The following is a 57,671-nucleotide window of genomic DNA, read 5'->3' as shown; positions in this document are numbered from 1 at the left end:
TCCAATGAAAGGATTGGATCGCGAAATCAGTATCGTGCATCTCTCGGATATTCACATCGGACATTTCTGGGGCCCAAAAACGCTGCAAAAAATTGTGACTAAAACCAATGCACAACATCCCGATGTGGTGTTTATTACCGGTGATCTTTTTGATGGAAAAATCAGGCTGAACAGTAACAGCCTGGAACCGCTGAAACAATTAAATGCTCCTGTTTATTTTGTGGAAGGAAATCACGATGGCTACTCCGGTGCGGAAGAAGTAAAACAGAATCTTCGTGAAATTGGAGTTACCGTACTAGAAAATGAGGTGACTCATTTTAATCAGATCCAGATTATTGGCCTAAACCATATGCGGGCAGATGACGGTGATCCGGGAATACACGGTACTGGTAAAAAACCAAGTATGCGTTCGGTTCTTGATCAGTTGAACATCTTTCCCGGAAAACCTACTGTTCTGCTGCACCACAGTCCTGATGGTATGGAATACGCCAATCAGCACGACATTGATTTGTACCTGGCCGGGCATACGCACAACGGACAACTCTTTCCGTTCAATTTTGTGGCGGGCATGGTATACAAATACAATAAAGGATTGCACAACTACAAAGGAACACGTATTTACACCTCGCAGGGAGTGGGCACTTTTGGGCCGCCGATGCGCGTGGGAACGAAAAGTGAAATTGTATTTTTAAAATTAAAACCTGTTGAATCATGAAAGTAATTGTTACAGGTGCTACCGGAATGGTTGGAAAAGGTGTTTTGCTGGAGTGCCTCGATCACAGCGACGTAGAAGAGGTTTTGGTGATCGGACGTAACCCGGTTGATCTAAAACATTCAAAACTGAAAGAGATCATTCATAAGGATTTTTCCGATTTCTCGGCAGTTTCCGGCAAATTGAAAGCTTACGACGCCTGTTTTCATTGCATGGGAGTAAGTTCCATGAGCATGAAAGAATCTGAATATAAAATATTTACCTACGATTATACCATGGCACTGGCCAAAGTGTTGCACAAAAACAATCCGAAAATGACTTTTACCTATGTTTCCGGCGAGGGCACTGACTCAAGTGAAAAAGGCCGCTCGATGTGGGCCCGGGTAAAAGGCAAAACCGAGAACGATCTGCTTAAAATGGGATTCCGGCAGGCATTTATGTTTCGCCCGGGTTTTATTATTCCTTTACGCGGAATTAAATCCAGAACAAAAGCATACCAGTTTGTTTACGATTATTTTATGTGGCTGGTAAAACTGATCAAAGGTATTGCGCCCAACAGCGTGGTGAACACCACACAAATAGGACTGGCAATGATCAATGTCGTTCTTCGCGGCTATCCTAAAAATATTTTAACTCCAAAAGACATTCTTTCACTCTCAAGATAAATGAAAACGGGAACACGAAACATATTAATTTGGATTGAATTCATTGCGCTGTTTATTGGCATTCCATTGCTCTTGGTCAGCGGCAAAGTAATGCACCCAAGCAGCATCCTTTTACCGTTGGTAGCCGGTTTAGCCATTTATTTTTACCTGCAAAAAGATTTTAAGTTTCGCGAATTTATTCAGTTGAAGGTTTCCCGACAAACCTGGATAACGCAGGGTATTATCGTCCTTTTGATTGGAATTGTACTTACGCTGGCAGTGTGGATATTCGAGCCCGAGAACCTGTTTAACCTGCCACGTGGAAACTGGAAAGTATGGGTAGGTATGTTTTTCTTCTATCCGACCTTTTCGGCTTATGCTCAGGAAGTTATTTATCGGCTTTTTTTATTCAACCGGTATCGGACCATTTTCAGAAACAAAAACTCACTAATACTGGCCAGTGCCATCACTTTTAGTTATGCACACATTGTCTATTTCAGTGTGCTTTCACTTATCCTCACTTTTTTGGCCGGAGTTTATCTTGCCATAGTCTATCAAAAAACAAAAAGTGTATTGTTTGTAAGCATTTTACACGGCGCGCTCGGCTTTTTTATATTTACGGTTGGGCTTGGACAACATTTCTGGCTCGACATGATGAAATGGATTCAATAAAAACTTAGTATATGAAAACAATTGACAAGAAAAAACCTTTTTTGGTTACCGGCGCCACCGGTTATGTGGCGGGTTGGCTGGTAAAAAAATTACTGGAAGAAGGATTAACGGTGCATGCTGCGGTCCGTAATCCCGATAATAAGGAAAAAGTAAAGTACCTCGACGAAATTGCCGCCAAAGCAAAAGGGAAGATCATTTACTTCAAAAGCGATCTTTTGGATGAAGGTTCTTATGCGGAAGCAATGAAAGATTGCGAGTTGGTATTTCATACCGCCTCTCCATTTACGACCGAGGTAAAAGATCCTCAGAAAGAACTGATCGATCCGGCAAAGTTGGGAACACGAAATGTGTTGGAGCAGGTTAATAAAACAAGTTCTGTAAAACGGGTAGTTCTTACCAGTAGCTGCGCTGCCATTTATGGCGACAATGCCGACCTGGAAGATACACCAAACGGAATTTTTACGGAGGAAATATGGAACACCAGCTCTTCGTTAAAGCATCAACCTTATTCCTATTCAAAAACTGTAGCCGAACGAGAAGCCTGGCAAATTGTGAAAGAGCAAAATCGTTGGGATGTAGTGGTGATCAATCCGGTTTTAGTTTTGGGACCGGCTATAAATCCGAATGGGGTAACCTCTGAAAGTTTTAACATTGTGAAACAATTTGGAAACGGCTCGATGAAAGCCGGTGCACCTGATATAGGTATGGGAGCCGTCGACGTACGTGACGCCGCTCTGGCACACTTTAAGGCAGGATTCACGCCAGAAGCTTCAGGCCGATACATCATTTCCGGACACGATTCTTCATTTCTGGAAATGGCAGCTATTCTTTTGCCAAAATATGGCGATAAATACCCGATTCCGAAAAAAGCCATGCCCAAATGGCTGATCTGGTTGCTCGGCCCGGCCATCAATAAAGCGGTCACCCGAAAATACGTTTCCAGAAATGTTGGGCTCCCCTTTAAAGGCGACAACTCGAAAAGCAAAAAAGAGCTTGGTATGGACTACATGCCTTTGGAGCAATCAATGAACGATATGTTTCAGCAAATGATTGACAACAAGGTGTTTTAGCCTAAAAAAGGCTACATACCAAAAAATTTGTAAGATTGTTTCTATGCCGACAAATTAAATTTTTTATCGTAGATTTGCCCATTATTAAAATTTTTTAAAATCTCGTTATGAACAGATTTTTCATTTTAGCACTTTTTGTAGTAGCCTTATTGGGCTGCCAAACCAAATACCCCGGAGTACCGGAAAAATATCACACGCTACTCGATTCAGCTTTTGTTAAAGCCAATGAAAATGCTACCGAATTACAGATGGCGCTTTCCGAAACGCTTGAAGGGCAAAAGGAAGGCATGGCTTTTCTGATCAGTTACATGCCTGAAAGCGACCTCACCAGTTTAAAAGCTGATTTTCTGCTCGAAAACGTAGAATACGCCTACAAAGCACGCGAAAAATATTCCTGGTGTGCTGCACTTCCCGATTCTGTTTTTTTGAATGAAGTGCTTCCCTATGCCAATATTTCAGAAGAAAGAGATAACTGGCGCCCCGATTTTTACAAGCGTTTTGCCAAATATGCCGAAGGAAAAACCAATATGGTTGATGCGATCATGGACATTGCAAAAAACATTGAAAAAGAGGTGGACGTGGAATATAACACTAAACGTTCGCGGGTGGACATCAGTCCTTTTCAGGCCATGAAAGAACACATGGCTACCTGTACCGGGCTTTCAATATTATTGACCGACGCTTACCGGGCCGTTGGAATTCCGTCGCGACTGGCCGGAACTGCGATGTGGACCAACTACAAAGGAAACCACACCTGGAATGAGGTCTGGATTGACGGCAACTGGCATTTTATTGAATATTATCCCGACACGCTTAATAAATCGTGGTTCGTGTCCGATGCCGGAAAAGCCGATCCTGAAAATATGTTGCACTGGATTTATGCTGCATCGTATAAACCCACCGAAATGCCTTATTATGCGGCGCCCGATGGAAGTGTTATGGAAGTGGTTGACCTGGATAAATTACCTGAAGATGTAAAGTCCCGCTTTCAACGCATGAAAGAAATGGGAGGCGAACGCGAAATCAAACGCTTTGCATACGGGCATAATGTTACGCAACGCTACATTGCACTTTATGAAGAGTCGCTTAAAAACAGCAAACTGGCCGACGATGAATTGTTGGCCAATGTAGTTGTGTTTTCCGATTCGGATGTTACAAAAAGCGAGTCGCGACTGAAATGCCGCGTTAATGTGATGAATGGCGACAAAGCTGTTAACTTCGGTTACTCACCCCGAAAAACCGATGATATGAACCAGTTCCTGCAGTTCAAACTTAAAAAGGGAGAAGAATACCAATTTACCGTTACCAATCCGGAGCACGAGATTAATGAGTCGTTTACCATAAAAACAAACGACGATGATACCCAAGACATTCAGTTGATATTACCGTAAATAGATTTCAGAAATGAAGAAGATCACGCTATTTATTATTGCAATTTTTGCCCTGCAGGCAGCATTTGCCCAAACAAAAGTTACTACTCACGACGAATTAATGATAAATACCGATCCATCGCAAGGCGTAAAAAGCTTTATAAAATGGGGTGTTTTCCCTTCTCCCGACAAGGAGGTTCGCCGCATTGTAATGAACCTCACGCTGGCTTATCCGAAAGATCGTGCGATAGCACACTGGGATTACATGGACCGCGTAAAAATTCTTCGACAGGGTGGAGTTAACGGCAAGAATATCAACTTTGAAATTGGCCGGATGCTAACTCCTTACGGCAGTAATTTTAAAGAAGGCTGGAGCTACACCTGGAGTGTTGACGTGACTGACTTTCAGGCTTTTTTACGCGATAGTGTTGAGATTGAATACATCCACTCAGGTTATGAATCCCCAGATTTGGGTTGGGACCTCACGATCGACTTCGACATCACTTTTGGGCCGCAGGTAGCTGATTTTATTTCGGTAAAAGAGATGTGGAACGGCAGCTTTCAGTACGGAAATCAGGAGAATCCGATTGAAAAGCAACTGGCTCCCATGAATGTTACAACTGCCGATGGAGCCACCTTTGGAAGATTCCGTATTCAGCACACCGGTCACGGAATGGACCGGCCAAGTGGTTGCAGCGAATTTTGCAGCCGCTGGCGCGAACTTGTTTTCGACGGAGAAGTTGTCGATCATCGCGATATGTGGAAAGAATGCGGCGACAATCCGCTCTATCCGCAAGGCGGAACCTGGATATTCGACCGTGCCTACTGGTGTCCGGGCGACCTGCAAATTCCGGATGTGATCGATGTTCCACTTACTAAAAAGAAACACACAATCGACCTGGATATGGAGCCTTTTACGGCTAACAATATTGATCAGCCCCGAGAGCAGATCACTTCGTATTTCTTCCAGTTTGCCGATCCGAACAACACCAACGATGTTCGCATCGAAGAAATTATTGCACCTAATAAAAAGGACAATTACAATCGCTTTAATCCTCGTGGTTTTAGCCCGATCATTCAGGTTCGTAACCTTGGAAAAGAAACACTCACCAGCCTCGACATTGTGTATAAAACAGTTGGATTTGGCGAGAAACATTTTAAATGGGAAGGTAATCTTGGTTTCTACGAAGCTGCAATTATCACTTTACCTGGCGAGATCGATTCAAATAACGGGGAAAATACATTTTCGGTCACAATGAACAACCCAAACGGAGTTGAAGACCAGTGGGACGGCGATAACAATATGGAAGTACAGTTTGAAAGCATTCCAACAATACCAAGTGATATTGTTGTGGAATTGATGACCAACAACCGCCCAAAAGACAACTGGCTTCACATTGTGAATTCTGACTACGATACGCTTTATGCCAAAACACCGGAAATGCTCGATACGGCAAGCACCTATATCGATACCTTACATTTAGCCGAGGGAAATTACTTTTTAAACCTGGTTGATACCGCCGGAGACGGGCTGGAATTCTGGTTTATGGCAAACGCCGGTTACGGGCGGTTGCGTATGAAAGACCTGAACGGACACATCATTCATCTTTTTGAGAGTGATTGCGGAAGCGGGCAGTTTTACGCATTTAAAGCCGACAGTGAGGCTAAAGTGGATACAACCATTCCTTACTTCGCAGCAAATATTTACCCGCGCATGATAAAAGATTTTGCAACTTTATATACTACTACCAATAAACCATCAACAATAAAAGTTCGCATTACAAAAGATGGAGAATGGATGGAAACCCATGAATTTGCCAACCTGAAAGATGCACAAACAGGACTCGACCTGAGTCATCTGGAAGAGGGGCGCTATGTAATGGAAATATATCTGAACGGGAAACACCAAATGAACCGCCGTTTTAATAAAGTTCCTCCGGGAGGTTTTAGATATTAACCCGAGTTTATGCACTAACCATACCATAAGCGGGTGCGGCCCTGCAATTTATCCAGCACATCGTTGGTAATGTTGGCATTTTTCACCACCTGAAAATCGAACATGCCCACACAAATAAAGTCGGCACCGTTACGAAATGCCCATTCAAAACCGTCCTCAGGTTGAATAGCACCTGCAGCCAGTACTTTAAATCCCATAACAGGAATAGTGGCACGCTGTACAAATTCCACTGTTTTATCGGGGAATAAGCAGAAACAATTGTCGTGAAAGCGATTATGATCGGCATACTTTTTACCATCGACCTCAAAGGGTACGCGATTTTCGCGCGGGTGAGCCGACCAGTAATTATCATGGTGCATGGTTTTCATGTAATAGTCAGGAACTAATCCGTTCTCCTGGCACTCAATCAGCGAATCAACAGTGTGTGAAGCCAGTCCGGCAGTGTAGCCCTGCGACCGGATTCGATCCATCATTTTTTCTATAACATCGAGACGATTGTCGCGCACCAGCCAGTCGCACCAGTTACCCTGCACCTGAACAATATCGACACCAAAATCGATCGCTTTGTCAATGTTTACTAGGTAGTCGTTGTTTTCCATATCGGGGTGTACCTGCGAAATCACCTTGATTTTACTGCCGGTAACTTTCTTGTATTTTGCCATCAACTCGTTGGTCGGGAAACCGATATTGATGGTATTCACCCCCGTTTTCTCTAAAAGCATGAGGGTTTCAAATATCTTCCGCTCGGTATTGTATGCCCTGAACAAGGACGGTACATACTGCAAATCGCGCGAATGAGCCCAGCCACCAATCAGGTTTCCGCCTGCCACCAAACGACTGATCTCGTGCGAACCGATCTTCCCCATCGGAACAGGCTTTTTCAATTCTTTAATATCTACGCCACCAACCTGTATTGTTGCTCCCGACAAAGTATCAACCCCAAATGTTTTCTGATCCTGAAAAGCGCCAAAACCCAAAACTCCAAGCGCCGGAATGGTTGCCAGGTTTTTAAGGGCTTCTCTTCTCGATTGTGACGCATCAACCGAATCGCCTTCTTCTTTATTTCTCTTACCTGCTCTAACTAAAGCATAAATACCCCAGCCTTTTTCAGTCACAAAAATAAAATACAACAAGGCAAGTGCTTCCAGTAAATTCCGGTTTACGATGTACAGGTTTCCTTCTACCCCATTAACCAGGGTACCGCCAAAAGGAGGATAGGCAAAGTAATAGAGCAAGAGCAGCACAATGCCGCAAATGGATGACAGGCGAACAGCCAGCCCGATAAATAAGGCAAGTCCGATAAGAATTAAAGCCGCGATGTTTACCGGATCTGTGATTGCCATGAGCAGATCGGAGCCGGCAAGCCAGTGATAAAACTCTGAAAACGGGCCGGTTGAATGACTTAAGAACGAAGCCGCACTCCAGTTATCAATAAATAATTTTGAAACGCCTTCATAAAAGAAATGCCAGCCGATGGCCACTCTCAAGACAGTGATCACAAGTTTTTTCCAGTTCATGGTTGATAGGTTTTCGATCGGCGCATTTTTTGCTGCCGGTATCTTTCAATAAAATAAGTGCATCTGTTTCATTTTTAAAAGCATAGCACACAAAAAATAATGAATCCAAATAAGAAGTTGCTTTCTTTCAAATCGTATCCGGAAAAGAATTTCAGTTGAAAAAGACACAAATTTAAATGGAAGGAAAAGTGCTGTTAGATAGCAGATTTAAAATTTTTCCCTTGAAATATGCCTGCATTTTCTACTTTTGTGGTTCAATAAAACAGACCAACAATGATTAAAGGTTTTTCGCCAACGAAATACATTCTGAAATCGTTTAAGTCCGGGAAGGAGTTTAATGACGAAGGTTGGACACTGGATGCACCGGGAGAACTGGAGCCCAGTTTGATTCGCGCCATCTACGAAAAAAAGCAAATCGAGATAAAAGACGATTCGTGGGGATTGTACAAATTTGCCGACTGGTTGCCCATCGGACGTGTTTTGGAAGGTTCATCGGCACCGGTGACTTACAAAAGCCAGGGGCTGGCAAAAGCACTTGGTCTGGAAAATCTTTGGATCACCTTTAGCGGCTACTGGCCCGAAAAAGGCACGCACATGAGTACCTGCTCGTTTAAGGAAACCGAGGCTTACTCGGTTTGCGGACGAATGACACCGGAAATGGATAAAGTTCTGGTGGTTGCTTCGGCCGGTAACACATCGCGCGCATTTGCAAAAGTTTGTTCCGAAAATAATATACCCTTGCTGATTTGCGTACCCGAGGATAATATTGGTGCACTTTGGTTTGAAGAACCAATTAAAGACTGCGTGAAACTGATCTGCAGCAAATCAGGCAGCGATTATTTCGATGCCATTCACCTTTCGAACATTGCCGCCGGAATGGAAGGTTTTATTGCTGAAGGTGGAGCAAAGAACGTGGCTCGTCGTGACGGAATGGCCACAACCATGCTCTCGGCAGTCACTACTATCGAACGCATCCCTGACTATTATTTTCAGGCTATTGGAAGCGGAACCGGAGCCATTGCAGCCTGGGAAGCGAACCTGCGACTGATTGAAGACGGACGTTTTGGCTCGAACAAAATGAAGCTGATGATCTCTCAAAACCTGCCGTTCAAACCGATACACGATGCATGGAGAGCCGATTCACGAAGCATGTTACCACTCGATGATGATCTGGCACGCAAGCAGGTGGAAGAGATTATTGCCAAAGTGCTTTCGAACCGTAAACCACCCTACCCAATTGCCGGCGGATTGTACGACGCACTAAAAGATGCCGGTGGCGATGTTTTACTGGCTACCAACGAACATGCTCACGAAGCAGCGAAATTTTTTCTTGAAACTGAAGGCAACGATTTACACCCGGCTTCGGCTATTGCCACAGCAACTTTAATGGATGCTGTAAAATCAGGACTGGTACAAAATGACGACCTGATTATGTTGAACATTACCGGCGGTGGCGAGGAAAAATTCAAAGCCGAGAACGAACTGTTCTACCTGAAGCCGGACATTGTTTTTGACATCAATCCGAGTGAAGAAGAGGTGAAAGAAAAGGTGGCTAAGCTCTTTTAGTCCAAACTAAATATCACCGATTTATTATTTCGGGAAATCACTGCTTTGATTAATTTTGGTGCAGCTTGTGTCTAAAACTGTTAGCATGGAGTTTAAAAATTTAACGTATCTACTTTTACAGCTCGCATTCCTGGTAATTCCTCTTACTATAAGCATGCGCCAAAAAATACGTTTTACATTTCTGCTGCGTTACTTGATACCCGCCATAGTATTTGCGGGAGCCATTTTCGTGATGTGGAACATGCGCTTTAACGAACTTGCCATCTGGAGTTATAACCCGGATTACATTACGGGAATCTTTCTTGCTGGGGTCCCACTTGAAGAGTGGCTGTCATTTCTCATTATTCCACTTTCATCGGTTTACATTCATGAGTACCTGAAAATAAGACTGGAGAAATCTAACACTCATAATATTTTTGTAGCACTTAGCCTGCTGCTTTTCATAGGGATGGGAATAATGGCTTACATTTTCCGCAGGAACATGTTTAGCTTTTTTACTTTCTTTCTCACCGCCATTTATCTTGGATACACCGTGTTCCGGAATCGGTTCAAAAAATATTATACCGCGTTTTACGGTTCATTCTTCATTACCTTGATACCGTTTTTTGTGATTTCTGCAGTTGTGCTCCGTTTACCGATTATCAGCTACAACAGCGATCACATTATCGGATGGCTGTTATTGGGCATTCCCATCGAGCGATTTTTCTATTTGTTTTTAATGCTGCTCATCAATACCACCATATACGAGTATTTAAGCGAGCGTCGGTTTTATTAATATTCCTCCTATGAGTATAGCTTATCAACTGGGTATCTATTTTTACGGATTGATTATTCGAATTTCAGCCTTATTCAACACCAAGGCTAAACAGTTTGTAAAGGGACGAAAAGGCTGGGAAAAAACGTTGCAGGATAAAATCGACTCCAAGGCCACTTACCTGTGGTTCCACTGCGCTTCTCTGGGCGAATTCGAACAGGGACGTCCGGTAATCGAGGCCATTAAAAAGGAGTTACTACAGTACAAAATAGCACTTACTTTCTTTTCGCCATCTGGCTACGAGATCCGAAAGGATTATCAGGGTGCCGATATTGTCGCCTACCTCCCACTCGACAGCAAACACAATGCTCGTGTATTTCTGAACATGGTGCAGCCCGAAAAAGCGTTTTTTGTAAAATACGAATTCTGGTACAATTACATTGCAGGATTAAAAGAACGACAAATTCCGCTCTTCCTGATCTCCGGAATTTTCAGAGAGAACCAACAATTCTTTAAAAACACGCCTTGGGGCAACTGGTACCGGAAAATGTTGTCGGACTTCGATCATATTTTTATTCAGAATGAAAAATCGGCAGAACTGCTGGAAAAAATTGGAATTAACAATTTCACCATTGCCGGCGATACGCGCTTCGACCGGGTTGCTGCGATTGCAAGAGGTGCAAAAAAGTTTCAGAATGTTGAAAAATTCGCTTCCGATTCACCGACAGTAATTGCAGGAAGCACCTGGAAGCCCGATGAAGAGCTGATTGCAGCGTTTATCAACAACAGCACCAATACCAAATTTATTATCGCGCCCCACGAAGTAAATCCTGCCAATATTAACAGAATTCATCAATTGTTGAAAAAGCCGGCTATTTCGTTCAGTAAAGTGCAAAATTCCGATATTGGTGATCACGATGTGTTAATAATTGATTCGATCGGTATTTTATCTTCACTTTATCAGTACGGAAACATAGCATATATAGGCGGTGGCTTTGGTGTTGGCATCCACAATATTCTTGAAGCAGCCACTTTTAAACTGCCAATTATTTTTGGTCCGAATTACAAAAAATTCAAAGAAGCGGTTGACCTGGTGGAACAAAAAGGAGCCTTCCCGATACAGAATTCAAACGAACTGAACACTGCACTGAACGAGCTTTTATCGGACAAAAGTGCCCTTGAAAATGCTGCCGAAATTTGTAAAAAATACGTAGAAAAAAATGTCGGTTCAACAAAACTTATCATAAATAAAGTTTTTAACAGGTAATCGATTTTAGCACACTTTTTGTTAGCAAAAATTTACTCAAAAAATTGAATTTTCGCACCGAAGATTCTATGAAAAAATTAACCCGAACGGACAACCCAAATTGACACTTTTGGTAAACTTTTTGTCACTATCAAACATGTATATACTTGTTTTTCAGTGACATAACATTTCGAAGTTGATAACTTTTATTCATTTTGTCTGAGAAAATATACCAAAGTTTTGATTTCTGTTTTATCTTGCAATACACAATTTCACAAGCAGGAAACCAGAGCAATCAGGAATACAATCTTTATAATATTTAACTGACTTATTTAGGAAAAATATGGCATTAAACGAAGTATCAGTAAAAGCCCCGGCGGGCAAGAAAATTTATTCGCAAGAGGAAGCGGTAAATGCCTCGCTAAAGTACTTCAAAGGAGATGATTTAGCAGCAAGAGTTTGGGTGAACAAATATGCCTTGAAAGATTCTTTCGGGAATATTTTTGAATTGACCCCCGATGACATGCACAAAAGACTGGCCGGCGAAATTGCCAGAATTGAAAAACGCTATCCCAATCCCCTTACAGAAGAAGAAATTTACAGTGTATTGAAAGACTTTAAGTACATTGTTCCGCAAGGTGGTCCGATGACAGGTATCGGAAACAGCTACCAGATCGCATCACTATCCAACTGTTTTGTTGTGGGTAACGACGGTGACTCCGACTCGTACGGAGGAATTATGAAAATCGATCAGGAACAGGTACAGTTGATGAAGCGACGCGGTGGTGTTGGTCACGACCTTTCACACATCCGTCCGAAAGGATCGCCGGTGAAAAATTCGGCGCTTACTTCCACCGGTATTGTTCCGTTTATGGAAAGGTATTCGAACTCGACCCGCGAAGTGGCCCAGGATGGACGCCGAGGTGCACTCATGTTGTCGGTTTCGATTAAACACCCCGACTCGGAAAGCTTTATTGATGCCAAACTGGAACAGGGGAAAGTAACGGGCGCCAACGTTTCGGTAAAAATTGAAGATGGCTTTATGAAGGCTGTAGAAGCGCAGAAGCCATACGTTCAACAATACCCGGTTCACGGAAAATCGCAATACACCAAGGAAATTAACGCGAACAAGTTGTGGCAGAAAATTGTAAAAAATGCCTGGCAGTCGGCCGAACCCGGTATCCTTTTCTGGGACACCATCATTAACGAATCGGTTCCGGACTGTTATGCCGATCTTGGTTACCGTACCGTTTCGACCAATCCCTGCGGTGAAATTCCTTTGTGCCCTTACGATAGCTGTCGTTTGCTTGCCATTAACCTGTATTCGTATGTTGAAAATCCATTCACTCCGGAAGCCAAATTCAACTTCGATTTATTTAAAGAACACGTACATTATGCACAACGCATCATGGACGATATCATTGATCTGGAACTGGAAAAGATTGATGCCATCCTTGAGAAAGTAAACGAAGACCCGGAAGGTGAAGAAATTAAATACACCGAGCGCGCACTTTGGGAGAATATAAAAAAGAAAGCCAACGAAGGTCGACGTACCGGTATTGGAATCACCGCTGAAGGAGACATGCTGGCTGCGCTTGGCTTACGTTATGGAAGCGAGAATGCCACCGATTTCTCGGTAGAAATTCACAAAACAATTTCGATTGAAGCTTACCGATCTTCAGTTCACCTCGCTAAAGATCGCGGACCATTCAAAATCTACGATTCTGAACGTGAGAAAAACAATCCGTTGATTAACCGGATAAAAGATGCCGATCCGGCTTTATACGAGAAAATGACCAAATATGGCCGACGTAACATTGCATTGTTGACCATTGCTCCAACCGGAACTACCAGCCTGATGACACAAACCACTTCAGGAATCGAGCCGGTGTTTATGCCGGTATACAAACGCAGGCGTAAGGTAAATCCGAACGATAAAAATGTACGAGTCGACTTTGTTGACGAGGTTGGCGATCACTGGGAAGAATACACCGTATTCCATCATCATTTTAAAACCTGGATGCATACCCAGGGATTCGACACCAACAAGGAATATACACAGGCCGAACTGGATGAACTGGTAGCAAAATCGCCTTACTACAAAGCCACTTCGAACGACGTTGACTGGCTGAATAAAGTTCGCATGCAGGGAAGAATCCAGAAATGGGTGGACCACTCGATTTCGGTAACCATTAACCTGCCGGCCGATGTAAAAGAAGAGCTGGTTGGAAACCTGTATTTCGAAGCCTGGAAAAGCGGATGTAAGGGAGTTACTGTTTACCGCGACGGTTCTCGCTCAGGTGTGCTTATTTCGAATTCGGATAAAGAGAAAAAAACAAAAGGTTCATTCCCGACAAAACGTCCTGAGAAACTGGAAGCTGATGTGGTTCGTTTTCAGAACAACAAAGATAAATGGATCGCCTTTATCGGCTTAATGGATGGCAAACCCTACGAAATCTTCACCGGATTGCATGATGATGAAGACGGAATTTTACTTCCGCGCTCAGTGACCAAAGGGTACATTATTAAAAGTTACGAAGACGAAGAATCATCGCGTTACGATTTCCAGTACGTCAACAAACGTGGTTACAAAACTACAATTGAAGGACTTTCGCACAAGTTTAATCCGGTATTCTGGAACTACGCCAAATTAATTTCGGGAACTTTGCGCCACGGTATGCCTATTCATAAAGTAGTGGAACTGGTAACGAGCTTACAACTCGATAACGATACCATTAATTCGTGGAAAGCCGGTGTTGCACGTTCATTAAAAAAATACATTCCGGACGGTACTGCTGCCATTGGAACCAAATGTGGCGAATGTGGCTCGGACGAAGTGGTTTACCAGGAAGGATGTCTGACGTGTCTTTCGTGTGGCTCGTCGAAATGCGGATAATAATCAATCAATCTAATAAAACCGGACTTTGTAATCGGATTACTTGATTGACAATTATAAAGTTTGAAAATAAAAATGCCCCGCCGAATGGCGGGGCATTTTCTTTATATCATTTTAAAAAAAATATTAAGCTTCAATCATGGCTTTGTAGGCTTCAGCATCCATAAGTTCGTCAAGCTGAGCAGCATCGGCTATTTTAATTTTAATCATCCAGCCTTCGCCATACGGATCTTTATTTACCAGTTCAGGATCGTCGGCCAGTGCTTCGTTAAATTCAGCCACTTCGCCACCAACCGGCATAAATAAATCGGATACTGTTTTTACAGCCTCAACTGTTCCAAAAGTTTCACCTTTGTCCAGTTCTTCTCCTTCGGTTTCAATCTCAACAAAAACAATGTCACCCAATTCGCCCTGAGCAAAATCCGTAACTCCAACAACTGCAACATCGCCTTCAACACGAACCCACTCGTGGTCTTGCGTGTATTTTAAATCAGCAGGAATATTCATATCAATAAGTTTTTAATTATTTTTTCAGTAATAAATTTTGAACCGACGCTGAGCACTTTACTTGCAAAATCTCTGTGCACGTCTCTTCTTAAAACTTGTTTCAAAATTAAAACAATTTAACGAATTATAAAGTCCGCTGTAACATCCATTTAGCTGATTTTTATCCTATTTTGTTTTCAGCAGTACCAAAGTTAACGGTCTTTTTGTATTATTGCACAAATTTGATGAGGAGATGTTTACACGAAAAGTAACTTCAATTGATGAATTGCAAAGCGTTGCCGAAGAACTGGTGAGTGCATTTTCAGCGGACCGCGTATTTGCATTTTACGGAAAAATGGGAGCCGGCAAAACGACTTTTATTCAGTCGATCTGCCGCGTTTTAGGTTCCGAAGACAATGTTACCAGCCCCACTTTTGCACTTATAAACGAGTACAATACAGATCAACTTGAATCAATTTTTCATTTCGATTTCTACCGGATTAAAGAATTGGAGGAAGCCTACGACCTGGGTTACGAAGATTACATTTACAGCGGAAGTTACTGCCTTATTGAATGGCCCGAAATGATAGAACCGCTCCTTCCGGATAACATTGTTGAAGTAAAAATTGAGGTACAAGACGACGAATCCCGGGTAATAACTGCGGCACGTATTTAAGCCATCTGTTTTTCCTTTCTGACTTCCCGCTAATTTTGTTTTGAAAAATGCCCTTTTGCTTGTAAATTGCTGTACTCAATTGTATCAACAAAATCCGACTCACAGTAATGGAAAAAGCGAAGGAAAAGGTTTCTATACCAAAATCGATGTTACTTCCCCAGGAAGAAATGCTGGAGGTACGCAAAAAAGGGAAGAAAATAAAAATTGGCATGCCTTCCGATTTTTCCAAAGTTGAATACCGCGTTCCGCTTACGCCCCAGGCTGTTGATCTCCTGGTCTCTTATGGCCACGAAATATTAATTGAGAAAGATGCCGGTAAATACGCCAGCTACAGCAACGAAGATTATCAAAAGGCTGGTGGAACTATTGTTGAAACCAAAGAAGAAACCTTTCAATGCGACATTATTTTGCGTATCGCTCCTTTCACATTGAAGGAAATAGATTCATTGCGCGGAAACCAGGTGATCATTTCCAGTTTGCAGTTGTATGCCAACAACCAGGAAACGATTCAAAAAATGATGCAAAAGAAAGTAACCGCCATAGCTTTCGAGCAACTTGAGAACGAAGACGGATTCCTGCCTTTTGTACATCAGATGAGTCAGATTGCCGGAGTAACATCAATTACCATCGCCAGCGAATACCTGAGCAATTCACGAGACGGAAAAGGTGTTTTATTTGGCGAAGTAACCGGAGTAACACCGGCCGAATTGGTGATCATCGGTACAAGTACTGCTGCCGAGTATGCTGCCCGTGCAGCTCTTGGACTCGGTATTTTTGTAAAGGTTTTCGACACGTCGGTTTACGAATTGAGTAAGCTGGAAGAAAAACTGGCGCGCCGGATTTTCACCTCGGTATTCTACCCGAAAGTATTGCGTAAAGCACTGGTTTCGGCTGATGCAGTTATCGGAGCGACCGCCTTTAACATGCCGCCAAAATTTAAAGTTTCTGAAGACCTGGTAAAACAAATGAAAGAAGGTTCGGTAATTATCGACCTTAATGTGAGCCAGGGAGGTTGTTTTGAAACCTCGAAATGTACCGATTTCAAAAACCCGACCTACGTAAAACATGGTGTTGTTCATTATTGTGTACCCAATAGTCCGGCAATGGTTTCACGCACAGCTTCCATTTCGCTGAGTAACATATTAATACCCATACTTCTGGCAATCGGCGATAACGGAGGAGTTGACAATTACATCAAGGTTTCGGGTGGTTTTAGAAAAGGCGCTTACATTTACCACGGCATACTTACCAATCCCGATGTCGGGCGTCTGTTTGGCATTCCATCAAAAGACATTGATTTATTGCTCGCAGTATTTTAAGCCGTTAACCAGAGACCCGAAATGCTAAAATCACTCAACAAAAAATACCCGTTTAACGACAACCTCAAAATCAATATCCGCTCGATTGTTTCGGTGAGCCTGGGCATATTTTTGTTCCTGTTGTTTTTTCAGCCTTTTAATATCCAGAATCCTGATTTTAATAATCAACTGATCATACTGGCTACTTTTGGCGCCATAACATTGGTACTGCTTAGCATTTTCCGATTGGTCATTCCCTCCATTTTTTCGAGAGCCTTTTCTGAAGAACGCTGGACCATCAGCAAAGAAATCACTCTAAATCTAGTTTTTGTGATATTCAATGCGGTGGCTTTTAGCTTTTTTGCACGATTTGTCGGTCGCATCCCGGTCACATTCCACATTGTAATTATTATCGTTATTATATCCATTACCGCCGCAACGGTTTTGGTGGTTATCAACCGCATTTATTCCTTAAAACAACAGCTTGAATTGTTAAGGACACAAACTCCGGCAAAAGAACACGTGACCGCCCTGTCAGAAGAAACTGAAAAAGAAATTGAACTGGAATCAGAAAATAAAACAGAATACTTTAAACTCCCGGCCGGACAACTTGTACTTATAAAATCGGCCAGTAATTACATAGAAGTGCACTACCTGGAAGATAATAAACTGCATAAGAAACTGATCCGGAACACCCTGAAATCGACAGAAGAATCACTTGCTGCTTATCCTGAAATGATCCGCTGTCACCGATCGTGTATTGTCAACAAAAAGCATATCCGCAGTTTGAAACGCAACACCGAAGGGCTGGTGCTTTCCCTGAATCATTATCCCGACGAGATTCACGTTTCAAGGCAATATGCACTCAATGTAAAACAGGCACTTAAGACGAGTTAATCTATCTTTTTATTTCATCTTCTCATCAGGAAATCCTTTTCAAATCTTGAATCGTTCAGGACATTAATCTTCACGGGATAAATGTCGTTTGTCCCAAATAAATGCCATTAACCCCGATCTGTCGTTGTCCAACACAAAAGGGTGGCACCAATCCCGATTACTTTTACTTACCGAAAATTCGAGCTTATTTTGATTTGAACAAATCGCTATAATATTCGAAAATGAAAATTGTATTAGTATATCCGGAATACCCCGACACCTTCTGGAGCTTCAAATATGCTTTGAAGTTTATATCAAAAAAAGCAGCTTATCCACCACTTGGTCTGATTACTGTTTCTTCGCTTTTGCCATCGCACTGGGAAACGAAACTGGTGGATATGAACATTGAAAAACTAGGTATGGATGACATTCTCTGGGCAGATTATGTTTTTCTGAGTGCCATGAGCACCCAAATCCAATCGACACTCCATGTAATCGACCGTTGCAAGGCATTGCTAACTCCAGTAGTTGCCGGCGGACCATTATTTACTGCCGATCCCGAGAAATTTGAAAAGGTAGATCACCTGATTTTAAATGAGGCCGAGATTACTTTACCACCATTTCTTGCTGATCTTAAAAAAGGTTGCGCCAAACACCTTTATTCAACCAAAGAATTTGCGAATGTTGAAAATTCGCCGGTTCCGGATTATTCGCTGGTCAAGCTCAATCAGTACAGTTCAAAATGTATCCAGTTTTCGAGAGGCTGTCCGTTTAACTGTGAGTTTTGCGATATCACCGCTTTGCTGGGGCACAAATGTCGCATAAAAACCAGTGATCAGATCCTTCTGGAAATCCAGAATTTATACGATTTGGGATGGCGTGGCGAGATATTCTTTGTTGATGATAATTTTATCGGGAACAAGAAAATTCTGAAAGAATCACTTTTACCCGATCTTCAGGCATGGATGAAAGCACACAAGTATCCTTTTCACTTTACCACCGAAGCATCTGTTAACTTGTCTGACGATGAAGAGTTGATGCGAATGATGATTGAAGCCGGCTTTTTAAGCGTGTTCGTCGGGATTGAAAGTCCTGAAGAAATTTCGCTGGAGGAATGCAACAAAGTGCAGAATAAAAACCGGAACCTGATTGATAGCGTGAAGAAAATCCAGGCCGCGGGCATGGAAGTTCTAGGCGGATTTATCATCGGCTTCGACAGCGATACTCCGGGTATTTTCAGACGACAGGTTGATTTCATCCAGGAGAGTGGAATTATTTCTGCAATGATCGGACTGTTGAATGCACCAACTAAATCGCAACTATACAAACGCTTGCATGCCGAAGGACGGATTCTGGAGAAATGGAGCGGCGACAACACCAGCAATGCCATGAACTTTGTTCCGAAGATGGACAAAAAAATTCTAGATAAAGGTTTTCAGGAAGTCATTAGGGGCGTTTACGGCGGCAAGGCATTTTATGAACGCGTAAAAAGTTTCCTCACCGATTTTCATCCGGCCATGAAAAACAAAAACAAGGTAAATTTTGAAAAGCTACGTGCCTTTATCCGTTCTATCTTTGTGATCGGTATTTTCGATAAAAACCGCAAATATTACTGGCAATTGTTTTTCTGGAGTCTTTTCCACCGTCGCGATCTTTTTCCCCTGGCCATTACTTATGCCATTTACGGGTATCACTACCGGAAATCGTATGATAAAATCTTTTGACGTTCTTTAAAGCTGAGCCAGGATCGTCATTGAAAGTGATTCAACTTCAATTTCATTGGAAATATTTTTGCCGATCCCTTCCTCGTTGATCTTATCACCACTTGCAATCCTTTTGAATTCGCCTTCCGGAAGCGGGAAGGTAATGTGCTCTCCATTCCCGTTGAAGATGAGAATGATCCGTTTCCACTCCTCATCGAGTCCTTCTGTATCGATGCAATAGGCCACCACACCAATCTGGTATTTGGCACAAAAATTCAGATGCTTTCTAATTTCTTCTGATGAATCAATACGGAATGCCGGGTGGTTTTTGCGCAATTGAATAAGTTGTTGAAAATAACGGAACACATCGATGAACTCATTCTTTCTGTTCCACTCAAGCTGGTTGATGGTGTCAGGCGATTTATAGGAGTTCCCATTTCCTTTTTTGCTGCGGCAGAATTCCAGTCCTGAGTGTAAAAACGGTACTCCCTGCGAAGTCAGAACCAAGGCTCCGGCCAATTTTACGCGCCTCTTCAACTCATCGTTCGATGCCTTTGGCAGGCTTTGTTTCAATTTATCCCAAACCGTATAATTATCATGACACGACACATAATTTATACACTGGCTGGGCTCCAAAGCCCATGGCATGTGCACGGTTTCCATGTAATCGTAATTGACCTGAGGGTGCTGAACAGCGGCTGTAATACCAAACTTGATCGTCTCCTCACGCAAAACCAGACCGCTAACAAATCCTTTCGACTTTTTATCGCCGTGATTTCCTTTAAGCGCATCCCGAAAATCGTCGTTAAAACTTGCAATTCCGGGCAACTGAGGTGTATTTCGTTTTACGGCGCGCAAATCTTCAGGCATCGGACTTTGATCGGCGGCCCAACCTTCGCCGTACAATAAAAGCCCCGGGTCGAGTTTACTCAGTTCCGACCGGATCTGTTGCATGGTGATCACATCCATAACACCCATCAGGTCGAAACGGAATCCGTCGACATGAAACTCTTCTACCCAGTACTTCAGCGCATTAATAATGTATCGACGAACCATCACGCGTTCGCTGGCCAATTCATTGCCACAGCCCGAAGCATTCGAAAAAGATCCGTCCTCTTTCTGACGGTAAAAATAGCCGGGTACTATCTGGTTAAAAACCGATTCTTTCGCAAAAAAAGTATGGTTAAATACCACATCGAGAATAACACCAATTCCTTTATCGTGAAGTGATTTAACGAGCCTTTTAAATTCAAAAATCCGTTTTGTTCCGTCGTACGGGTCTGACGAATAGGAACCTTCCAGCGCACAATAATGCAGCGGATCGTACCCCCAGTTGTATTTATCGAGCGGCTTTTCTTCGTCGATGGTGGCAAAATCATTAACCGGCAATAAATGAACGTGCGTTATACCTAATTCTTCCAAATGGTCGATCCCCGTTTTAACACCACTTGGAGCTGTTGTTCCTGCTTCAGTAAATCCAAGGTACTTGCCTTTATTTTCAATACCCGAATTCGGATCGATGGAAAAATCACGAACATGTGTTTCGTAAAGTATAGCATCGGTAAAACTCTTTACACGTGGTCCGTTGTCTTCCACCCAGCCTTCGGGATTGGTATTATTCGGATTAAAAATTTGACCACGCAAACCATTCACTCCCACACAACAGGCATAAATTCCGGGTGCCTCGTCCAGCCATTCGCCATCGTTCACCCTGAAGGTGTAATATTTGCCCTCGTAGTCGCCATTTAATATGGTCGACCACACGCCCTGTCCAACCTTCTGAAGATTGGTTTTGTGAAAAGCCTCGCCTTTTGTTCCGTCCTTATACAGGCGTAATTCTACCATTTGAGCAGTTGGTGCCCAAATTTTAACCGTCGTTTTTTCAGGAGCCCAAAATACCCCCAAATCATTGGTTGTATATTCCGGATAGGTGGAGAAATCAATATGGTTGAATTTCCAGTTTCGCATTAAAATTTAAACAATGTTTTTCGTAAAAAAACCGAGCTGCTTCCAAGCCTTTTCCCTTTAACAGTTTGAATAAGCACTTTAGCCTTCGGAAATTTTTTTAACCGTTTATCGTGGCCGTAAAAGCGGGTCAGGTCGATTTCCAATGAATGCGTTTTTCCCTGTTCCAAATACAAGGGATAAAAATTCCTGTTGCTCATCCCTTTTATCCTGAATTTCCGTTTGAGCCAAAAATTATCGAACATTAGCAATGGCTGATCAAGGTCGACATCCACTTTGCCGGTATTTTTAATTTTCAGCATCAGGCGATCGGGATAGTATTTTCTATCTTTTGCAAGTTCAATTTGTACCTTTTGCCTACTTAACAACTTTTTACCCGTGTTTGTTGCCGATTTTGGTAAAAGCCGGTAGGCCACAATCGCTGCAATAACAATAACAGCCACAATCAGCATGAACCACAATAATTTATGCCCTTCCGGACCAATTTCGTTCTGTGCCCAAATGAGTTTCGAACTTAAAAGATAAACAACAAGAAGGACTCCTTTTTTTATGCACTTCATGGTTGGTAAAAATAATCCTTTTTTTGAGTTGAAGACCTCACAAAAGTCAGTGCTTTTGTTGATTATAGATACGACTGTTTATTCAGAAAAGAACCAAATAAAAGACCTTCAATTAATGGTGTATTCACATCAGGAAATTCAGCAAATAAAAAGGCCCGGCTTAATTGCCGAACCTTCTATTTATAATATGTTGCTGCTTTTTAATTCAATCCCAGGCCTATTCCCAGACTCAGGTATGACGCACCGGGAAAATCACCCGATTTGGGCGAATAATTGTATTTGGCTTTAACCGACAAAGTTGTTGATGGAGTAAGATCGTATAGCAGACCAAGTTCGGGAGCTGCATGAAACAACCATTTATCGTCAGTTAGCGAAAATACACCAATGTCATTTCGTTGTTCCACATATTGAATACCGGCACCAATACCAACATACGGGGTATATTCTCCGGTAATAAAATACTTTTTGAAGACGATGTCAATCGGCACCATGTTCTGGTAGCGGAATTGTGTTCCGTAAAAGTCCAGATCATTAAGCTCAAATAATTCCGGGCTGACTTTCTCCCTGAATATCACCCAGGCCACATTAATTCCAACCGACATGTCGTCGCCAATAAAACGGTTAGCCTCAAAATCAATTCCGCGCGGACTGATTCCACTGGTGAAGTCTGCTGTTTCGCCAAAAGGAACAGACGGTAAATAATTTAAATACACCTCGGTATAACTCTGGCCCTTGGCTACTGTCAGTAACAAACTGAAAACGGCTATTAAAATATATTTTTTCATAATGCTTTCTGTTTAAGGTTATTTTTCGAGGTACGGACTTTGAGTAAACACCTGATCGAGTCCTTTTCCCAGTCGGTTTGAAATGGACGCATCCGAACCGGACAGAATCCCGTTCACGGCACCTGTCCAAATGATATCAACACTGGGATGTTCCTCCGGATCAGTCGGAATCTGAATGTTTTTCAGATCCAGCATATCAATCATAACTGTACCAACCGTATAACCATAGGATGGATAACCTATTCCCGGGAAGCCAGGATACCATGGATAACCGGGGAAGCCCGGATACCAGCCGCCCCAGTACCACCAATCCCAGTAATCCCACCAGTAGGTGTAATAATAATACATATCAACCGCCAAAGCCGAAAGCATAATGGAAACATCTGCTTCGGTTTGCAGGTCATTGGGATTGGTCACCTCGGTCCAACCCATATTGAGCAAATTCTGTCGAACCTGTGATATGATCTGCGCATCGTGAGTTCGATCGATATCATCCAGATCCTCATCATCTTCAACGATATAAATGACTGTATCTTCCAGGTAGAAGGTATTGTACCCCGAAAAACTCTGATCGTCATCATACCGCGTAATGGCCAGATCCATCTCATCGATCGTTGCATCGAACTCCGGCGAACAGGAGGCAATCATTGCAAAAACCGGAATCAGCCAAACATACTTTTTGATTATTGTTCTCATGATTTATTGTGTTACTTAAAATTTGAAGTCATTTTAATCAAGTTCCCGCTGAAATAGTGTGTTATATTCGCTTATAAGTAATTCCTCAATAAAGTTAATGCATTTTACTAACCATATCAATTGATTGGTGTGAAAACATTTAGTTAAGTAAAAGGTTCAAACTGTACACTTGAAATTAAGATTGGGAGTGTAAAAGATTAACTTCGAATACGTTTTTTCATAAACATCGTTCAATAAAAATTCATGGTCACCCAAAATTAGTTCTTTTTGAATGACCATGCAATATATTATCAAATCTGAAACCTATTGTTATGCTATTTTTCAATGGCTTTCCCTAAAGCCTCCTCGCCTCCAACAACAGGGATTTTAATTGATGTTTTATCGAGATCTACCGTGAGTTCGGTACCCGGTTTTGGTAGAAGGGTGAATTCACTGTCGCTTGAAAAGATCATCAGTCCGATCTGCTGACCAGCACGGATGACCTGATCGTCGGGTTGAAACTCAAAAGTCATTTCGTAAAACTTGCCCGGCTTTAACGGTTCGCTTTCGCGCAGCGATTTGTAATTCTGAAGATCGGCCCAACCACGGGTGATAATATTATCCGTGATTTTAGCGCGGCGTCCTTCGTCCCAGGGTAACGAAACCAGGTACACAGAAAGGTTTACGGCCGGTTTGCTGCTGGCTGCCGAAATAGTGATCACCGGGTTCCCCGAAATATGTATATCTTCTTTCAGTACAGGCGAAACATACATGAGGCGATGCTCGGTATAATCGGCTTTCGCCAGCGCTTCGGCCGAAAACGAATAATTATCGATCAAGGTTTCTTTTCCTTGTTTCGATGATTTGTCAGTGGTTAAGTTACCTTTTGCCGGAGCTCCGGCTTCCAGGTGAAATTCAACCATACTCGCATCCGGATTTGGATAATCTTTATAGGGAGTCGGATCACTTACTTCAGCATCCTCACGAACAATCCAGGCACGCGGCTCATCTTCCACACCATTTTCAACTCCAAAAAGATAATGTGTAAACCAGCGGTTCATCATCGAAAGCGGTGGTGGACCACCGTGACCTCTTTGATGGTAGTAGATCATGGCCGGAATTCCTCTTTCTTTTGCTGCCTCATAAATACGGTAACTGTGTTCGGGCATCACGTTCCAGTCGTTAAACCCGTGCGACATAAACAGCGCAGCTTTCATCCCATCCATTTTATTGAGGTAATCGCGGCCGGCCCAAAAATCGTTGTAATCTCCGGTAATCCGGTCCATACCCTCTTTCATTTCGCCATCGCGGATTTTTTCTCGTGCATAGGCCCGTTTCGATTCATCGCCACTGTGAATAAAATCGAACAACACATCAACATCCTCTCCAAGATAACCACCGGGTGAACGAACCAGTCCGTTTGAACGGTAATAGTTGTAATAAGCCGTATTGGGCGCAATCGGGATGATCGCTTCCAGGCCTTCAACGCCCGTTGTAGCCGCAGCCAACGGGAGAGTACCATTGTATGAAGTTCCGGTCATTCCTACTTTACCCGTCGACCAGTACGCTTTAACTTCCTCGTTCCCGGTTCTGCTTGTGTAACCTTTGGCGCGGCCACATAGCCAGTCGATCACCGCCTTTGGAGCCAGCGATTCATTGTCACCTCCAACCGTTGGGACACCATCCGACAGACCGGTACCCGGCGATGATGAATGCACAACGATATAACCACGCGGCACCCAAGTGCTCACATGCCCTTTTGAAATAATGGGGCGCTCTCCTCTTCGTTTAATTTCTTCTGGATGTGTTATCGGTTTGCCCGGTTCACCCAGCTCGTGCTTCACATCGTGGAAATAAGATGGATCGTTGCCTGCAGTTCCGGCAAAATAAGGACTTGAATTATAAATAACAGGTAATTTCAACCCTTCAGTTTCTGTCTGGCGCGGACGTGTAACATCCACATGCATTCTGTCGGGTCGTCCGTCACCGTCGCTGTCGAAATCGGTTTCTACCCACAAGTCTTCCCTGATCCAGTAGGCCGGATCTTCAAAAGCTTTTACAATTTGTGCTTCGCCGTCCTCAAAAAAAGGCACGGCAGGTTCTTCCTGCTGTGCACTTACAAGCAGTGCAATACTCAAGAACAGGACTAAGGTTGCTAAACGTTTTAAATGGTGCTTCATCGGAATGGTTTTTCTAACGGATTTTACTTCGAAGAGCTCAAATATACACATGCACAGTTAATGTTTTTATGATTTATCCATGTTTTTATTAATTAATTGTAACGAAGTTATGTGATCCAGGTCACAAATTAGCATTAAAGAGTTTTTTGTATTTATATTGCAGTCAGAATTTAGACAAAGTATCATGAAACAGATTATCTGTCCGGTATCGAAGGACAAAATAAATGAGCAGATCGTACGATTGAACGCCATTTTGGGAGTACTGCTGGTGATTGCCGGCTTTGCATTCGATTCTGTTCTTTGCATGTTCTTTTTACTAAGCGATTTTTTTATCCGGGCTTTTACGTCATTAAAGTTCAGCCCGATAAGTTTTGTCAGCCACCGGCTGACCAGTACACTTCGGCTGGGAGAAAAAAGTATTGATAAAGCGCCTAAGATTTTTGCTGCGCGCCTTGGATTTTTGATGCTGCTGGCTCTAACCATCTTGTTCATGTCGGGCGCAAACATTGCCGCGATGATTATCGGCGGCGTATTTGTTTTTTTCGCCATGCTCGAATTTGCACTGGCTATTTGCGTGGGATGTATTATTTACACCTACCTGGTTTTGCCCTTCTACAAATAATTAGTATAACTACACACTCAAGGCATCTGCTTGTTTCAACTTTCAGATGCTTTTTTTGTACCAATTTTACGATTAACTTTCTTAAATACCCATCCTCCTGTCCTTCCCTGCATCTACCCTTTATGCACAAATACAAGGAATGATATATTTTGATCACCTCCTGAAATTCGGCGCATTATAGTGTACCTTTTCAATGTTTTGCTCTAGTTGCGCCGATTTTGTGTGGTTATTAACCCCGGGCGACATTCACCCCGAGTGCTCGGGGTCATTCTGCCCGGGGCTGAATGATTAAGGACTTTCAGCCCTACAAAACGGCAACACTTGTATTTTAGATTTCTTTATAAGCAAGAAATTAGCACTGAAAGTGCGTTATATGATAGCCCAGGCCAAAGTAATTCAAAAAATTACGACGGCCTGGGTTAATATAGTATGATGTAACTCGTCCGGAGAAAAAGGCTGATCGAAGCTTAAGGGCTGTTCCGGACGAAAATGGAGCAGAACCTCACAAAGAGGTGTTTAAAGGGTAGTGTTAACGAAAGGAGAGACTGGAGAGAGAATCAATGGAAAAATAAAAATCTTTACTCCTATGGATGTGAATCCTTTGATTTAAACCTGAAATCTCCAATCCAATGTTCTCAGTTAATTATTTATTCAATTCTTCGAGAACCCGGGCGGTAATATCTTCGCTATCGGGCGAAATGTAAGCTACTGTACCTGCACTTATATCGAGAACATAGGTAAACTTATTTTCCTGTGCTATTTTCTTAATGGCACTGTTCACCTCGTCGTAAACAGGTTGTAAAAGTTGTATGTTGTGTTGACGGATCTGCTGTTGCGCGGTTTGATTGAAGGTTTGAATTTTCTGCGACAATGCCAGCAACTCTTCCTGTTTTGTCTTTCGCATAAAATCGGAATAACCGGCACTTTCCGCTTCAAAAGTCTCCATTTTTTCCTGCTGTTCCTCAAGCATTTCGGTATAAATGTCTTCCATGTCTTTGGCTTCTAATTCAATAACGCCATGAATGCTGTCGGTATCCGGATGTTTTTGCACCAACTCCTGCACATTTACGTGGCCGATTTTTAACGTGGATTGGGCAAATAGTGAATTCCAGGCGAAAAACAGCATCAAAACAAGTAAAATTCTTAATCTCATATTGCGCGATTTTGTTTGTGTCAAATGTAAATCAAGGAAAAGGGGTGATGTTTTAAGAAAAGTTAAAAATGACCGGTACAGAAGTTAATAATTAAAAAAGTGAAATTACTTTTTCATTCCAGGAGTTGGACGATGCAGTAGCATTGGATTTTTTATAAAATACTCCACTGAAGAATCGGGAACTGCTATTGGCATGTTCCAACCGGGTAGTGCATTCCCATAACCGAGTATTGGCATATTATCGTAAGGCGATCGGAAAATACCTGTTGAGAATTTATTCTTGGCCCCGGTCTTATTCTCCTGATTAAAATTGAGCATCTCTGGAGGTGATAGTTTAAACGACAAAAACTGATTGGAATCAACGGCAGCAAAGTCAGGTTGTTTAATGGATTCTATATTCTTTAACAGTTCCAGGGTTTCGGTATTCTGGCTCATACCTGCGAGGCTAAAAAACACAAGCAATATGGCGATAGATCGTCTCATTGTATTTTAAAGTGTATATAAAATTACGAAGAAAATTTGGGGCTAGCTAAGCAATGAAAGTTTTTAACTTTTCCATAACGGTTTCTCTTCTTCGTCGTGAGATGGCAACACTTTCACCATTCGATAGTTTTAACGCGCCACCGTCAGTTTTTATGAATGCCGTAACGTGCTTCAGGTTTACCAAATGCGACTTGTGTGTTCTAATAAATTGGTAATCCTTCAACAAATCTTCAAATTCAATTAGCGTTTTCGCAACCAGCAATCGCTCATTATTCTTCAGGAAAATATGCGTGTAGTTCCCTTCTCCCCGGCAATGGATTATACTGGCAACCTCTATAAATTCGATCCGGTCGCCTGTTGGCAGGCCAATTCGCGGATTCTCCGGCTGGTTCAGATTGCGGTACAGCTCCTGAATTCTTTTGTTCTCTTCCTTGCGCTGCAAGCGGTCGGCAACTTTCTCTACCGCCGATTTCAAATCATTTAAATTGATGGGTTTTAAAATGTAATCGACTGCAGAAAATCGGATGGCTTTAATCGCATAACTGTCATAGGCAGTTACAAAAATCACTTCGAATTTTATTTTAGGCATACGTTCAAGCAGCTGAAATCCATTGGCGCCGGGCATTTCAATATCTAGAAAAACCAGATCTGGTTTTAGTTTATTAATTCGTTCAATGGCAGTTTCAACCGAAGCAGCCTGAGCAAGGATCACAACTTCGGGGCAATTTTGCTGTAGGATCCCCAACAGGTTCTCGCGGCCGTGTTTTTCGTCGTCAACTATTATTGCTTTTATACTCATTTCAACGTTCTTCGGGAATCAGAATTTCGACCCGTGTTCCGGAATGATCTTCTAAATCTATAATTTTAAATTCATATTTCTCCTTGTTCTTCTCCTGAAGTATTTTGAGGCGTTCCTGAATCAGTTTCGAGCCTTTTCCGTTTTTTGATTTTGAAATTTCCTGTGCTGCTTCCCGCCCAATACCATTATCCTCAATCGAAATTTTAAGTTCTGTGCCATTTTGCTCAACTTCAATTTTTAGTTGCCGGTTGTCGGCTTTGTTTTGCAAACCATGAATGATGGCATTCTCCACAAATGGTTGTAAAATCATAGAAGGTACCATCGTGTTGTGTACATCCACCTGTTCATCAACAAGCAGCGAATAGTCAAACTCGAGGCGTAATTTTTCGAGGCTCAGGTATTGTTGAATCATTTCCAGTTCCTCAGCCAGCGACACCTCTTCTTTTTCCGAGTTATTTAACACTTTCCGGATCAATCCGGCAAAATCGCTTAAATACAAATGGGCCTCGTGGCCCTTGTTTTGCTGAACCAGGTTTTGCACCGAGTTCAAACTGTTAAAAAGAAAGTGTGGATTCATTTGCGACCGGATGGCTGTGAGCTCCAACTCTCGCAAACGCGTTCGTTGCTGTTCCGTTCGGAAACGCTGCCTGACGCGCCATTTCCAAACAATTAGAATTAACACCAATAGGATTAAGGTAATCACCAGTAAAAGGACAATAAACTGAAGCTGCGATTTATTGAGTTGTTTTTTTTCGGGTTGAAGGCTGTCTTTAGCCAAATCTATAATCTTGTCCGGCTGAGAGGAAGTACCAAGTAGTTTCCCGTTCCTGTCGTAGGCAATGTAATACCTGGAATTTTGGAGAAAAACGTCTGTTAATGTTTGTTCGTTGTTGATCAGCAAAAGCTGAGCTGCGATCGGCTCTGCCCGTTTAGTGTAATCGGCCCATTCTTTAAAGTTGCTACCTTCAGTTACCAGCACCACATTTAATTCCGGATTGTCTTCGGCTACCTTATCCCAATAATATCTTTCAATTGCACGATCAGAAGTAACGTAAAAAATGGTGGGTTTGTCACCAAAAAAATCTTTAAAGTAAACGACTTCCCCTTCCTGATTAAAAAACTTTTGCTCCGGACAGTAATTATCGTTTTGCCACTGCAAGCTGTTTTTACGAAGTTGTTTTACGGCCTCCAAAAACTCCTCATCGTTACAGATTCTGAGCATCAAATCCAGTGTTTCATCCACTTTTTTGTACATGTAAGGCCGGTCCTGATACAACATTTCTTCGCGCCTGCTTAAATCTTCCTGGCACATTTGAACAACCTGGCTGTAGAACGGATGTCCAGCCAGTATTGCCCTTGCAAGTTGAGTGCGCATTTCAATATCACTGAAAAAATAGAATTTCAGATTCGAACCAGCGATTTTGTAGCCCCTTATCGCCAGCTCCTGCACCTTTTGCGACTTTTGAAAATAAAACATCAAATACGATCGTGCGAAATTCCTGGAATAAATACCATAATCGTTATAAACATCATTAAGTTTTACAGATTCGATGATCGATTCCATCTTTTCCAAATCCGTTTCATCCTCGTCGAACGCAAACATATATTTTAAATCGGAATGAATGTAATATCTTAAACGGGAGAGATCGACAAAAATTGAATTATATAAAAATGCCTTTAATTCATTAACGATAAATTGAACCACAGTTGTATCAGTATCCGACTTGTAATTTTCTGCGAAAGCGTCAATCTGATCAAGAGCAGCAACAAAATCTTTGTAACTGCTTTTGGTGTTGAATGATTGAAGAAAGTTGAAATTAACACGTTCGTTAAAGATATTAAAGCTTGCCCTGAAATCATTCAGCATTTTATTCTCGCTGCTAAAGTCGCCAAGGAAATCAATGTCCCAAGGAAATTCCTGACCTTTTGCGAAAAAGGATGATTCGCTTCCCGGCTCGGCGTAAAAGGCCAGCATTCGAGTGTGGTCAATGTAATTGTATCTCCCGATTTCGAGGAAAACCATTTCCGGGTGGTCAAGGGGAATATCAATTTGAAACGAATTGTTTTCGTCAAGAAAAACCATTTCCTGGCGCAATTCATTTCCAAAAGGCCGGTCGAGAAAGGCCAGTGTAACTGTATTGGTTTTAGGATTTTCAATCTTACCCGAAAGAATAAATCGGGCCGGAGCAATGTCACGAACTGATTTCAATACAATACTCTTTTCAAAATATTTATCCCCGTATCTCCTTGCCCTTGGAATGGTGTCAAATGAAACTGTCCTAAATTTTTTCAGGGAATTCATTTCCTTATCGATGATAATTTCACGTGAAAACAAACCGGGTGTTTTATCCCATCTTTTTGCTGAAAGGATCATCAAAGGTTTCGGAAATTCAAGTTTTATATCAAATTTCTCAGGATCGTTCAATTCATCTTTAAAACGATTTCCAGGAATACGAAACAGCGATTCAACCGACGCCGTTACTTCTTTCAAAACTTCTTTGTTAATGATTTCAACCCTTTCTTTTATTTGTTGCTGATCAAAACCCTGCTCCTTTAAAATACTATAAAATTCTTCAAGCAACCCGGAGCGATTAACCAACGTAACTTTGCTGCTGTCGAAATCAATGTTGTATTTGAACTGAATCCGGCACAAAAGTCCTTCGTAAAAATCAGGATATCGCCTGTCGTAAAAACCATCTACCAGTTCGGGGTACCTGTAATCTTTAAAAGAGGTAACATCCGAAAGCGGATCTTCAACGCTGTTACCAATAAATTCAACACTCAGGTAATTCTGATTATCTGCAGAAGACTTCTTGTATATCAGCTTTAGGGTCTGTTTTTTCAGAATCATTTCTGTCTTTTTACCCTCGTCGTCTTGCAGATAGTTCAGATCGCTGAATTCATAAATATATTCTTTCCCTATGGATGGAAACATTTTGAACACAGCCTCCTGAGAGAACGAGACGAAACTACTAAAGCATAAAATGAGAAAAAGTACGGTTGAAAGTTTCATAGCCATTGATTATTGGTAGCTCAAATTTGGCCGAAAAAATTCGAAATAAAAAGGAGGATTTATTAAACGGTTGATTTGGTTTATTTAGCGGTAATACCATTTGCGATGATGGTAATAAAAATTTCTTAAAGAGGGTTTTTCAAATGTTTCTTTGCAAGCTCGTGAAATCTCGAGAACTTGTAAAATCTTTAAATTTGGACAACGCGATGCCAAAATTTCAAATTATGAATCAAAGTCGTTTAGTTTAGGAAATCCAAATATCAATTTACCCCTAAATCCCCTGAAGGGGACTTGCCCTGCTCCCCTTCAGGGGTTGGGGGTAAAGCAAGGACAATACTTAACTAAACATCATTGAATTATGAATGATATTTATGGAATCCTATGAACATAAAAAAGGCGACCTGCAAAAACAGACCGCCTTTGTATCTTGAAATAAATGTCTTCTTTATTCTGCCGGACGGGCAAATACCGTATCATCGATGGCTTCGTCCAGTTTAATCTCTTCCATTACCATCGATTGGGTTCCCATTGGCGTTTCAATTTCCATTTTGCTGCCAATTTTAATCCCGTTAATGTCTTTGTATTCTGTGATCTTGGTTTCAATGTTCATGCTCTGACCCATCTGTTCTACTTTAGCTTTCACCTTTGAGATCAGGTACGAATTGGCATCGATATAATAATCCTTTACGGTACCATCGGCGTTGGTAAACTTAATGCGATATGCTTCCTCGCCGTCGGCATTCACTTTTCCAATCAGTTCCGCAGAATGTCCTTTTTCCTTGTAATTGTACAATTCGCCTTCCAGGTCGGCCTGGTTCATGGCTTGTTTCAATTCAGCACCTTTCAGGTCAGTAACGCCGCCGCCAACCATCGGATTGATCATCCAGCCGTTTTCGCCGTCGTATCCCTGAACGATTTTCTGGCCCATCGCTTCAGTATCAATTCTGAATTTATTGGGCTTTTTCATTTGCATCGTCATGGGCATTTCCATTCCCATCATACTCAGTTTAGCTTTTACATAAAATGTTTTAACGGCAGCAATTTTATCCTGTCCGGCGGCTTTGTAATGTTTTTCGAGTACTTCGTCGAGTGTCTGTGCCTGCGCTGCTACAAATGCAAAAAGCACAAGGGCGGTTAAAATGAAGGTTCGTTTCATTGTTGTTGAATTTAAATTGAAATTATAGCGCCAAGTTAAGCATAATATGTTTTGAAGCAAATTCGTATCTAAAAATAAATTTCGCCGAGAATGTTTTCGTACGGAACACCATTTTCAATTAACAAATCGCGTACTTCCACCACCATCAGGGCTTTCCCGCACAAATAATATTTTACATCAGGAAGTTCGTTTAATCCTGCAAGGTAATCGCTTACGCGGCCCGGCACCACGTCGCACGACGATTCGCGCGAACAGCAACGTACATAATTATCGCCCATCGCCCACTCCAGGTCATCTTCAAAATAAAACTGGTTGAGGTACGACACTCCATGGATGAGTTTTTTATTTTCGCCAAGCCCCGACCGGAACATGCTGTAAAAAGGTGCTACTCCGGTTCCAGTAGCAATCCACCACGCTGGCTCCCTTGTTCCCAGGAAACCTCCGTATGGCTCGGAAACCAGAATCGTATCGCCCGGAATTACAGCCGAAAGTTTCGGTGTTAAATAACCATCCTCTTTTATGTTGAACAGAACACGGATCTCGTCTTCCTGATTTCCACTGCAAATGCTGTATATTCTCGGTGCTTGGATTTTGTCGACAGCAATTTTTACCACCTGTCCCGGTACAAAATCAGACGAACGCTTGAAGGAAATCACGTGAACCCCGGGCGAAATTTCTTCGTTATTGGTGATCTCGCGTTCAAAAAGAGGCAGCTCCTTTCGTTTCTGTTTTGCCATTTTTATGAGAAAATGTTTTCGAACTAAACCCCGTACAATAGCTTTTGTTTAAACTATAAATTCTTAAAAGATAAGGTTACGATCAGGTTTTCATCGGAAGCTGTAAACATATTCTTAACCGAGTAATACAGGTTGATCTCACCCGTTTTTGCAATTTCTTCGGAGTTGCCGTTTAAATTTAATGGTGTTACATGATGCGCTTTTAAAGTTAACGATTCCGGCGCATCAAGACCAACACCCGGTTGCACCAGAACCAGTTCGTAATCTACATCTGAATTATTAGTAATATTCACCACTTTACTTGTTCCGTTTGTCAGACGTAACGGAGCGTCGCTATATTTCAGGGAAGAAAAAAATAAGGGCTCGAGCAAAGCCGACTTTCCCATCAGTGTATTGTTGAAATAAACTGCAGTTCGTCCGCTGAATAAAGCTTCTTTAATTCCTCCTTCAGTTCGGCTTTTGGCAAATACAAGGGTTAACGGACGGTGCCCGTCATTCACATCCATTGGCCCGTGCACATCGGAATTGGCAAACATGGTCAGCTTTTTTTCGTTGGCCCAATCAATGGCTTCAGGATAATATTCGCTGGCATTGTATACTTCTATTCCATGTAACATATTATTGTTGAGCAGATACGTGTGCTCCTCAAACCAGAGTGTAGTATCGGGTTGCTGTGCTTTCCATCCGGGGTGATTCCACAACAGAAATGCGCCCTGATCGCGCGCTTCTTTTATGGCGTCGTTTACATCCTCGCGCTCCAGCAAATTGGCATTCGAAATGAACAAGGCATTTAAGTGTCCCGGTGGCATACTTCGGGTAATTTCAGCTCCGCGAACAAGCAAAATATCCAGTTGTCTCGCCAGAGGACTTGCAATCTCGAACGAACGGTTATGATCGGCCACCACATCTTTCGAATGCGGCCGGTATTCGATATGATCGGTTATCGATATGGCATCGAGCCCTTCGGCCCAGGCCTCCTCAACCCTGACTGTTGGCCACACTGTTCCGTCGGAGAAAACAGTATGCATGTGAAAATCGCACTTTAAGGTTTTGTAGCCGTTTATGTCGGGAATAGCAATTATGCGGCGCGACTGCGCTTCGGCCAACTGAAAAGTGAGCAAAACAGCAAGTAAAAAAACTACCTTTTTGAATCCCATATCAGACTAACTTTTATTGATTTTATCCTCACCTCAAATATCATTTAAAATATACAAGACGAAAAGTTAATTACATTATTTTTTTATGAATTACAAATCAATGATTAAATTTAGGATAAATATCGAGTATTTTGTAATTTTTTTAAAAAGATGCTTGTCTGTTTTGTATTTTATTCTGATTTTTACGATTTATTACTATGGAGAAACTATTTAAAAACGCAGTAAACCAAAGTCAGGCGGTTGAACAAAAAAAGATCGCCAACAAAAAGTACATCCTGCGATCGATCTATTTTAACGGGCCGCTTTCCAATTCGGAGCTCGCCAAACGCATTAAACTGAGTACCCCAAAAATCAACAGTCTTTTACTTGAAATGATAGATGAAGGACTGGTAAAAGAACTCGGAAGAGGCGATTCAAGCGGAGGAAGACGACCAAACATTTACGGACTTGTTGAAGATGGATTCTATGTCGTTGGAATTACCATAAACATTACCCGGACCATCATTTCCATTTTTAACAGTTGTAACCAGGAAGTTAGCGGGCCGCATTACTTTCCGATAAAAATGGAATCGGACCTTGATATTTTTAAGCTGGTAAGTGAGAAACTCGATGAAGTAGTTCGCGACAGCAACATCCCGGCAGATAAAATTCTGGTAGCCGGTATTGAGTTGCCCGGGTTAATCAACCTGGAAGAAGGAATTAATAAAACCTATTTCCCGGGTGTCGAAAATTTATTCGAAGAACTGAAAAAGATATTTGGAATACCTGTCTACTTTAACCACGATACCAAAGTCCGTGCATTTGCTGAACAACATTTTGGACTGGCCAAGGACAAGAAAAATGTGCTGATGCTGCAGGCCGACTGGGGATTGGGACTTGGAATTATTGTTAACGGGAAACTGTATTCCGGGAAATCAGGTTTTTCCGGCGAATTCGGACACATTCCGCTTGTCGACAACGGACCGCTGTGTGTATGCGGCAAACAAGGCTGTTTGGAAACAGTGGTTTCGGCAAAGGCCATCGCTCGCCAGGCCCGGGAAGCCATCCAGGAAGGAAAATCATCGTTGATTAAAGAGTTGATTCAAAACGATCTGGATAAAATTGATATTACTGTGGTCATCAAAGCCGCCAATGCAGGTGACCAGTTTGCCATTTCACTTTTTTCGGAAGTCGGGAAATGGCTGGGACGCGGAATTGCATTTTTGATACAGATTTTCAACCCAGAATTAATCATTATCAGTGGACAGGTAGCTGTTGCCAATCAGTTTATTATTGCACCCATTCAGCAGGCAATAAATACATACAGCAACCGGGATATCAGCAACGATTCAGAAATTAAATTTTCGGAATTGGGTTCAAAGGCCGGAACCATGGGAGCAGCAGCTTATGCACTGGAACAGCTTTCGAAAAAGAAATAATAAAGCCATAATGTTTGAAAAATTGTTCTGTGCCTGTTTATTGAATACTCGAAAATCAGAATAAAAAGATAAAGCTACGATTGAAAAGATTACTCATGAAACACAATTTAACAGCAGTTGAAGAAGCATTTTTACAAGAAACACAATTAAAGGAGATCTCAACCAAAACACCTTACATTGCCACAGAAAGTTTTCCGAAGCTGGGATTACTTTCGGCATTGAGCTTTCTGGAATGGGTGAGCAAAAATCCGCAAGGAGTTATAAGCCTTCCAACCGGAAAAACAGCACAGTACTTTCAGTATTACACGCGTTTTCTGCTCGATAACTGGGACAACAAAAAAGGGAAAGAATTACTGGAGAAATATGGTTTATCAGGGATTAAAAAACCCAGTCTAAGCGAACTCTCTTTTGTGCAGATGGGTGAATTTTTTCCCATTGATCCAGAGCAGCATAACAGCCTGTATAATTACGCAGTTAAACACTACATTGCTGAATTTGGACTCGACAAAGAAAAAGCGTTGCTGATTAACTCAGAAGAAATAAAACTGGCCGATGGAAAACATTTCTCGGAAGTATTCCCGGATAATTCCATTGACCTTTCGTTGCGCTACCGCGAGGCAAAAACGGCCCAGGAACAACTGCAAAAAGCATCGATCTTTAAAATTGATGACTGGTGTACACAGTACGAAAACAAAATCAGGGAAAAAGGTGGTATCGGCTTTTTCCTGAGCGGCATTGGTCCCGACGGACATATTGCTTTTAACACGCGTGGATCGGCTCATTTTTCATCGACACGACTGACTGAAACCAATTTCGAAACGCAAGCCGTTATAGCGGTTGACCTCGGCGGTATCGAAGTTTCAAGAAACCGGCTGGTGATCACCATCGGTTTGGGAACACTTCGGGCCAATCCGAAAAACAAGGCGATTATTTATGCAGCCGGTGAAGCTATAGCCGATGTCATCAAACATTCGGTGGAAAACGAACCCAGTGTTAATTACCCGGCCACTTCGTTGCAATGGCTCGAGAATGCACGTTTCTATCTGACCGAAGGAGCAGCCGTAAAACTCGAAGATGCCATTGACTGCTATTACAAATGTTCGCCCTGGAACCATCAGAAAACAGAGCGCGCAGTAATTGAGCTGTGCAAAAAAATAAACAAGTTCGGATCGAAACTGGAACTTGCCGATTTAAAAGCCGACAAGTACTGCAGCATGATTCCCGACCTGAACAAGGATACGGTTCAAAGCGTGATCGATTCCATTGAAGCAAAATTGAAGAAAGGAATGGATCACGAGCAAAACCAGGTGTATTACCATACCGGGCCGCACCACGACGATATTATGCTGGGCATTATGCCATCGACCAACCGACAGTCGCGCGATGCCAGTAACGAATTGCATTTTTCGGTAATGACATCGGGATCGAATGCGGTAACCAACAGTTTCCTGTACGACCTTCTGGTGGACACTAAAGATTTGCTTAACCAGGGAACAATCGAAATGATCAACTTCCCCGATTTCTTTAAAGACGGCTACAAATACAAGTGGGACAAGGACATTTATCACTACCTCGACAGCATTGCCGCTCAAAACGACGAAGAAAAACGACGGGGTGTTTGTCACCGTACGGTAAGAGCGCTGGTTACCATCTGGAAGGTGAAAAACCAGGACGAACTTCGCGAGGCGATTTACGAAGTACTCACTATCCTTAAAAACAGTTACGACGGTGGAATCAATCCTCCAAAAGTTCAACAGTTGAAAGGAATGATCCGCGAATTTGAAGAAGAACTGGTTTGGGCCCACTACGGAATTATGGTGAAAAACGTTCACCACCTGCACCTTGGTTTTTACCGCGGCGAGTCGAATTACGAAAATGATGTGCTCCCCATATTGGAAGATTTCAGAAAATATAAGCCAACGGTAATCAGTCTGGCGATGGATCCGCAGGGAAGCGGTCCGGATACGCATTACAAAGTATTACAGGCAACTGCCAAAGCGGTTGAAGCCTGGAACAAGGAAGAAGACCTGAGTAATCTGCGCATTGTTGGTTACCGTAACGTTTGGTTCCGTTACAATCCGTGGGATGTTGAGGTACTGGTGCCGGTTTCGCTGAACTCGCTGGCTACGCTCGAAAAATCGTTTAAAGAATGTTACATCACACAGGTAAATGCTTCGTTCCCAAGTTATCAGCACGATGGTGCATTTAGCGACCTGACGCAGCGTGTTTGGGTTGAACAACACAAACAGATCCAGTTGCTGCTGGGTAAAAACTATTTTTACCAGAACGAATCGCCCTTGTTGCGTGCCACTCACGGAATGATCTATCACCGCGAACTTACGGTTGAACAGTTTCTTGAAGAATCGCAGAAACTGGGTAAAGCCATGGAATAACAACCAAGAAAACGCTTCAAAAAAATTAGTAATGAGATTAATAATACAGAACAACTACGACGAACTCAGCCGCTGGGCTGCAAATCATATCGCCGATCGCATCAACAAATTTCAACCAACTGCCGATAAACCATTTGTACTTGGCTTACCAACCGGATCGACACCGATCGGGACTTACAAAGCCTTAATCGAGCTGAATAAAGCCGGGAAGGTTTCTTTTAAAAATGTGGTAACCTTTAACATGGACGAATACGTTGGCATTGCCGAAGATCATCCGGAGAGTTACCATAGTTTTATGTTTGAGTACTTTTTTAGTCATATCGATATTCAGAAAGCGAACATTCACATCCTGGATGGAAATGCAAGCGACCTCAATAAAGAGTGTGAAGAATATGAAGCCAAAATTGCAAGCTTTGGCGGAATAGAACTTTTTATGGGAGGTATGGGCGCCGATGGTCACCTGGCTTTTAATGTTCCGGGTTCGTCGCTGCAATCGCGCACGCGTTTGGTCGATCTGAACTACGATACCATTATGGCCAACTCGCGCTTTTTTGAAAACGACCTGACAAAAGTGCCCAAACAAGCACTAACGGTTGGTGTGCAAACAGTACTCGATTCAAAAGAAGTGTTGGTTCTTGTTAACGGATATAAAAAAGCCCGTGCCCTGCAAAATGTAGTTGAAAACGGCATGAATCATATGTGGACACTTTCAGCATTACAGGCCCATTCGAATGGGATTATTGTTTGCGATGAAGAAGCTACTATGGAACTAAAAGTAGGTACGGTAAAATACTTTAAAGAAACAATTTAAACCCGTTATACCTTAGTAAACAGCAAACTGCCCTGACAATAATCGTCAGGGCAGTTTTTGATTACGGATAATCCCGAATTGATGTGTTAAAACACGCGACGAAAATACATTATTCTTTGTTCAGAAACAACATGTTTTATGCGCAAGATTTATGGTTTTTTTAGCTAAGGATTGGAGGCTCGAAAGGATTATTTCGAGTGCAGATTTTGTTTCATGGGTTTTACGACGACCTCCTTTTCGCACTGCGGACATGTGTAAATTTCGCACCCTGTACAGGCAAAGCAATTGCTGCAAACCCGTGTAACATCGAGATTCGAAAACCGGAAACCACAGTTCTCGCAATGGTAATATTTTTCTTTCTTCTGACCTAACATTATACCAGTGCTTTGCCGATGCGTAAAATAGCAAACATAACCACGAGCGTGAATATGATAGCCGCTCCCGAAGGAATATCTAAAAAGTAAGATATAAACAGGCCGGCAATGGTACCTACAAAAGCAAATACCGATGACAGGATCAGCAATGCTTTAAAATCTTTGGTAAATAGGTTGGCTGAAGCCTGCGGAATGGTTAACAACGATAGGATAAGAATAATTCCAACAACCCTGATATTCAATACTACCGTTAATGCAATTAGGACAATTATCAGATAATTAAATAGTTGAACGGGTAATCCTGCCGTTCGCGCAAATTCTTCATCAAAAGCGATGTACAATATTTTTTGGAAGAATAAGGCAAAAAAACCTGTGATGACCAGGTTCAATGTCAACATCCACCACAGTTCCGAACTGGTTACTGTCAGGATATTTCCGAAGAGGTAGCTCATTAAATTGGGCGTGTAACCTGGTGTAAGAAACACAAAAATAATTCCGAGTGCCATGCCCAAGGACCACCAGATCGCAATAGACGAATCTTCGCGTATTTCAGCTACTTTGGTAAAAAACTGAATGCCCAAAGCGGCAGCAACCGCAAATAAAACGGCGCCCAGTAAGGGATTAAATCCCAATAAAAATGCCAGCCCTATTCCACCAAAAGAAGCATGTGTAATTCCGCCGCTGATAAAAACAATACGCCTCGACACTATGTAACTACCAATGATTCCGCACGATATACTGGCAAAAACGGCTGCCAAAAATGCTTTCTGAAAAAAATCGTAATTAAAAAGTTCAATCAGTGCGCTCATATTAGTGGTGGTGCTTTAATACGGTATGCGGAATTTCGCCATGCGTGATCACCTGTATCGGACAGTTGTATTCTGCCAGCTGCTCTTCCGAAATCTGGTTACTGGGGTGATAATGCAGGTTTTTATTGACGCAGGCAATGGTTTTTACATGACTGGAAATGGTGCCTACATCGTGCGACACCAGAATGATGGCAATCTCTTTGTTCAGTTGCAACAATTTCTCGTACAACTCTCCCTCAAAACGATTATCAACAAAAGTGTCGGGTTCGTCGAGAATCAGTAATTTCGGATCGCTTATGAGCGCCCGGCAAAGAAACACCCGCTGCATCTGCCCTCCGGAAAGTTCGCCAACAGCTTTTCCTTTTAATTCCAGAAGCCCCATATCGTGCAATAGCTGCACAGCTGCTGCTTTTATTTCAGCTTTCGAACGACGCCTGTCATGCATAATGGCTCCTGAAAACACAACATCCATAACGGTTATCGGAAATTTCCTGTCTATATGACGTACCTGCGGAAGATAGCCGATCGACTTTTTCCGTCCCTGAAGGTCGGAGCCAAAAGTAACCTTCCCTTTGTTGGGCTTAACCAAACCCAGTATCAATTTCAGCAAGGTTGTTTTGCCACCTCCGTTTGGACCAATAACTCCCAAAAAGTCTTTTTCAAACACTTCAAGGTTTACGTTCTCCAAAACCGGCTGTTTGTCGTAACCAAAAGTAAGATCTTCTATTTTAAGCAGTTTTTCCATTAAAAATTGGCTATCAGAGTATCTGTCATATCCCTGAGATTCTTCTCCCATTCCGGGTTGAGTGGCCAAACCTGGATGATCTTTCCGTTGATCTCGTCGGCAAAAACCCGGGCATGTTCGCGGTCAAACTCACTTTGTATATAAATCACCCTGATGTCTTCGTTGTTGGCCATATCAACCACCGATTTCAGATGCGAAGGTGTGGGCTCTTTTCCTCCTGTTTCCAGCGAATACTGATCCAGTTCGTAATCGCGGGCATAATAGGAAAGGCTGGGATGAAATACTATAAACTTCCTGCCTTTGTAAGGTTCGAGCTTTGTACGCAACTCCGCATCAAGCTGATCACATTCGCTGGCAAACTTCTCGTAATTCGCCGTATATTCTTCAGCCTTATCCTGATTTAGGATGATCACCTCATCTAAAATTTCCTTTGTCATTTGCTTTACCAATGTTGGGGAAAGCCAAACGTGCGGATCAACACCATCAATGTGAACATGATCGCCATGCTGCTCTATTTTATCCGCGATCAAGTCGAGTCCTTCAGAAATATTGATCACTTTCATTTTTGAGTTGGCTTCGGCCACTTTATCCTTCCACGAATGCTCGAACCCGATGTAACCAATTCGAAACCACACGGCTGACTTGGCAATGTCCTTAAGCTGCGAAGGTAAAAGCGTATAGGCTGCCGGACTTGAACCTGGCGGGATCAGTAAATTCACTTCAAAATCATCGCCCACTATTTTTTCAACAAAAGTTCGTTGCGGCAAAATACTTACCGTAATTACCTTTCTTCCCGAGTCATCCTGCTTTCCTTTGTTCGTACCACACGCTGCTAATAAAAATAAAGCCGTTATAACAATCAATATCTGTTTCATTAATCTCCGTTTTAAATTGTTCACTTAGAACAATAAGTTGCAAATTTAGTTTTATGTTTCTGAAATCCGGCCTTAAACGATTAAGACTTTCTTTTTGGCTCTTCCTTAGGCGGGACCGGATCGTAGCCTTCAGTACCCCAGGGATTGCATCGCGATATCCTCCTGACAGCAAGTAAGAATCCTTTAAATGGCCCGTGGATTTTTATGGCCTGAACTGCATATTCCGAACACGTTGGAATGTGTCGACAGGAAGCCGGAGTTAATGGCGAAATGGCATATTTGTAAATATAAACCGGAATTAAGAATATCCACCTGAATACCCACAACACTATTTCTTTTATTTTTCTCATGCACTTTAGCTGTCAAAAACCGGAACTCAATTTAGTAAAGCCGGAGAATTTACAACAAACTATCTTAAAAAAAGTTAAGAGCTAATTTTATTGCATATAAATTGGTCGATTGCCACATTGTTTCCATAGAGAATCCGGTAATATTTTTAATTTTGCTCAACCACAGCTTAAAAAGCTAAATCTGATAATAAAAATAATAGTTACACGATGAAAAAAGTTACAATTGGTGTTGATATTGGTGGAACAAATACAGCCATCGGCGTTGTTGACTCCGAAGGAAATGTAATGGTAAAAGATAATATTTCAACTCCCTCTCACGGAGATATTGATCTTTATATATATGACCTTGCGGCCGCAATCAAAGAATTGATAAAATCGGTTAAACTCCTTAATCAAGATATTGAAATACTTGGTGTTGGAATTGGAGCTCCGAACGGCAACTATTACAGCGGAACCATTGAATATGCGCCGAACCTGTCCTTTCAGGGCATGGTACCTTTTGTTGAACTTTTACGCAAACATTTCCCCGACCTGGAAGCGATTGCATTAACCAACGATGCGAATGCTGCTGCACTTGGAGAAATGATCTATGGCGGAGCAAAAGGAATGGATAACTTTGTAATGTTTACTTTGGGAACCGGAGTTGGAAGCGGAGTTGTTGTTAACGGCGACCTGGTATACGGTCACGATGGCTTTGCAGGCGAGTGCGGACACACCACACTGATACCGGGAGGAAGACTTTGCGGATGTACTTCTCTGGGTCACCTCGAAGCTTATTGTTCGGCACCGGGAATGAAACGTACTGCGTTTGAATTGATGGCTCATTACAATGCCAACGACAGTTTGCTGGCCGACAAATCATTCAAAGAACTCGATTCGAAAATGATTTTTGAAGCTGCTGAAAAAGGCGATAAAATTGCACTTGAAGTTTTCGAAAAAACAGGCGAATGGCTCGGACAGGGACTTGCTGACACCGTACATCACCTGAGTCCGGAAGCTGTTTTCCTGTTTGGCGGACCAACTGCCGCAGGCGATTATATTTTCACACCAACAAAAAAGAGCATGGAGAAACACCTGCTCCCGATCTTTAAAAACAAGATCAAAATTCTTCCTTCGAAACTAAAAATGGGCGATGCAGCTATTGTTGGCGCCAGTGCTCTGGTTTGGAAAGAACTGGAAAAATAAATGAACTTTTTTCAACAAAATATACAGGCGGCACTTTCTTGAGTTCCGCCTTTTTTACTGTCCGGTTTTAGAGCTCGTTTCTGTTTTGTATTTTTATTCCATGATACGATCTATTGGTGTAACACTTTTTCTGATAGTGCTATTCATCGGAGCAAAAAGTCAGGATATTTTTCTGGGTGATACTACTTTTGTAGTTGATGAAAAAAAAGCTTTTCTGAATACCCGCTCGTTTGTAGAAAGCGGCGCCTACAACGAAACCGATTTTGTTTACCAACGAATGGAATGGGAAATCGATCCGGCGGTGCGGTACATTTCGGGGAAAGTAACTTCACACTTCAAAAGCAAAGTAACCGAATTGGATACGCTGTACATGGATCTTCACCAAAATCTGCAGGTCGATTCCATTGTTTATCACAACTCAAGTATTGCTTTTATTCATTCCGTAAATAAATTGATCATCCTCTTGTCGGAAATGAATTCGGGAACGATCGATTCTGTGTCGATTTATTATCGTGGAGTGCCTCCCAGTTCAGGATTCGGTTCGTTTGAAGCAAATACTCACGGCCCGGGAAATACGCCGGTTCTTTGGACACTTTCAGAACCTTACGGTGCCATGGAATGGTGGCCTTGCAAACAATCGCTGGCCGACAAAATCGACTCGATGGACATTATTGTGAGCACGCCGGAAATTTACCGGACAGCCAGCAACGGAGTCGTGATTTCGGATGAGGTTGAAAACGGTAGAAGAGTGATGCACTGGAAGCATCGCTATCCCATTGCCACTTACCTTGTCGCTATAGCAGTAACGAATTACGCCACCTATTCCGATACATTGTACTTAAATGACGGCCGTTCCATCGATATTCTGAATTACGTTTACCCGGAACAATTGGAAGACACAAAAACCAAAACCGGGATCAGCACAGAAATCATGCAGCTTTACAACGAGCTGATCGGAGAATATCCGTTTGCCAATGAAAAATACGGGCACGCGCAGTTTGGCTGGGGAGGGGGAATGGAGCATCAAACCATGAGTTTTATGGGAGCTTTTACTTTCCGCCTGATCGCTCACGAAATGGCGCACCAATGGTTTGGCGATTACATTACACTTGGCACCTGGCAGGACATTTGGCTGAATGAGGGTTTTGCCACTTACTTGAACGCGCTGGCCATTGAACGCTTGCGACCGGAAGAATGGCCCTCGTGGAAAAAATCGACCGTTGAGCAAATTACCAACAGTACAGCAGGTTCTGTTTTTGTTGACGATACTGCTTCTGTTAGTCGTATTTTTAATTACCGGCTTTCTTATCTCAAAGGATCGTACCTGTTGCACATGCTACGCTGGGTAATTGGCGATGACGCATTTTACGCCGGACTGCAGAACTATTTTAACGATCCGGAAGTTGCCAATGGTTTTGCTACCAACGACCAATTGGTGGCACATATGGAGCAGGCTGGAGACACAACCTTGCAAGCGTTTTTTGAGGATTGGTATTATGGCGAAGGTTATCCGATTTATACGCTCACTTACTGGTTAAAAGAAAATAACAAGGTTGAAATCCAAATGTCGCAGACGACTTCGCATACTTCAGTTGAATTCTTTGAAATGCCCGTACCTGTGAGGTTTTACAATTCCGATCGCACTAAATCGGCTGATTTCACGTTAAACAATACTTCCAATAACCAGGTATTCACTTTAGACCCCGGATTTGAAGTAGCAAAAATCGAACTCGATCCGGATTATTGGTTGATTTCACGATTATCGCAAATTGTTAAGGTACCTGAGGTTTCACAAAAACAACGGCTTAACATTTACCCAAATCCGAGTATAGGCCTGTTGAATCTGTCGATGCCCGATAACGATCAACTGATAAAAAGCAGTATTTATTCGATGGACGGCGAATTGCTAAAAGTATTCAACGGAAGCAACAATATGCTGAACATAAGCAACCTCAGTTCAGGAACATACCTGCTGAAGGTTGAAACGCGCAAAAACATCTTCCGTGAAAAGCTTATAAAATATTAACTACCAGATAAAGCTGATGGTTTGTTTTAAATCGGGATGCAAACTCAGTGGAACCGGACTCGTACCTGCCACACTTTCAACTATGCGTTTTTCTTCATTGCTGTAATTTTTCTTCGGGAAATCGAATTCAACGATCACTTCAGCTACGCGTCGCGGATCAGAAGCCATAATTTTCGTCACGTTCACTTTTGTTCCTTCAATATCGATGCTATTGTCGCGGGTTGTAATTCCCATAATCGTCATAATGCAACTTCCCAAAGCGGTTGCCAGCAGATCGGTTGGCGAAAAAAATTCGCCTTTACCCCGATTGTCGATGGGAGCATCGGTAATCACTTTATTTCCCGATTGCAGGTGCTCGTTCTCAGTGCGTAGTTCACCCAAATAAATCGTTTCAATTGTGGCCATATTTTTTGTTTTTATATTGATTCCGGATTCCAACTAAATATACAACTTTTCCCCACTGATCTTTTGGTAAATCTTACTCCGAATTTCAATCTAAATTAGAATGTAAAAGTTGAAAATGCTTCAGAGGTTAAATGTTTTTCCTATATTCGTGTTACTAATTAGCAAAAAAGTAACACCATGTCTGTTTCGCGCTTTGGAGTTTCGCTTGATGAAGAATTGCTGAAAGCACTGGATAGCTACGTTTCAGATAACGGTTTTTCGAACCGTTCGCAGGCCATTCGCCACCTAATCGAGAAAAATATGGTGGAAGAAAAGTGGAAGTGCGATAACATTGTTGCAGGAGCCGTGGTATTGGTTTTTAACCAGTCGAAAACCGAAGTGCTGAAAAAATCATCGGAAATTCAAGCTGAATATAAAGAACACATATTATCCACCCAGGGATTTTTCCTCAACGAAGTAAACTATATGGAAATAATTGCAGTAAAAGGACCATCGCGAATCTTAACCGAAATCTCCGACAAATTGATAAGTATCCGAGGGATACAACACGGGAAACTGGTAATGAGTAAAGCCGGCTGATTTTTTTTGCACAATTAGTAACACGAAACAACAATACAGTAACACGCTTTATGTATGAACAGTAAATTTTACTATGCAATCTTATCAGCTTTTTTATTGATCTTTAGCATTCAGATGGTCAATGCCCAAAGCTTCTCAATCAGTGAAGATACGATTCGGATTGATGAAATTGTGGTTACCGGAACGCCGGTGAAAGTGAACAGGAACAGTGTTCCGATGGCAGTTTCAGTAGTCGATCAAACTCAGATTGAAGAATCAAATGAATCTGCAGTTTTACCTATTCTTAATGGAAGAGTACCCGGATTATTTGTTACCGAACGCGGAGTTACGGGTTTTGGAGTGGCAGCAGGGTCGGCCGGCCAGATCAGTATTCGCGGGATTGGCGGAAATCCAACCACCGGCGTTTTGATGCTGATCGACGGACATCCCCAGTTTATGGGAATTATGGGGCATCCTCTACCCGATTCTTATGTGGCATCTGATGTTGAGCGAGTTGAAGTCATCCGCGGCCCCGCTTCTATTCTGTACGGTTCGAACGCCATGGGAGGTGTTATCAATATCATCACAAAAAAACAAAACACTGAAGGGTTACATGGAAATGCAAGACTTTCCTATGGATCGTACAACACCCAAAAGTACATGGGCTCACTTGGTTTTAAGAAAGACAAATTCAGTGCTTTTGCTTCCATCAATCACGACCAAACCGACGGGCACCGGCCACATTCCGATTTCAACATTACCAACGGATATTTAAAACTGGCATACAATTTTAACGAACACCTGTCGGCTTCCACCGATTTTAATCTGGCCGCTTTTGATGCTGCCGACCCGGGACCGGATACTTTAAACGCTTCTCCCGGTCAGGAAATTGACATCACGCGTGGATACTGGGCATTTACATTACTTAATGAGTATGATAAAGCGTCGGGGGCACTCAAACTCTTTTACAATTTTGGCGAGCACGAAATTACGGATGGCTTTCATTCGACAGACCACAATTATGGAATCAACCTTTACGAAGCTTTCAACTTGTTTAAAAGGAATACACTGACTGCAGGTTTTGATTTCATGAATTATGGAGGAATGGCTGAAAACACATTTGCCATGAACGGTAACGGAATCCTGTTTGCCGACACAACGATTTCGGAATTTGGCTTATATACCTTCACCCAACAAGAATTTGGAAAACTCATCCTAAACGCAGGACTGCGCTATCAGCATCATAGTGTTTACGGCGATGTGTGGATTCCTTCGCTGGGCTTTTCTTATGGTTTCGATAAAAGTTTTACCTGGAAAGGAAATGTCTCGAAAGGTTTTAGAAGCCCAACAATGCGTGAATTGTTTATGTGGTGGCCAAACCCTTCGCTCGATCCCGAAAGCATCTGGAACTATGAAACAGGCGTTTCAAAAGCCTTTTTTGACCAGCGCCTGTATGCGGAACTAACTGTTTTCATGGTTGAAGGAGATAATCTGATCGTAAATGTTGGTCCACCAAACGGCTACCAGAACACTGGAGAGGTATCTAATAAGGGTGTAGAAATGGCTTTACGGGCCGAAGCCACAAAACAACTTACACTCGATGCCACGTACAGCTACATCAACATGGAATCTCCGGTATATGCAACACCTGAACATCATTTCTACCTAAATGCAACCTACCGCCTTCAAAAGCTTCAAATGGCCGCAAATATACAGCAGGTTTCCAACCTGGATAACGATCCGTCACCGCTTGTAAATAAAGAGAGCTACACTTTGCTTAATGCCAAAGCCATGTATCGGATAAATAAGCATTTAAACATTTTTCTGAGTGGCGAGAACCTGTTGAATACAAGTTATGAAGTGAATCGCTATTACACCATGCCCGGAACCACAGTATTTGCAGGATTAAATATTAAGTTTTAAGAAATTTGATTCTACTTTCCGCGAAGTTCATTACGGAATGAAGTACGTACACAGCGGAATCCAACGTACGATTTTGCGGTGTCCTGGTATTCAAAAGTTCGTGTTGAAGTTTGAATAAAGTAAGCCACATCTTTCCATGAACCGCCTCTGATCACTTTTCTTTTCATCACCGGGGGATCATCAGGACGAGCGTCATACTGAATCTCAGGATTCAAATCATGAACGGTTTCATAAGCGGCTTCAAAATAAGCGGTAGAAGTCCATTCCGCCACATTCCCGGCCATATCGTAAACACCATAAGGATTCGGATCAAAAGTACCCACTTTCATTGCTGTGGTCGAAGTTTCGCTATCCGCCACATAATTCCCGCGGTTGGGTTTAAAATTGGCTACAAAACAACCGTTTACGTTTCTTGCATAATAACTGCCCCAGGGATATTTGTTGTTCATCATTCCACCGCGGGCAGCCACTTCCCACTCACTTTCAGTAGGCAAACGAAAATCGTGCGGCGGTGATTCATTAGAACGTTTCACTTCAAAACCTTTCAAATTGGTCCGCCAGTCGCAAAATGCCTTGGCCTGTTTCCAAGTAACACCCACCACGGGGTAATCATCGAAAGCAGGGTGCGAAAAGTATTTGATAGTAAAGGGTTCATTGTAAGTATAAGCAAAATCTCTGATCCAGCACAAAGTATCGGGATAAACTGGAACCGATTCGCGCATTAAAAACGATGATCGGTTCTGAATGGGTACAAGCTCCCCTTCTTCATTCCGTACATTTCCTTCGTAACGTTGCGTTTCGTAATTATAGGCATTGCTGCGTTTGGCTGCCTGCTTATAATCTATCCAGTAATATTCATATACCAGTTTACGCGTGTCAATGGTCTTTCTATAATTAAACCGATCCTGCTCCGGCAGGTAGAGCTCATCCATGGCATTCTGATAATCCACATCATTCCATTCAATGCGCTCGTCCCAGTTTATTTCGGGTGGATCGATCGGATTGCCGTACTTGTCTTCCGTAATTAAAAAATCGGTGTAGGTTTGTCCCAGAAGTTCCCTTGCACGTTTATCGCGCACCCAATATACAAACTGACGATATTCGTTATTGGTAATCTCGGTATCATCAATCCAAAATGCTTCTGTAGAAATTCGTTTGTTGGGTGCATTAACTCCCTGTAATTCGTCGTCGTTTGCCCCAATATTGAAGGAACCACGATCGATGTACACCATCCCGTAAGGTGTGGGTTCGAAGTATTTTTTACTGGTGCCTTTCCCCAGCGTGAGGTATTGATTTTGATTGTCTTTTGCACATGACGATAACAACAGCACTGCTGCAAGTACAATTGTGTATGTTATCCATCTTTTCATGCAATTAATCGGGTCAAACTCCTGTAAAAAAACGTTTCAATGAAACTTAAATTGCCTCAAAAAAAAGCCTTATGTTTCCATAAGGCTGAATATGGTTTATATTTTGAATTAATATTCCCAAAGGTCTTGTTCGTAATTGAAGATCTTGTCCTCAATACGTTTCGATTCGAGCATTGCATTTTTTCCAACCAGGTATGCACTGATATCGCGGTTATTGTACATGTTAGATTCTTTTACGATGTAACTGTTGAACATTCTTTTGATAAAAATATCATCGAAGCTCTGTTGACGTGCATCGTTGTATGGATTTAATGCCAGGTTGGTGGCCAGTATTGGTCGTGCTTCGGGAAAATAAACCCAAAACAATTTCTGACGCTGAACCTGTCCCGATGTATCACCCTCGCGCATGTATTCTCGAATCGGGCAAATACCAAGAATGCGTACATGCAAGGCCGAAGTTTGCTTATCAAAATACCATTCTTCTTTCAGCATGTATTGTTTAATCTCGTTAGGACGAATTTCACCCTGAACTGTAACTGTTTCTCTTTCGCCGGTATCGAAATTGATTTTTTCCTGCGTAGTAGCTTTAGCTCCAAAACGCTCTTTCACCTGGGCGTAACTCATTGGAATTTTAAAATCATCATCTGCTTGTGCATCATAAGGCGTCAGTTGTCCATTTTCAATGCCCGACAGTAAAAGATTGATCAGATTAATTCTTCCTTCCATTTCATAGGTCGGATAATACAGCGGAATATTCATTTTCTCGCGCAAATCGATGATGCGCCAGATTTTTTTCGACCAAAACACGTCGGCTTCCCTTACTGAAACCAGCGGCATCGGTTTTTTCTCGTAAATATCGTTTTGTTTGTATGCCCCGTTAACGATTTGCGCATCGGCTTTATTTCCCATGCTAAATACGAGGGCTACGATACCAATATAGATAACTAACTTTTTCATAACTTGTTATTTTATCATAAATGTAATAGGATCAAGATCCCTTGTGGTCCCGTCATCTCCAATAGCTTTTATATCTCCAATATATATACGGGTATTTACATTAACTCTACTTAATGCAGTTTTCTGTTCCTGGGTAAAGCGGTTTCCTTTGGTTGGATAACGGTTTGTAAAACCGCCTGCTCCCGGCGTTTCAAGAGTAAACTCGGTAACCGTGTATTTAAATTCGAAGTCGAAATCTTTTAAAACGGCTGCCACTCCGTCTTGAATCGCCAGTACTTCTTTTCGAATATTACCTCCTGATTGCTGTGCAACTTGTGCCACCGGATCCGGTACTTTCTTAACACGCCAATCTGTAGTCCCAATTAAACGACGTTCTCCGTTGATATTGGCATAAACCGTTACCTTGGTTCTTCTACCCTGTTCATCCAGTTCGTTTGGCTCAATAATGAAATCATTACCTGATCTGGTAATTTTACCATTGGTCATGGTAACTGAAAGATTCTCGCTTGGAATTGAACCACCACTTACTTCGAATGGGTTTTTCAAACCTTTGTAGAACACATTCATTTTGGTGGCCGACATGGTTACACTGGGTTGTACAACCTGGTATTCCTGCTCGAACGGATAGCTTTTAATAATTCCGCCCGGAGTTTTGTATTTAATCAATCCACTCCATTTAAAAAATCCGGGTTTATCGGTAGCCCCAATGTAGGTGGCTTTTCCTTCTTTCACTTCAGCCTCACGATTATTGATGATAATTTGGGGTTGCTGGGTGGTATCTTCAGCCGCCAGAAATACATCTGCTTTATACTCGTCGCCCATCAGAACGGTATTCGAGTTGGCAATTACCTGTGCTCCCAAACGGTTAAATTTGAACGAACCTGCATCAATTTCAGCGTACAGGTATTTCACTACGTTTGATTCCGAGTTTTTTACATCGATCTGTATTTTAGATAAAAGGGTCAGAACGGCAATGAGTGGCTTGTTTTCGAAATGTTCCGATTCCCACGACATTTTTTCCTTTCCCTCCTTGAGGTTACCTCTCGGATCGTCAGTGTTTAACTCACTCGAGATCGTTTTCTTGAGTTCTTCGTTGTCTTCACCAAGCAGATCGACCAAAAATGCTTTGTAATCGTCAATCTTTTGTCTCAACTCTGTTGCTCTTCCCTGGGTTATCAAAAACTCAGAGGGACCATTCAAGTCGTCAACCTTACCTATTTCAAGCGTATCTCCGTCGATGGTAACGTGGTAATAATCTTCATCATTAACTTCGTTATCTTCGTTAACAGGTTTGCTTCCTGAGTAGTTTACCAGTTCGTCTTTCAATGTTGAAACATAATCGATCATTTCTTTCGAATTTTGTTTCACGTCATCCGCCTTTTCTTTCCATTCCTGAACTTTCGTTGGATTTTCGGCGTATGCCTGATCGAAAGACAAGTACATCTGCCTGTTTTGCATTTCTACGGCATCGAGGGTTTGCATGAGACTTGAGTTAACAACCCTGAACGCCTCGAGCACCTCAGCAGCAACGTTTAACGCCAACAATGCCGTGAGGACGATGTACATCATGTTTATCATTTTTTGCCTCGGAGTTTCCGGGCAATTCTTTGATCCCATATGCTAATTCTTCAGGTTGTTATTTTTTGTAACTCATAGCCCCCAACATGTTTCCATAGATGGTATTTAAGGCTTCAAGGTTTTTATTCAATTGCTCGGCATTCTCCTTGTATTTTTTCAACTCCTCCACCGATGATGTTAAGATCGAATTCATCTCAGTCATGTCCTTGTTGAACTTCTGACTGGCGCTGAACTGTGCTTTTGTACCTTCCAACTGGTTCTCGAACGATGAATTCAATGAATCCATACTCTTGTTGAGTTTTTCGATGTTCATTGCATACTGCTTCGAACTGTTTCCAATGTTGTTTAATCCTTCGGAAATGATTTCGTTCGATTTGTTGTATGTTTCTGAAAGCTTCGAACCGGTTTGCGAAAGATGCGTGGCAGCATCGGAATACGAGTTAAGCAATACGGAAACCGATTTATCGATCGATTCGTTTGCCTTTGAATTAATCTGTGCAAAAGTGTTCATCGATTCAGAGGCCGAACCCAGGTTTTTAACATACATATCGGTAGCGAGTGTTGCCGACGATATGTCACTGATTCCCCTTGCGGTATTGCTAAGTTCGTTAAGTCCTTTGCCAACTTTATCAAGAAGGTCCGGAGTAAGTTCCGAGCTTCCCAATAATTGGTCAAGTCCTTTTTTGGGCTTAAGCTCGTCCAGCTCAGCCAATTCGTAATCCTCTCTTAATTCCGGATAAACTTTACCCCAGTCAGGAATGTCGACTGCAGGTTCAAAAGCAGAGAGAAAGAAGATCAATGCTTCCGTGGATAAACCAATGGTAAGCAATAAACCCGAATACTGCCAGTGTTCGAGTTTGAACAGGGCACCAATAAGTACAACTGAGGCTCCCCAGCCATATACATAGCCCATAAATGTTTTCCAGCGTTTAGTCTTAAAGAGTTCTCCGAGGTTCATAATGGAATGGTATAAAGTTAATACATTTTTGTTCTAGAATTCCTCACCAAAGGTCGACCGTACGCAACGGAAACCAATATACGATTTGGTGGTATCCTGATATTCATAAGTACGGGTTGAAACCTGTGTGAATTGCGAAATATCTTTCCAAGAGCCTCCTCTGATCACTTTACGTTTCATTACAGGAGGATCGTCTTTTCTTGCGTTGTATGTAAATGTTGGATTTAAATCGCTGAAGTAGTTATAACCGGCTTCGTCGTAGGCTGTGCTTGTCCACTCGGCCACGTTTCCTGACATGTCGTACAATCCGTATTCATTCGGGTCGTAACTTCCTACCTTCATGGTAGCGATGGCACCGTCTTCAACATAATTACCCCTGAGCGGTTTAAAGTTTGCCAAGAAAACTCCTTTATCGTCGCGCGGATAATAACCTCCCCACGGATACATCGAGAATTCCTTTCCGCCTCTGGCAGCGTACTCCCATTCAACTTCGGTTGGCAAACGGTATTCCATTAAAGTAGGTTCACCTCTGTCTTCCAGAAAATCGGTTTGAATTTTTGTACGCCAGTTACAAAAAGCGTTTACCTGTTTCCAGGTTACTCCAACCACCGGATATTCATCAAAACCCGGATGCGTAAAGTATTTCATGGCCAGTGGCTCGTTGTATGAATACGTGAAGTCTCTGATCCAGCAAAGCGTATCGGGATAAACGTGAACCTGATCCTGCATCATAAATGACGATCGATTCTCTATTGGGACAAGATCTCCGTCAGTATTGTACACATTACCTTCGTAACGTTGTGTTTCGTAATTGAACGAATTGCCGCGTTTTGCCGCCTGATTCAGGTCGACCCACCAATATTCGTAAATCAACTTACGTGAATCAAAAGACTTCTTCCCGAAAAATCTTTCATTTTCAGGAATATAAAGGTCTTCCATTGCCATTTGGTAGTCCGGGTCTTCCCAGTCAATTTTTTCTTTCCAGTTAATTTCAGGCGGATCAATGGGATTTCCATCCCGGTCTTCGGTAATCAAGAATTCGGGATACTGTTCTCCTAACATTTCACGAGCCAATTTTTCGCGTACCCAGAATACAAATTGGCGGTATTCGTTATTGGTGATTTCTGTATCATCGATCCAGAAAGGCTCCTGTGAAACTGTTTTGGTAGGAATTCCTGCTCTACTTGCGTCCTGATCGCTCGGCCCGATATTAAAACTTCCCCTGCGGACATATACCATTCCGTAAGGTTGCGTTTCTCTGAATCGCTGCCTTTTTTGTACTCCAACCAGCTCTCCGTTTCCTCCTTGTCCTCCACCAAAACAGCCGGACAAACTGATTATTAAAGTGAATACAACTGCAATTAATAGTAGTTTTTTCATAGTTCTTCTTTTTACGAACGTGGGTCTGCTTGTGTAAAAAAACATTAAGCCAATAAAATAATAAAATATTAATGTTTAATCCAAACGTCTTATCTATTTCTAGATTTTTTACAAAAACCTAATACTCTTATACTTTTGATTACGACTTCGCTCCAGATCAATGGAGTAACTCACAAAAAACTCGTGCGAGCTAAAGCTATTTCTTTTCAATGCTGATGTAACCAGGTCGAAAGAATAGCCAATTCGTAATCCGTTAAACAATTCAACGCCCATTAACAGGGCCACGGCATCCTGAACACGGTAACTTAACCCTGCCCAGAACTTATCGTTATACACCACATTTGTGTTCAAATCAACCTGCCATGAGGCAAGATCGGACTTGAACAGAAAAGATGGCCGCAATTCAAATAACGGATCGGTTAGTTTAATATTGTAACCTCCCATCAAATAATAGTGCCTCACGAGGAAATCAACGGCCAAATCGTCGTACTTTACTTCGCCCTGATTTAAGTGGCTCGCCGAAACACCGAGATAATATTTGTTGGTGTACAGGTAAGCTCCCAAACCAATGTCGAAAGTCAACTGACTCGATTCCTGCTGCGGGATTAAATTATCTCCCGTTCCGCCTTCAGTACTGTTCAACACATCATCCGATGAGGTCCATCCATCATCAGGATTAATATTGAAATTATAAATGCCCGGAGAAACTCCAAGGCCAAGCGTCCCAAAGCTGGTTTCAACTTTGTATGAATAATCAAAGTTGATCCACATGTTGTCGTAATATCCGTACTGGTCGCTCACAATATTAATTCCTATTCCGCCTGGTGCTCCAAAAGCATTTATTGCAGCATCCACGCTTAAAACCATGGTTTTCGGTTCTCCTCCGCCATATCCAACCCACTGGTAACGATTTAAAAGTAGTCCGTTTATCGCATCCTCAGCTCCCGCGTAACCCGGATTAACCCCCATTTTGTAAAACATATTGTTTGTATATTGAGGATCTTGCTGACCAAATACTACGATGTTAACGAACATTAAAAAACAAAGAAAAGAAACAGTTTTCCTCATACTATTGTTTCATGTGGCAATTTAGCCAAATTCTTGCCCTGATAAAGAAATAAAAAAATGTTGTTTGTAACAATCTTCTGTTAACAAGGTATGCAAAGAACGCTCTTTAACGGGTATTATTTTAATATTTCGTCAATTTTTTGCACATATTTGAGATAAATCTCGGGGATTTCGTTGTGCGTTGCTTCCAGGAAATCCTGTTCGGAACACGCCAGAAAAACAAAGCTGTTCCCTTTAGTTTGCAGGCGTAACCACCATTGTCCGGTCGCATTATCCTGGTAAAACACCAAAGGCGGCTCAACTTGCCATATCTCTACTTTATGAACAACAAAGTCTTCCTCGTTTTCCGGGTTTGCATGACTTCGTTGCAAAACACCTTCGATAAAATACCAGGCACTTTGCGCTGCCAGCGAAACATTGAGCCCTTCAGCCGACATTTCATCGATTACCTCAAACAGTGCGAATGCCTTTAAACGCCGGCTTAATCCGGCATATTTCGACAGCTGACAAATTTCTTCACCTCCCAGTCCGTTAGGCAGATTTTGCTTCCCTTTTGCTTCCGAATACTTTAGTGTCCCAAAATCAACCGTTACAAAATCGCTGTTACGAAATACTGGTTCGGCCAAAACTATGCTGTCTCTTAGCCTTCCCAGGCTCAGATGCTCGCCAACACCTTTGGTTTTATCGAATAATTTAACCGGAACATAGTGACGCTGATAGCCTATGAGGCTAAACTGAAAAATATCGGGCTGCTTCGAAAATACCCGCGAGAGATAATTGTGCGTATCGTAAGCTTCCTTTCCTTTTCGTAAGTCTAAAAAAGCATCTATCGCGGTGAATGTGAAAAACTGATTGCCCCTAAAAGCCTGGCAAATCCCTGAAGCAAAATCTTCACTTCCCCCTAAAACAAGAACCGTAATATCCAGTTCTGTAAGGTAATCGGTGATGTCGCGCAAGGCATAAAAATTGCCTTTAATGCTTTGTGCCTGCTTCAGGTTACCCAAATCGATGACCTTGATTTTATCGATCACCGTCAGCTGATACAGTTCCTTTCGTATAGAATCCGGAACCGTACTCTTTTCTACCTCATTATTTTTTGATTCAAAAGGGACACCGACAATGGCAACATCTGCGTTTCCCATATTTGCTCCGGAACAGGCTAAGGTATATTTTTCAATAGCGGTTCCAAACGAAAGTGTTGGACTTAAACGAGTGTCTTCGTTCAACTGCGAAAAATCAACCGCATCAAAATATTCAGTCAGGTCCATAATTTTTTGCCTAAAAATAAAGGCAAATGATCAAATCACCTGCCTTTATACTTTATTTTTTTCTTGTTCTTTTCGATTTTGGCGCCGGCCCCTTTTCTACGATCTTCATGCAATCCTCGTAGGTAAGTTCTTCGGCTTTCGTCGATTTCGGAATCTTGAAATTCTTCTTTTTGTGTTTGATGTAAGGCCCCCATCTTCCGTTCAACACCTGCAAATCGGCATCCTCTTCAAACACTTTTATCACGGCTTTGCGGTCCTTTTCGCGCTTAGCTTCAATTAGTTCAATTGCCCGGTCCAGTTGAACCGTGTAAGGATCATCTTCCTTACCGAGCGAAACAAATTTGTTGTCGTGACGTACATAAGGTCCAAAACGACCAATGGCCACAGTTACCTTTTTATTTTCGTACTCGCCAAGTTCGCGAGGTAATTTGAACAAATCGAGTGCTTCTTCAAGTGTGATAGTTTCAAGGTGTTGTCCCGAGCGCAAACTTG

At 42.2% G+C, this 57,671-nt stretch carries 49 protein-coding genes (2 of these 49 running past the window's edge); 22 read left to right on the top strand and 27 right to left on the bottom strand.

The window, feature by feature from the left end:
• The 6 genes from WFY05_RS07725 to WFY05_RS07700 form a co-directional block, all read left to right on the top strand.
• Positions 1 to 715 carry the 3' portion of a metallophosphoesterase gene (locus WFY05_RS07725; RefSeq protein WP_340112202.1) on the top strand. It extends 398 nt beyond the left edge of the window, so 715 of the gene's 1,113 nt are visible here — the last part of the coding sequence; its start codon lies beyond the left edge, outside the window; its stop codon occupies positions 713 to 715.
• A complete protein-coding gene (locus tag WFY05_RS07720) occupies positions 712 to 1,377 on the top strand; it encodes an NAD-dependent epimerase/dehydratase family protein (protein ID WP_340112201.1) in 666 nt (221 codons plus the stop codon). The genes WFY05_RS07725 and WFY05_RS07720 overlap by 4 nt, the downstream gene beginning before the upstream one ends.
• Positions 1,378 to 2,028, top strand: coding sequence for a CPBP family glutamic-type intramembrane protease (locus WFY05_RS07715; protein ID WP_340112200.1), 651 nt, complete (start codon positions 1,378 to 1,380; stop codon positions 2,026 to 2,028).
• 11 nt (positions 2,029 to 2,039) lie between these two features.
• On the top strand, positions 2,040 to 3,098 hold the full coding sequence (locus WFY05_RS07710; RefSeq protein ID WP_340112199.1) for an NAD-dependent epimerase/dehydratase family protein: 1,059 nt from the start codon (positions 2,040 to 2,042) through the stop codon (positions 3,096 to 3,098).
• A gap of 107 nt (positions 3,099 to 3,205) precedes the next feature.
• Positions 3,206 to 4,489 carry a transglutaminase-like domain-containing protein gene (locus WFY05_RS07705; RefSeq protein WP_340112198.1) on the top strand — a complete coding sequence of 428 codons (1,284 nt, stop codon included), beginning with the start codon at positions 3,206 to 3,208 and terminating at the stop codon, positions 4,487 to 4,489.
• Between the two features lie 13 nt (positions 4,490 to 4,502).
• Positions 4,503 to 6,425, top strand: coding sequence for a peptide-N-glycosidase F-related protein (locus WFY05_RS07700; protein WP_340112197.1), 1,923 nt, complete (start codon positions 4,503 to 4,505; stop codon positions 6,423 to 6,425).
• Between the two features lie 14 nt (positions 6,426 to 6,439).
• On the opposite strand, the gene WFY05_RS07695 is transcribed toward WFY05_RS07700, so the two are convergent.
• A complete protein-coding gene (locus WFY05_RS07695) occupies positions 6,440 to 7,942 on the bottom strand; it encodes a DoxX family protein (protein WP_340112196.1) in 1,503 nt (500 codons plus the stop codon).
• Between the two features lie 273 nt (positions 7,943 to 8,215).
• Here WFY05_RS07695 and WFY05_RS07690 point away from each other — a divergent pair, with 273 nt between their 5' ends.
• From WFY05_RS07690 to WFY05_RS07675, 4 genes are all read left to right on the top strand, one after another.
• Entirely contained in the window at positions 8,216 to 9,508 is a 1,293-nt protein-coding gene (locus WFY05_RS07690) for a cysteate synthase (protein WP_340112195.1), read from the top strand.
• A gap of 85 nt (positions 9,509 to 9,593) precedes the next feature.
• Entirely contained in the window at positions 9,594 to 10,283 is a 690-nt protein-coding gene (locus tag WFY05_RS07685) for a lycopene cyclase domain-containing protein (RefSeq protein ID WP_340112194.1), read from the top strand.
• 10 nt (positions 10,284 to 10,293) lie between these two features.
• Positions 10,294 to 11,529, top strand: a complete 1,236-nt coding sequence (locus WFY05_RS07680) for a 3-deoxy-D-manno-octulosonic acid transferase (protein ID WP_340112192.1) — start codon at positions 10,294 to 10,296, stop codon at positions 11,527 to 11,529.
• A gap of 322 nt (positions 11,530 to 11,851) precedes the next feature.
• Complete coding sequence (locus WFY05_RS07675) at positions 11,852 to 14,404, top strand: adenosylcobalamin-dependent ribonucleoside-diphosphate reductase (RefSeq protein ID WP_340112191.1); 2,553 nt, start codon at positions 11,852 to 11,854, stop codon at positions 14,402 to 14,404.
• Between the two features lie 126 nt (positions 14,405 to 14,530).
• Here WFY05_RS07675 and gcvH read toward each other — a convergent pair whose 3' ends face one another.
• Positions 14,531 to 14,911, bottom strand: a complete 381-nt coding sequence (gcvH, locus tag WFY05_RS07670; protein ID WP_340112190.1) for a glycine cleavage system protein GcvH — start codon at positions 14,909 to 14,911, stop codon at positions 14,531 to 14,533.
• Between the two features lie 232 nt (positions 14,912 to 15,143).
• Here gcvH and tsaE point away from each other — a divergent pair, with 232 nt between their 5' ends.
• The 4 genes from tsaE (at position 15,144) to WFY05_RS07650 (ending at position 19,464) form a co-directional block, all read left to right on the top strand.
• On the top strand, positions 15,144 to 15,566 hold the full coding sequence (gene tsaE, locus WFY05_RS07665) for a tRNA (adenosine(37)-N6)-threonylcarbamoyltransferase complex ATPase subunit type 1 TsaE (RefSeq protein WP_340112189.1): 423 nt from the start codon (positions 15,144 to 15,146) through the stop codon (positions 15,564 to 15,566).
• 107 nt (positions 15,567 to 15,673) lie between these two features.
• Positions 15,674 to 16,885 carry an alanine dehydrogenase gene (locus tag WFY05_RS07660; RefSeq protein ID WP_340112188.1) on the top strand — a complete coding sequence of 404 codons (1,212 nt, stop codon included), beginning with the start codon at positions 15,674 to 15,676 and terminating at the stop codon, positions 16,883 to 16,885.
• A 21-nt stretch (positions 16,886 to 16,906) separates the two neighbouring features.
• A complete protein-coding gene (locus tag WFY05_RS07655) occupies positions 16,907 to 17,761 on the top strand; it encodes a LytR/AlgR family response regulator transcription factor (protein WP_340112187.1) in 855 nt (284 codons plus the stop codon).
• 221 nt (positions 17,762 to 17,982) lie between these two features.
• The gene (locus WFY05_RS07650; protein ID WP_340112186.1) at positions 17,983 to 19,464 is read left to right on the top strand and encodes a B12-binding domain-containing radical SAM protein; all 1,482 of its coding nucleotides are present in this window, start codon (positions 17,983 to 17,985) and stop codon (positions 19,462 to 19,464) included.
• Positions 19,465 to 19,470: 6 nt separating this feature from the next.
• Here WFY05_RS07650 and pulA read toward each other — a convergent pair whose 3' ends face one another.
• The 5 genes from pulA to WFY05_RS07625 all read right to left on the bottom strand — a co-directional run bounded on the left by pulA (position 19,471) and on the right by WFY05_RS07625 (position 25,608).
• Positions 19,471 to 21,411, bottom strand: coding sequence for a type I pullulanase (gene pulA, locus WFY05_RS07645; RefSeq protein ID WP_340112184.1), 1,941 nt, complete (start codon positions 21,409 to 21,411; stop codon positions 19,471 to 19,473).
• Complete coding sequence (locus WFY05_RS07640) at positions 21,411 to 21,968, bottom strand: hypothetical protein (RefSeq protein WP_340112183.1); 558 nt, start codon at positions 21,966 to 21,968, stop codon at positions 21,411 to 21,413. The genes pulA and WFY05_RS07640 overlap by 1 nt, the downstream gene beginning before the upstream one ends.
• 200 nt (positions 21,969 to 22,168) lie before the next feature.
• Positions 22,169 to 22,753 (bottom strand): outer membrane protein, encoded by a 585-nt coding sequence (locus WFY05_RS07635; RefSeq protein ID WP_340112182.1) that lies wholly within the window; start codon positions 22,751 to 22,753, stop codon positions 22,169 to 22,171.
• Between the two features lie 18 nt (positions 22,754 to 22,771).
• On the bottom strand, positions 22,772 to 23,449 hold the full coding sequence (locus WFY05_RS07630) for a DUF4136 domain-containing protein (protein ID WP_340112181.1): 678 nt from the start codon (positions 23,447 to 23,449) through the stop codon (positions 22,772 to 22,774).
• Between the two features lie 314 nt (positions 23,450 to 23,763).
• Positions 23,764 to 25,608, bottom strand: coding sequence for a Xaa-Pro dipeptidyl-peptidase (locus WFY05_RS07625; RefSeq protein ID WP_340112180.1), 1,845 nt, complete (start codon positions 25,606 to 25,608; stop codon positions 23,764 to 23,766).
• A 184-nt stretch (positions 25,609 to 25,792) separates the two neighbouring features.
• On the opposite strand from WFY05_RS07625, the gene WFY05_RS07620 reads away from it, so the two are divergent.
• Complete coding sequence (locus tag WFY05_RS07620; protein WP_340112179.1) at positions 25,793 to 26,230, top strand: DUF4395 domain-containing protein; 438 nt, start codon at positions 25,793 to 25,795, stop codon at positions 26,228 to 26,230.
• A gap of 643 nt (positions 26,231 to 26,873) precedes the next feature.
• On the opposite strand, the gene WFY05_RS07615 is transcribed toward WFY05_RS07620, so the two are convergent.
• From WFY05_RS07615 to WFY05_RS07585, 7 genes are all read right to left on the bottom strand, one after another.
• Positions 26,874 to 27,383, bottom strand: coding sequence for an OmpH/Skp family outer membrane protein (locus WFY05_RS07615; protein ID WP_340112178.1), 510 nt, complete (start codon positions 27,381 to 27,383; stop codon positions 26,874 to 26,876).
• Positions 27,384 to 27,488: 105 nt separating this feature from the next.
• Positions 27,489 to 27,866 carry a hypothetical protein gene (locus WFY05_RS07610; protein WP_340112177.1) on the bottom strand — a complete coding sequence of 126 codons (378 nt, stop codon included), beginning with the start codon at positions 27,864 to 27,866 and terminating at the stop codon, positions 27,489 to 27,491.
• Positions 27,867 to 27,912: 46 nt separating this feature from the next.
• On the bottom strand, positions 27,913 to 28,665 hold the full coding sequence (locus tag WFY05_RS07605) for a LytR/AlgR family response regulator transcription factor (RefSeq protein WP_340112176.1): 753 nt from the start codon (positions 28,663 to 28,665) through the stop codon (positions 27,913 to 27,915).
• Between the two features lies 1 nt (position 28,666).
• Complete coding sequence (locus WFY05_RS07600; protein ID WP_340112175.1) at positions 28,667 to 31,678, bottom strand: sensor histidine kinase; 3,012 nt, start codon at positions 31,676 to 31,678, stop codon at positions 28,667 to 28,669.
• A 445-nt stretch (positions 31,679 to 32,123) separates the two neighbouring features.
• Positions 32,124 to 32,834 carry a LolA family protein gene (locus WFY05_RS07595; protein WP_340112174.1) on the bottom strand — a complete coding sequence of 237 codons (711 nt, stop codon included), beginning with the start codon at positions 32,832 to 32,834 and terminating at the stop codon, positions 32,124 to 32,126.
• A gap of 68 nt (positions 32,835 to 32,902) precedes the next feature.
• Positions 32,903 to 33,571 carry a ferredoxin--NADP reductase gene (locus tag WFY05_RS07590; protein ID WP_340112173.1) on the bottom strand — a complete coding sequence of 223 codons (669 nt, stop codon included), beginning with the start codon at positions 33,569 to 33,571 and terminating at the stop codon, positions 32,903 to 32,905.
• 53 nt (positions 33,572 to 33,624) lie between these two features.
• Positions 33,625 to 34,728, bottom strand: a complete 1,104-nt coding sequence (locus WFY05_RS07585) for an Sb-PDE family phosphodiesterase (RefSeq protein ID WP_340112172.1) — start codon at positions 34,726 to 34,728, stop codon at positions 33,625 to 33,627.
• Between the two features lie 197 nt (positions 34,729 to 34,925).
• Here WFY05_RS07585 and WFY05_RS07580 point away from each other — a divergent pair, with 197 nt between their 5' ends.
• The 3 genes from WFY05_RS07580 (at position 34,926) to nagB (ending at position 39,350) form a co-directional block, all read left to right on the top strand.
• On the top strand, positions 34,926 to 36,146 hold the full coding sequence (locus WFY05_RS07580; RefSeq protein ID WP_340112171.1) for an ROK family transcriptional regulator: 1,221 nt from the start codon (positions 34,926 to 34,928) through the stop codon (positions 36,144 to 36,146).
• Between the two features lie 95 nt (positions 36,147 to 36,241).
• Positions 36,242 to 38,539: a glucosamine-6-phosphate isomerase gene (locus WFY05_RS07575; protein WP_340112170.1), complete on the top strand. Its 2,298-nt coding sequence runs from the start codon at positions 36,242 to 36,244 to the stop codon at positions 38,537 to 38,539.
• A gap of 31 nt (positions 38,540 to 38,570) precedes the next feature.
• Entirely contained in the window at positions 38,571 to 39,350 is a 780-nt protein-coding gene (nagB, locus tag WFY05_RS07570) for a glucosamine-6-phosphate deaminase (RefSeq protein WP_340112169.1), read from the top strand.
• Between the two features lie 373 nt (positions 39,351 to 39,723).
• On the opposite strand, the gene WFY05_RS07565 is transcribed toward nagB, so the two are convergent.
• From WFY05_RS07565 to yidD, 4 genes are all read right to left on the bottom strand, one after another.
• Entirely contained in the window at positions 39,724 to 40,533 is an 810-nt protein-coding gene (locus tag WFY05_RS07565) for a metal ABC transporter permease (RefSeq protein ID WP_340112168.1), read from the bottom strand.
• A gap of 1 nt (position 40,534) precedes the next feature.
• Positions 40,535 to 41,278 carry a metal ABC transporter ATP-binding protein gene (locus WFY05_RS07560; RefSeq protein ID WP_340112167.1) on the bottom strand — a complete coding sequence of 248 codons (744 nt, stop codon included), beginning with the start codon at positions 41,276 to 41,278 and terminating at the stop codon, positions 40,535 to 40,537.
• Positions 41,278 to 42,153 (bottom strand): metal ABC transporter solute-binding protein, Zn/Mn family, encoded by an 876-nt coding sequence (locus WFY05_RS07555; RefSeq protein WP_340112166.1) that lies wholly within the window; start codon positions 42,151 to 42,153, stop codon positions 41,278 to 41,280. Before WFY05_RS07555 ends, WFY05_RS07560 begins: the two co-directional genes overlap by 1 nt.
• Before the next feature lie 80 nt (positions 42,154 to 42,233).
• The gene (gene yidD, locus WFY05_RS07550; protein WP_340112165.1) at positions 42,234 to 42,503 is read right to left on the bottom strand and encodes a membrane protein insertion efficiency factor YidD; all 270 of its coding nucleotides are present in this window, start codon (positions 42,501 to 42,503) and stop codon (positions 42,234 to 42,236) included.
• Positions 42,504 to 42,710: 207 nt separating this feature from the next.
• On the opposite strand from yidD, the gene WFY05_RS07545 reads away from it, so the two are divergent.
• Both WFY05_RS07545 and WFY05_RS07540 read left to right on the top strand, forming a co-directional pair.
• On the top strand, positions 42,711 to 43,688 hold the full coding sequence (locus WFY05_RS07545) for an ROK family protein (protein WP_340112164.1): 978 nt from the start codon (positions 42,711 to 42,713) through the stop codon (positions 43,686 to 43,688).
• 100 nt (positions 43,689 to 43,788) lie between these two features.
• Positions 43,789 to 45,714, top strand: coding sequence for a M1 family metallopeptidase (locus tag WFY05_RS07540; protein WP_340112163.1), 1,926 nt, complete (start codon positions 43,789 to 43,791; stop codon positions 45,712 to 45,714).
• Here WFY05_RS07540 and WFY05_RS07535 read toward each other — a convergent pair whose 3' ends face one another.
• Complete coding sequence (locus tag WFY05_RS07535; RefSeq protein WP_340112162.1) at positions 45,715 to 46,119, bottom strand: OsmC family protein; 405 nt, start codon at positions 46,117 to 46,119, stop codon at positions 45,715 to 45,717.
• 177 nt (positions 46,120 to 46,296) lie between these two features.
• Between WFY05_RS07535 and nikR the strand changes: the two genes are divergently transcribed.
• Together nikR and WFY05_RS07525 are read left to right on the top strand one after the other, a co-directional pair.
• Positions 46,297 to 46,698 (top strand): nickel-responsive transcriptional regulator NikR, encoded by a 402-nt coding sequence (gene nikR, locus WFY05_RS07530; protein WP_340112161.1) that lies wholly within the window; start codon positions 46,297 to 46,299, stop codon positions 46,696 to 46,698.
• Positions 46,699 to 46,752: 54 nt separating this feature from the next.
• Positions 46,753 to 48,600: a TonB-dependent receptor plug domain-containing protein gene (locus tag WFY05_RS07525; RefSeq protein ID WP_340112159.1), complete on the top strand. Its 1,848-nt coding sequence runs from the start codon at positions 46,753 to 46,755 to the stop codon at positions 48,598 to 48,600.
• 11 nt (positions 48,601 to 48,611) lie between these two features.
• Here the strand turns inward: WFY05_RS07525 and porK (WFY05_RS07520) are convergent, their stop codons facing one another.
• From porK (WFY05_RS07520) to topA, 8 genes are all read right to left on the bottom strand, one after another.
• Positions 48,612 to 49,970 (bottom strand): T9SS ring complex lipoprotein PorK/GldK, encoded by a 1,359-nt coding sequence (porK, locus tag WFY05_RS07520; RefSeq protein WP_340112158.1) that lies wholly within the window; start codon positions 49,968 to 49,970, stop codon positions 48,612 to 48,614.
• A 108-nt stretch (positions 49,971 to 50,078) separates the two neighbouring features.
• Positions 50,079 to 50,927: a type IX secretion system ring subunit PorN/GldN gene (gene porN, locus WFY05_RS07515; RefSeq protein WP_340112157.1), complete on the bottom strand. Its 849-nt coding sequence runs from the start codon at positions 50,925 to 50,927 to the stop codon at positions 50,079 to 50,081.
• A 6-nt stretch (positions 50,928 to 50,933) separates the two neighbouring features.
• Positions 50,934 to 52,544 carry a type IX secretion system motor protein PorM/GldM gene (gene porM, locus WFY05_RS07510; protein ID WP_340112156.1) on the bottom strand — a complete coding sequence of 537 codons (1,611 nt, stop codon included), beginning with the start codon at positions 52,542 to 52,544 and terminating at the stop codon, positions 50,934 to 50,936.
• Between the two features lie 19 nt (positions 52,545 to 52,563).
• Positions 52,564 to 53,463 (bottom strand): type IX secretion system motor protein PorL/GldL, encoded by a 900-nt coding sequence (gene porL, locus WFY05_RS07505; protein WP_340112155.1) that lies wholly within the window; start codon positions 53,461 to 53,463, stop codon positions 52,564 to 52,566.
• Between the two features lie 33 nt (positions 53,464 to 53,496).
• The gene (gene porK, locus WFY05_RS07500; RefSeq protein ID WP_340112154.1) at positions 53,497 to 54,843 is read right to left on the bottom strand and encodes a T9SS ring complex lipoprotein PorK/GldK; all 1,347 of its coding nucleotides are present in this window, start codon (positions 54,841 to 54,843) and stop codon (positions 53,497 to 53,499) included.
• 108 nt (positions 54,844 to 54,951) lie between these two features.
• On the bottom strand, positions 54,952 to 55,911 hold the full coding sequence (locus WFY05_RS07495; RefSeq protein WP_340112153.1) for a PorP/SprF family type IX secretion system membrane protein: 960 nt from the start codon (positions 55,909 to 55,911) through the stop codon (positions 54,952 to 54,954).
• A gap of 116 nt (positions 55,912 to 56,027) precedes the next feature.
• On the bottom strand, positions 56,028 to 57,179 hold the full coding sequence (locus tag WFY05_RS07490) for an arginase family protein (RefSeq protein ID WP_340112152.1): 1,152 nt from the start codon (positions 57,177 to 57,179) through the stop codon (positions 56,028 to 56,030).
• Positions 57,180 to 57,231: 52 nt separating this feature from the next.
• On the bottom strand, positions 57,232 to 57,671 hold the 3' end of the coding sequence (gene topA / locus WFY05_RS07485) for a type I DNA topoisomerase (protein ID WP_340112151.1). The gene runs 1,900 nt beyond the window's last position; 440 of the gene's 2,340 nt are visible here — the last part of the coding sequence; its start codon lies beyond the right edge, outside the window — the gene reads right to left on this strand; its stop codon occupies positions 57,232 to 57,234.

The sequence above is a fragment of the Maribellus mangrovi genome (genome assembly GCF_037646455.1).
Classification (GTDB): Bacteria; Bacteroidota; Bacteroidia; order Bacteroidales; family Prolixibacteraceae; genus Draconibacterium; species Draconibacterium mangrovi_A.
The sequence above is the reverse complement of the archived record's forward strand: the minus strand, read 5'-3'. Positions and strand labels throughout refer to the sequence as shown.

Coding starts and splice junctions, on each gene's coding strand:
- porK (WP_340112158.1), bottom strand. CDS start 49,970: ATGAAAAGATGGATAACATACACAATTGTACTTGCAGCAGTGCTGTTG.
- WFY05_RS07675 (WP_340112191.1), top strand. CDS start 11,852: ATGGCATTAAACGAAGTATCAGTAAAAGCCCCGGCGGGCAAGAAAATT.
- porN (WP_340112157.1), bottom strand. CDS start 50,927: ATGAAAAAGTTAGTTATCTATATTGGTATCGTAGCCCTCGTATTTAGC.
- WFY05_RS07545 (WP_340112164.1), top strand. CDS start 42,711: ATGAAAAAAGTTACAATTGGTGTTGATATTGGTGGAACAAATACAGCC.
- WFY05_RS07660 (WP_340112188.1), top strand. CDS start 15,674: ATGGAAAAAGCGAAGGAAAAGGTTTCTATACCAAAATCGATGTTACTT.
- WFY05_RS07630 (WP_340112181.1), bottom strand. CDS start 23,449: ATGAGAACAATAATCAAAAAGTATGTTTGGCTGATTCCGGTTTTTGCA.
- WFY05_RS07620 (WP_340112179.1), top strand. CDS start 25,793: ATGAAACAGATTATCTGTCCGGTATCGAAGGACAAAATAAATGAGCAG.
- WFY05_RS07615 (WP_340112178.1), bottom strand. CDS start 27,383: ATGAGATTAAGAATTTTACTTGTTTTGATGCTGTTTTTCGCCTGGAAT.
- WFY05_RS07605 (WP_340112176.1), bottom strand. CDS start 28,665: ATGAGTATAAAAGCAATAATAGTTGACGACGAAAAACACGGCCGCGAG.
- porL (WP_340112155.1), bottom strand. CDS start 53,463: ATGAACCTCGGAGAACTCTTTAAGACTAAACGCTGGAAAACATTTATG.
- porM (WP_340112156.1), bottom strand. CDS start 52,544: ATGGGATCAAAGAATTGCCCGGAAACTCCGAGGCAAAAAATGATAAAC.
- WFY05_RS07525 (WP_340112159.1), top strand. CDS start 46,753: ATGAACAGTAAATTTTACTATGCAATCTTATCAGCTTTTTTATTGATC.
- nagB (WP_340112169.1), top strand. CDS start 38,571: ATGAGATTAATAATACAGAACAACTACGACGAACTCAGCCGCTGGGCT.
- WFY05_RS07685 (WP_340112194.1), top strand. CDS start 9,594: ATGGAGTTTAAAAATTTAACGTATCTACTTTTACAGCTCGCATTCCTG.
- WFY05_RS07705 (WP_340112198.1), top strand. CDS start 3,206: ATGAACAGATTTTTCATTTTAGCACTTTTTGTAGTAGCCTTATTGGGC.
- WFY05_RS07535 (WP_340112162.1), bottom strand. CDS start 46,119: ATGGCCACAATTGAAACGATTTATTTGGGTGAACTACGCACTGAGAAC.
- WFY05_RS07640 (WP_340112183.1), bottom strand. CDS start 21,968: ATGAAGTGCATAAAAAAAGGAGTCCTTCTTGTTGTTTATCTTTTAAGT.
- nikR (WP_340112161.1), top strand. CDS start 46,297: ATGTCTGTTTCGCGCTTTGGAGTTTCGCTTGATGAAGAATTGCTGAAA.
- WFY05_RS07650 (WP_340112186.1), top strand. CDS start 17,983: ATGAAAATTGTATTAGTATATCCGGAATACCCCGACACCTTCTGGAGC.
- WFY05_RS07690 (WP_340112195.1), top strand. CDS start 8,216: ATGATTAAAGGTTTTTCGCCAACGAAATACATTCTGAAATCGTTTAAG.
- WFY05_RS07575 (WP_340112170.1), top strand. CDS start 36,242: ATGAAACACAATTTAACAGCAGTTGAAGAAGCATTTTTACAAGAAACA.
- WFY05_RS07595 (WP_340112174.1), bottom strand. CDS start 32,834: ATGAAACGAACCTTCATTTTAACCGCCCTTGTGCTTTTTGCATTTGTA.
- WFY05_RS07625 (WP_340112180.1), bottom strand. CDS start 25,608: ATGAAGCACCATTTAAAACGTTTAGCAACCTTAGTCCTGTTCTTGAGT.
- tsaE (WP_340112189.1), top strand. CDS start 15,144: ATGTTTACACGAAAAGTAACTTCAATTGATGAATTGCAAAGCGTTGCC.
- WFY05_RS07710 (WP_340112199.1), top strand. CDS start 2,040: ATGAAAACAATTGACAAGAAAAAACCTTTTTTGGTTACCGGCGCCACC.
- WFY05_RS07490 (WP_340112152.1), bottom strand. CDS start 57,179: ATGGACCTGACTGAATATTTTGATGCGGTTGATTTTTCGCAGTTGAAC.
- WFY05_RS07700 (WP_340112197.1), top strand. CDS start 4,503: ATGAAGAAGATCACGCTATTTATTATTGCAATTTTTGCCCTGCAGGCA.
- WFY05_RS07590 (WP_340112173.1), bottom strand. CDS start 33,571: ATGGCAAAACAGAAACGAAAGGAGCTGCCTCTTTTTGAACGCGAGATC.
- WFY05_RS07695 (WP_340112196.1), bottom strand. CDS start 7,942: ATGAACTGGAAAAAACTTGTGATCACTGTCTTGAGAGTGGCCATCGGC.
- WFY05_RS07635 (WP_340112182.1), bottom strand. CDS start 22,753: ATGAAAAAATATATTTTAATAGCCGTTTTCAGTTTGTTACTGACAGTA.
- pulA (WP_340112184.1), bottom strand. CDS start 21,411: ATGCGAAACTGGAAATTCAACCATATTGATTTCTCCACCTATCCGGAA.
- WFY05_RS07720 (WP_340112201.1), top strand. CDS start 712: ATGAAAGTAATTGTTACAGGTGCTACCGGAATGGTTGGAAAAGGTGTT.
- WFY05_RS07495 (WP_340112153.1), bottom strand. CDS start 55,911: ATGAGGAAAACTGTTTCTTTTCTTTGTTTTTTAATGTTCGTTAACATC.
- yidD (WP_340112165.1), bottom strand. CDS start 42,503: ATGAGAAAAATAAAAGAAATAGTGTTGTGGGTATTCAGGTGGATATTC.
- WFY05_RS07655 (WP_340112187.1), top strand. CDS start 16,907: ATGCTAAAATCACTCAACAAAAAATACCCGTTTAACGACAACCTCAAA.
- WFY05_RS07600 (WP_340112175.1), bottom strand. CDS start 31,678: ATGAAACTTTCAACCGTACTTTTTCTCATTTTATGCTTTAGTAGTTTC.
- WFY05_RS07715 (WP_340112200.1), top strand. CDS start 1,378: ATGAAAACGGGAACACGAAACATATTAATTTGGATTGAATTCATTGCG.
- porK (WP_340112154.1), bottom strand. CDS start 54,843: ATGAAAAAACTACTATTAATTGCAGTTGTATTCACTTTAATAATCAGT.
- WFY05_RS07580 (WP_340112171.1), top strand. CDS start 34,926: ATGGAGAAACTATTTAAAAACGCAGTAAACCAAAGTCAGGCGGTTGAA.
- WFY05_RS07585 (WP_340112172.1), bottom strand. CDS start 34,728: ATGGGATTCAAAAAGGTAGTTTTTTTACTTGCTGTTTTGCTCACTTTT.
- WFY05_RS07560 (WP_340112167.1), bottom strand. CDS start 41,278: ATGGAAAAACTGCTTAAAATAGAAGATCTTACTTTTGGTTACGACAAA.
- WFY05_RS07565 (WP_340112168.1), bottom strand. CDS start 40,533: ATGAGCGCACTGATTGAACTTTTTAATTACGATTTTTTTCAGAAAGCA.
- WFY05_RS07610 (WP_340112177.1), bottom strand. CDS start 27,866: ATGAGACGATCTATCGCCATATTGCTTGTGTTTTTTAGCCTCGCAGGT.
- WFY05_RS07540 (WP_340112163.1), top strand. CDS start 43,789: ATGATACGATCTATTGGTGTAACACTTTTTCTGATAGTGCTATTCATC.
- gcvH (WP_340112190.1), bottom strand. CDS start 14,911: ATGAATATTCCTGCTGATTTAAAATACACGCAAGACCACGAGTGGGTT.
- WFY05_RS07555 (WP_340112166.1), bottom strand. CDS start 42,153: ATGAAACAGATATTGATTGTTATAACGGCTTTATTTTTATTAGCAGCG.
- WFY05_RS07680 (WP_340112192.1), top strand. CDS start 10,294: ATGAGTATAGCTTATCAACTGGGTATCTATTTTTACGGATTGATTATT.